The organism is Chloracidobacterium sp. (assembly GCA_025057975.1).
In the GTDB taxonomy this organism is placed as follows: domain Bacteria; phylum Acidobacteriota; class Blastocatellia; order Chloracidobacteriales; family Chloracidobacteriaceae; genus Chloracidobacterium.
The window spans coordinates 57672-115342 of sequence record JANWUV010000002.1 but is presented as its reverse complement, the minus strand read 5'-3'; the positions used below and the strand labels follow the sequence as shown (position 1 = coordinate 115342).

46 protein-coding genes and 1 pseudogene (1 of these 47 only partly in view) are annotated in these 57671 nt (G+C 60.3%); 24 read left to right on the top strand and 23 right to left on the bottom strand.

What is annotated here, in order from left to right; translation table 11 throughout:
- The 3 genes in view from hutF to hutI are tightly spaced (each overlapping or abutting the next) and all read right to left on the bottom strand, a layout consistent with a single transcriptional unit that may run on beyond the window.
- Positions 1 to 410 carry the start of a formimidoylglutamate deiminase gene (hutF, locus tag NZ585_02220; GenBank protein ID MCS7078853.1) on the bottom strand. The gene continues 994 nt to the left of window position 1, outside the view, so 410 of the gene's 1404 nt are visible here — the first part of the coding sequence; its start codon is at positions 408 to 410; the stop codon falls past the left edge of the window.
- The gene (gene hutG / locus NZ585_02215; protein MCS7078852.1) at positions 385 to 1218 is read right to left on the bottom strand and encodes an N-formylglutamate deformylase; all 834 of its coding nucleotides are present in this window, start codon (positions 1216 to 1218) and stop codon (positions 385 to 387) included. The genes hutF and hutG overlap by 26 nt, the downstream gene beginning before the upstream one ends.
- Entirely contained in the window at positions 1181 to 2422 is a 1242-nt protein-coding gene (gene hutI, locus NZ585_02210; protein ID MCS7078851.1) for an imidazolonepropionase, read from the bottom strand. The genes hutG and hutI overlap by 38 nt, the downstream gene beginning before the upstream one ends.
- Positions 2423 to 2644: 222 nt before the next feature.
- Here hutI and NZ585_02205 point away from each other — a divergent pair, with 222 nt between their 5' ends.
- Positions 2645 to 4339, top strand: a complete 1695-nt coding sequence (locus NZ585_02205; GenBank protein MCS7078850.1) for a urocanate hydratase — start codon at positions 2645 to 2647, stop codon at positions 4337 to 4339.
- Positions 4336 to 4881, top strand: coding sequence for a bifunctional adenosylcobinamide kinase/adenosylcobinamide-phosphate guanylyltransferase (cobU, locus tag NZ585_02200; GenBank protein MCS7078849.1), 546 nt, complete (start codon positions 4336 to 4338; stop codon positions 4879 to 4881). Before NZ585_02205 ends, cobU begins: the two co-directional genes overlap by 4 nt.
- Positions 4882 to 5519: 638 nt before the next feature.
- Here the strand turns inward: cobU and NZ585_02195 are convergent.
- Positions 5520 to 6707, bottom strand: a complete 1188-nt coding sequence (locus tag NZ585_02195; GenBank protein MCS7078848.1) for an AAA family ATPase — start codon at positions 6705 to 6707, stop codon at positions 5520 to 5522.
- 197 nt (positions 6708 to 6904) lie between these two features.
- The gene (locus NZ585_02190) at positions 6905 to 7930 is read right to left on the bottom strand and encodes an alcohol dehydrogenase catalytic domain-containing protein (protein ID MCS7078847.1); all 1026 of its coding nucleotides are present in this window, start codon (positions 7928 to 7930) and stop codon (positions 6905 to 6907) included.
- Positions 7931 to 8173: 243 nt separating this feature from the next.
- On the opposite strand from NZ585_02190, the gene NZ585_02185 reads away from it, so the two are divergent.
- From NZ585_02185 to NZ585_02170, 4 genes and pseudogenes are all read left to right on the top strand, one after another.
- Positions 8174 to 9220 carry an acetylserotonin O-methyltransferase gene (locus tag NZ585_02185; GenBank protein ID MCS7078846.1) on the top strand — a complete coding sequence of 349 codons (1047 nt, stop codon included), beginning with the start codon at positions 8174 to 8176 and terminating at the stop codon, positions 9218 to 9220.
- A gap of 45 nt (positions 9221 to 9265) precedes the next feature.
- Positions 9266 to 10336, top strand: a complete 1071-nt coding sequence (locus NZ585_02180) for a hypothetical protein (protein ID MCS7078845.1) — start codon at positions 9266 to 9268, stop codon at positions 10334 to 10336.
- 9 nt (positions 10337 to 10345) lie between these two features.
- The gene (locus tag NZ585_02175; GenBank protein MCS7078844.1) at positions 10346 to 11302 is read left to right on the top strand and encodes a Gfo/Idh/MocA family oxidoreductase; all 957 of its coding nucleotides are present in this window, start codon (positions 10346 to 10348) and stop codon (positions 11300 to 11302) included.
- 234 nt (positions 11303 to 11536) lie between these two features.
- Positions 11537 to 11923: pseudogene (locus tag NZ585_02170) on the top strand (class I SAM-dependent methyltransferase).
- A 249-nt stretch (positions 11924 to 12172) separates the two neighbouring features.
- Here NZ585_02170 and NZ585_02165 read toward each other — a convergent pair.
- On the bottom strand, positions 12173 to 14704 hold the full coding sequence (locus NZ585_02165) for a GAF domain-containing protein (GenBank protein ID MCS7078843.1): 2532 nt from the start codon (positions 14702 to 14704) through the stop codon (positions 12173 to 12175).
- A gap of 197 nt (positions 14705 to 14901) precedes the next feature.
- The gene (locus NZ585_02160) at positions 14902 to 15720 is read right to left on the bottom strand and encodes a formylglycine-generating enzyme family protein (GenBank protein ID MCS7078842.1); all 819 of its coding nucleotides are present in this window, start codon (positions 15718 to 15720) and stop codon (positions 14902 to 14904) included.
- 247 nt (positions 15721 to 15967) lie between these two features.
- Here NZ585_02160 and aceE point away from each other — a divergent pair, with 247 nt between their 5' ends.
- From aceE to NZ585_02140, 4 genes are all read left to right on the top strand, one after another.
- The gene (gene aceE, locus NZ585_02155) at positions 15968 to 18643 is read left to right on the top strand and encodes a pyruvate dehydrogenase (acetyl-transferring), homodimeric type (GenBank protein MCS7078841.1); all 2676 of its coding nucleotides are present in this window, start codon (positions 15968 to 15970) and stop codon (positions 18641 to 18643) included.
- Positions 18644 to 18743: 100 nt separating this feature from the next.
- Positions 18744 to 19808, top strand: coding sequence for a hypothetical protein (locus NZ585_02150; GenBank protein MCS7078840.1), 1065 nt, complete (start codon positions 18744 to 18746; stop codon positions 19806 to 19808).
- 911 nt (positions 19809 to 20719) lie between these two features.
- Positions 20720 to 22129 (top strand): hypothetical protein, encoded by a 1410-nt coding sequence (locus tag NZ585_02145; protein MCS7078839.1) that lies wholly within the window; start codon positions 20720 to 20722, stop codon positions 22127 to 22129.
- A gap of 201 nt (positions 22130 to 22330) precedes the next feature.
- Positions 22331 to 23479, top strand: coding sequence for a formylglycine-generating enzyme family protein (locus tag NZ585_02140; GenBank protein ID MCS7078838.1), 1149 nt, complete (start codon positions 22331 to 22333; stop codon positions 23477 to 23479).
- Positions 23480 to 23719: 240 nt separating this feature from the next.
- On the opposite strand, the gene NZ585_02135 is transcribed toward NZ585_02140, so the two are convergent.
- The gene (locus NZ585_02135) at positions 23720 to 24874 is read right to left on the bottom strand and encodes a 50S ribosomal protein L11 methyltransferase (GenBank protein MCS7078837.1); all 1155 of its coding nucleotides are present in this window, start codon (positions 24872 to 24874) and stop codon (positions 23720 to 23722) included.
- Positions 24875 to 25033: 159 nt separating this feature from the next.
- On the bottom strand, positions 25034 to 27856 hold the full coding sequence (locus NZ585_02130) for a hypothetical protein (protein MCS7078836.1): 2823 nt from the start codon (positions 27854 to 27856) through the stop codon (positions 25034 to 25036).
- Positions 27857 to 28225: 369 nt separating this feature from the next.
- On the opposite strand from NZ585_02130, the gene NZ585_02125 reads away from it, so the two are divergent.
- The 9 genes from NZ585_02125 to NZ585_02085 all read left to right on the top strand — a co-directional run bounded on the left by NZ585_02125 (position 28226) and on the right by NZ585_02085 (position 35375).
- Entirely contained in the window at positions 28226 to 28519 is a 294-nt protein-coding gene (locus NZ585_02125; GenBank protein MCS7078835.1) for a PqqD family protein, read from the top strand.
- A 2-nt stretch (positions 28520 to 28521) separates the two neighbouring features.
- Positions 28522 to 28992, top strand: a complete 471-nt coding sequence (locus NZ585_02120; GenBank protein ID MCS7078834.1) for a lasso peptide biosynthesis B2 protein — start codon at positions 28522 to 28524, stop codon at positions 28990 to 28992.
- Entirely contained in the window at positions 28989 to 30824 is a 1836-nt protein-coding gene (locus NZ585_02115; GenBank protein ID MCS7078833.1) for an asparagine synthase-related protein, read from the top strand. Before NZ585_02120 ends, NZ585_02115 begins: the two co-directional genes overlap by 4 nt.
- A gap of 79 nt (positions 30825 to 30903) precedes the next feature.
- Positions 30904 to 31047 (top strand): hypothetical protein, encoded by a 144-nt coding sequence (locus tag NZ585_02110; GenBank protein MCS7078832.1) that lies wholly within the window; start codon positions 30904 to 30906, stop codon positions 31045 to 31047.
- Between the two features lie 4 nt (positions 31048 to 31051).
- Positions 31052 to 32005, top strand: a complete 954-nt coding sequence (locus NZ585_02105; GenBank protein ID MCS7078831.1) for a hypothetical protein — start codon at positions 31052 to 31054, stop codon at positions 32003 to 32005.
- 291 nt (positions 32006 to 32296) lie between these two features.
- Positions 32297 to 33034, top strand: a complete 738-nt coding sequence (gene hisIE, locus NZ585_02100) for a bifunctional phosphoribosyl-AMP cyclohydrolase/phosphoribosyl-ATP diphosphatase HisIE (protein ID MCS7078830.1) — start codon at positions 32297 to 32299, stop codon at positions 33032 to 33034.
- A gap of 8 nt (positions 33035 to 33042) precedes the next feature.
- Positions 33043 to 34536, top strand: coding sequence for a chorismate-binding protein (locus NZ585_02095; protein MCS7078829.1), 1494 nt, complete (start codon positions 33043 to 33045; stop codon positions 34534 to 34536).
- Positions 34537 to 34669: 133 nt separating this feature from the next.
- Positions 34670 to 35020 carry a metalloregulator ArsR/SmtB family transcription factor gene (locus NZ585_02090; protein MCS7078828.1) on the top strand — a complete coding sequence of 117 codons (351 nt, stop codon included), beginning with the start codon at positions 34670 to 34672 and terminating at the stop codon, positions 35018 to 35020.
- A gap of 19 nt (positions 35021 to 35039) precedes the next feature.
- Positions 35040 to 35375, top strand: a complete 336-nt coding sequence (locus NZ585_02085) for a hypothetical protein (protein MCS7078827.1) — start codon at positions 35040 to 35042, stop codon at positions 35373 to 35375.
- An 8-nt stretch (positions 35376 to 35383) separates the two neighbouring features.
- On the opposite strand, the gene cpdA is transcribed toward NZ585_02085, so the two are convergent.
- Positions 35384 to 36223, bottom strand: coding sequence for a 3',5'-cyclic-AMP phosphodiesterase (gene cpdA / locus NZ585_02080; GenBank protein ID MCS7078826.1), 840 nt, complete (start codon positions 36221 to 36223; stop codon positions 35384 to 35386).
- A 56-nt stretch (positions 36224 to 36279) separates the two neighbouring features.
- On the opposite strand from cpdA, the gene NZ585_02075 reads away from it, so the two are divergent.
- A complete protein-coding gene (locus tag NZ585_02075) occupies positions 36280 to 37743 on the top strand; it encodes a hypothetical protein (protein ID MCS7078825.1) in 1464 nt (487 codons plus the stop codon).
- Between the two features lie 90 nt (positions 37744 to 37833).
- Here the strand turns inward: NZ585_02075 and NZ585_02070 are convergent, their stop codons facing one another.
- From NZ585_02070 to bcp, 7 genes are all read right to left on the bottom strand, one after another.
- Complete coding sequence (locus NZ585_02070) at positions 37834 to 40182, bottom strand: M1 family metallopeptidase (protein MCS7078824.1); 2349 nt, start codon at positions 40180 to 40182, stop codon at positions 37834 to 37836.
- Positions 40183 to 40240: 58 nt separating this feature from the next.
- Positions 40241 to 40540, bottom strand: coding sequence for a hypothetical protein (locus NZ585_02065; protein MCS7078823.1), 300 nt, complete (start codon positions 40538 to 40540; stop codon positions 40241 to 40243).
- On the bottom strand, positions 40537 to 41922 hold the full coding sequence (locus NZ585_02060) for an aminopeptidase P N-terminal domain-containing protein (protein MCS7078822.1): 1386 nt from the start codon (positions 41920 to 41922) through the stop codon (positions 40537 to 40539). Before NZ585_02060 ends, NZ585_02065 begins: the two co-directional genes overlap by 4 nt.
- Before the next feature lie 6 nt (positions 41923 to 41928).
- Positions 41929 to 42708 carry an indole-3-glycerol phosphate synthase TrpC gene (locus NZ585_02055; protein MCS7078821.1) on the bottom strand — a complete coding sequence of 260 codons (780 nt, stop codon included), beginning with the start codon at positions 42706 to 42708 and terminating at the stop codon, positions 41929 to 41931.
- Positions 42705 to 43538 carry an SDR family oxidoreductase gene (locus NZ585_02050; protein MCS7078820.1) on the bottom strand — a complete coding sequence of 278 codons (834 nt, stop codon included), beginning with the start codon at positions 43536 to 43538 and terminating at the stop codon, positions 42705 to 42707. Before NZ585_02050 ends, NZ585_02055 begins: the two co-directional genes overlap by 4 nt.
- Before the next feature lie 180 nt (positions 43539 to 43718).
- Positions 43719 to 45242 carry a PrsW family glutamic-type intramembrane protease gene (locus NZ585_02045; GenBank protein ID MCS7078819.1) on the bottom strand — a complete coding sequence of 508 codons (1524 nt, stop codon included), beginning with the start codon at positions 45240 to 45242 and terminating at the stop codon, positions 43719 to 43721.
- Positions 45243 to 45284: 42 nt separating this feature from the next.
- Positions 45285 to 45749 (bottom strand): thioredoxin-dependent thiol peroxidase, encoded by a 465-nt coding sequence (gene bcp, locus NZ585_02040; protein ID MCS7078818.1) that lies wholly within the window; start codon positions 45747 to 45749, stop codon positions 45285 to 45287.
- Positions 45750 to 46046: 297 nt separating this feature from the next.
- On the opposite strand from bcp, the gene NZ585_02035 reads away from it, so the two are divergent.
- The 4 genes from NZ585_02035 to serA all read left to right on the top strand — a co-directional run bounded on the left by NZ585_02035 (position 46047) and on the right by serA (position 51447).
- Positions 46047 to 48665 (top strand): polysaccharide biosynthesis tyrosine autokinase, encoded by a 2619-nt coding sequence (locus NZ585_02035; GenBank protein ID MCS7078817.1) that lies wholly within the window; start codon positions 46047 to 46049, stop codon positions 48663 to 48665.
- Positions 48666 to 49025: 360 nt separating this feature from the next.
- Entirely contained in the window at positions 49026 to 49190 is a 165-nt protein-coding gene (locus tag NZ585_02030) for a hypothetical protein (protein ID MCS7078816.1), read from the top strand.
- Between the two features lie 140 nt (positions 49191 to 49330).
- Positions 49331 to 49804 carry an SsrA-binding protein SmpB gene (smpB, locus tag NZ585_02025; GenBank protein MCS7078815.1) on the top strand — a complete coding sequence of 158 codons (474 nt, stop codon included), beginning with the start codon at positions 49331 to 49333 and terminating at the stop codon, positions 49802 to 49804.
- 53 nt (positions 49805 to 49857) lie between these two features.
- Positions 49858 to 51447: a phosphoglycerate dehydrogenase gene (gene serA, locus NZ585_02020; protein ID MCS7078814.1), complete on the top strand. Its 1590-nt coding sequence runs from the start codon at positions 49858 to 49860 to the stop codon at positions 51445 to 51447.
- A 93-nt stretch (positions 51448 to 51540) separates the two neighbouring features.
- On the opposite strand, the gene NZ585_02015 is transcribed toward serA, so the two are convergent.
- The 6 genes from NZ585_02015 to NZ585_01990 form a co-directional block, all read right to left on the bottom strand.
- Positions 51541 to 52410 (bottom strand): phenylalanine 4-monooxygenase, encoded by an 870-nt coding sequence (locus NZ585_02015; GenBank protein MCS7078813.1) that lies wholly within the window; start codon positions 52408 to 52410, stop codon positions 51541 to 51543.
- Between the two features lie 219 nt (positions 52411 to 52629).
- The gene (locus NZ585_02010; GenBank protein ID MCS7078812.1) at positions 52630 to 54060 is read right to left on the bottom strand and encodes a cytochrome b N-terminal domain-containing protein; all 1431 of its coding nucleotides are present in this window, start codon (positions 54058 to 54060) and stop codon (positions 52630 to 52632) included.
- 110 nt (positions 54061 to 54170) lie between these two features.
- Positions 54171 to 54707, bottom strand: a complete 537-nt coding sequence (locus NZ585_02005; GenBank protein MCS7078811.1) for a ubiquinol-cytochrome c reductase iron-sulfur subunit — start codon at positions 54705 to 54707, stop codon at positions 54171 to 54173.
- Between the two features lie 210 nt (positions 54708 to 54917).
- On the bottom strand, positions 54918 to 55103 hold the full coding sequence (locus NZ585_02000; protein MCS7078810.1) for a CPXCG motif-containing cysteine-rich protein: 186 nt from the start codon (positions 55101 to 55103) through the stop codon (positions 54918 to 54920).
- A 12-nt stretch (positions 55104 to 55115) separates the two neighbouring features.
- Positions 55116 to 56183, bottom strand: a complete 1068-nt coding sequence (gene lepB / locus NZ585_01995; GenBank protein ID MCS7078809.1) for a signal peptidase I — start codon at positions 56181 to 56183, stop codon at positions 55116 to 55118.
- Positions 56184 to 56235: 52 nt separating this feature from the next.
- Positions 56236 to 57561: an insulinase family protein gene (locus tag NZ585_01990; GenBank protein MCS7078808.1), complete on the bottom strand. Its 1326-nt coding sequence runs from the start codon at positions 57559 to 57561 to the stop codon at positions 56236 to 56238.
- Positions 57562 to 57671: the final 110 nt, after the last annotated feature.

Genomic DNA, 57671 nt, shown 5'->3' with positions numbered 1-57671 from the left:
CCGCCCACATCGCGGTGCACGTAGTGGAACTCACACACATGCGTATAGCCGCCTTCAAGCAGTTCCAGATAAAGCTGCGCGGCGACGGCGCGCAGGATGTCGGGCGTCAGGCGGTTGGCGACGGCGTACATGCGCGTGCGCCAACTCCAGAAATCGTCTGGTTCACCGTCAGGCGGTTCAGTCAACCCAACAAACGCCCGCTGAAAGGCGTGGCTGTGGGCGTTGACGACGCCCGGCAGTAACGCGCCTTCAACAACCTCGGCCCCGACCGGCGGCGTCGCCGTATCCGGCTCGACGCTTGCCCAGCGGCCGTCTGCGCCGACGGTCAGGTACACGTCGCGTCGCCAACCGTCAGGAAGCAGAGCGAAAGGCGTCCAGAGCGCGTCAGGTTGCAGCGAGTCGGTCGTCATCGGAAGGTTTCCAGTCCAGCGCGATGCCAACGAGCGTCTGCAACACCGGGCGCAGGCGCGCGGCGCGGGCGGCGTCCAGCACGTAGGGCGGCGCTTCATCCATGTAGCAGGACCAGCACATTTCCAACTGGACGGCGTGGCGGCCGGCGGCCGGTCGCCCGTACCGGCGCGTGATGTAGCCGCCCTTGAAACGCCCGTCCACAACGTAGGTAAAAAGCTTTTGTTCGGCAAGCGCGTCGCCAAGCGCCCGTCTGAGCGACGGCGCGCAACTTCGCCCGTCGGCCGTGCCGAGATTGAGGTCGGGCAGCTTGCCGTCAAACAGCCACGGCAGTTCCGATTTGATGCTGTGGCCGTCCCACAGAACAACATACCCATGACGCGCATGTAGGCGCGTCAGTTCGCGTTCAAGCGCGTCATGGTAAGGCCGCCAGTACCGTTCGCGGCGGCGCGCAATCTCGGCGGCGCCGGGCGATCGCCCGTCACGGTAGATGGGTCTTCCGTCGAACAGGCGCGTCGGACACAGTTCCGTCCGGTTGGCTTGCGCGTAAAGCGGCGCGTCATCCGGCGGGCGATTCAGGTCAATGACATAGCGCGACAGACAAGCGCCAAGCACCGTGACGCCGAGCCGTCGCGCGAAGTCATAGATGTCCGCTAGATGCCAGTCCGTATCGGGCAGTGCGCGCGCCGCTTCCGTCCAGTCGGCGGCGATCTCCGGCGGGCAGTCGGTTCCAATGTGCGGCAGGCTGATCAGCAGCGGCGCATCGCCCGGCTCAAGGTTGAAGATTGTTTCCGTCGGCGATGCGTTCATCACGGTTGACCTCCTTGCCGCCGATCACCACGCGGTTCGGAAAGCATCCGCCCATCCAATAGACCAACTCACGCGGATGGTCGAGCGGCCAGACGACAAAATCCGCGCGTTTACCGACCGCCAAAACGCCGCGATCCGTCAGTCCCAGCGCGCGCGCCGCATTAACGGTCGCCCCGCGCAGCGCCTCTTCAGGCGTCAGGCGAAACAGCGTACACGCCAGATTGAGCGCCAGCCGCACCGACAACAATGGCGACGAACCGGGGTTGTGGTCGGTCGCTACGGCTAGTGGGACGCCCGCCGCCCGCAGCGTCGCAATCGGCGGCAGGCGCGTTTCCCGTAAGCAATAGAACGCGCCGGGCAGCAGGACGGCGACCGTCCCCGCCGCCGCCATGGCCTGCACACCGTCTTCGCCAAGGTATTCCAGATGGTCGCAGGACAACGCCCTGTACTGCGCCGCCAGCACCGCGCCGCCCTGATCGCTCAGTTGCTCGGCATGGAGCTTGACCGGCAATCCCAGCGCGCGCGCTGCATCAAAGACGCGCCGTACCTGATTGCTTGAAAACGCTATCGTTTCACAGAAGGCGTCCACGGCGTCCACCAGCCCTTCAGCATGGAGCGCAGGTAGCCACGCGCAGACTTCCGCGATGTAGTCGTCGGGGCGTCCGGTGAACTCCGGCGGCAGGGCATGCGCGCCAAGGTAAGTGGTCACAACCGTCAGCGGCAGCTCGCACCCCAAGCGGCGGGCGACACGCAGGCAGCGGGCTTCGTCGGCGAGCGTGAGGCCGTAGCCGGATTTGATCTCGATGGTGGTGACACCTTCCGCCAGCAGCGCCAGCGCCCGCCGCCGCGCCGCTGCGAACAACGCTTCCTCGGAAGCTTCGCGGGTGGCGCGGACGGTTGAAAGAATGCCGCCGCCGCGTTGGGCGATTTCGGCGTAACTCGCGCCATGCAAGCGGGCTTCAAACTCGTCGTCCCGCGCGCCGCCGTACACCAAGTGCGTATGGCAGTCTATGAAGCCCGGCGTCACAAGCGCGCCTTCAAGGTCGTATTCTGCGTCAACTTGCACGTTGCGGGGCAGGTCGGCTTCAGCTCCGACCCAAGCGATGCGGTCATCGGAGGCCAGCAACGCGCCGTTCGCAAGCCGTCCCCACGGAACGTTGTCGGTCATGGTCGCCAGTTGGGCGTGTCGCCAAAGGGTGAGCATAACTTGCAGGCTCTTGGGTGCGTGTACGTTTTCTGTTTGGCGAGATGAAAAAAACACCGTCCAGAGCGTGGCGATTTAGAGACCGGCGCGCAGACGTCGAAGGTCATCCTACGCGCCGTATGCGCGCCCAACAAGGGCGTCGCTTGACGCTCAAAACGCTCCCAACTAACGTCGGTGCATCGCTGTGCAGCGTCCACTCCGAAGAACGCTTTTCTTGCCGCCATGTCGTCTTCCACAACGCCATACCCGGTACGCGCGCCGCGCGGCGCGCAGCTTGTCTGTCGCAACTGGCAACTCGAAGCCGCCTACCGGATGTTGCACAACAACCTCGATCCCGAGGTCGCCGAGCGGCCGGAAGACCTTGTCGTTTACGGCGGTATCGGGAAGGCGGCGCGCAACTGGGCGTGTTTTGAAGCGATTTGCCGCACGCTGCGCGAGATGCAGGCGGACGACACGCTACTGATTCAGTCGGGCAAGCCAGTCGGCGTTTTTCGCACCCACCCGGACGCGCCCCGCGTCCTGCTCGCCAACTCAAATCTCGTTCCCAAATGGGCGACGTGGGAACACTTTGACGAACTCGACCGGCGCGGGCTGATGATGTACGGCCAGATGACCGCCGGTTCGTGGATTTACATCGGCACGCAGGGGATTGTGCAGGGGACGTATGAAACCTTCGCCGAAATGGGCCGGCGGCATTACGGCGGCGACCTGCGCGGGCGCTGGATTCTGACGGCTGGCTTGGGCGGCATGGGCGGCGCGCAGCCGTTGGCGGCCGTCTTTGCCGGCGCTTCGGCGCTGGTCATTGAGTGTCAACAGAGCCGCATTGACGCGCGCTTGCGGACGCGCTACCTCGATGAACAGGCGGCCGACCTTGATGACGCGCTGGCGCGGATAGCGCGTTACACAGCCGAAAAACGCGCTGTCTCGGTTGGATTACTCGGCAACGCAGCGGAAATCCTGCCGGAGCTTGTCCGGCGGGCGCGTGAGGGCGGGATACGGCCGGATATGGTCACCGACCAGACTTCGGCACATGACTTGATTCACGGGTACTTGCCGGCAGGCTGGACGGTCGAGCAGTGGCGGGACGCGCAAAACGACCCGGCGCAGCATGGCGCGCTGCGCCGCGCGGCGGCAGAAAGCTGCGCGCGTCATGTCCGCGCCATGCTTGACTTTCAGGCGATGGGCGTGCCGGTGGTGGACTACGGGAACAACCTGCGGCAGGTCGCCTTTGACGAGGGCGTAAGCGAAGCCTTTTCGATACCCGGTTTTGTACCGGCCTACATTCGTCCGTTGTTTTGTCGCGGCAAGGGACCTTTTCGCTGGGTGGCGTTGTCGGGCGACCCTGAGGACATTCGCCGGACGGACGAACGGTTGATGGAGCTGTTCCCCGAAAACGACCACTTGCACCGATGGCTGAGGATGGCCGGTGAGCGCATTGCTTTTCAGGGGTTGCCAGCGCGGATTTGCTGGCTGGGGCTGGGAGAACGCCATCGGGCGGGGTTGGCGTTCAATGAGATGGTACGGCGCGGCGAAGTCAAAGCACCGATTGTCATTGGGCGTGATCATCTGGACGCTGGCTCGGTCGCTTCGCCGAACCGCGAGACGGAGGGCATGCGGGACGGTTCGGACGCGGTTTCCGACTGGCCACTGCTCAACGCGCTGCTCAACACGGCGAGCGGCGCAACGTGGGTTTCGCTGCATCACGGCGGCGGCGTCGGCATGGGCTACTCGCAGCATGCGGGGATGGTCATTGTCTGTGATGGCACGGAAGACGCCGCCCGCCGACTGGAGCGCGTGCTGTGGAACGACCCGGCGACGGGCGTGATGCGCCACGCCGACGCGGGGTACGCTGAAGCGATGGCGTGCGCGCGCGAACAGGGGTTGCGCCTGCCGATGCTGGAGCGGGAGGCGGGATGACGCGGGCGCTGATTTTCATTCTGGGCGGCGCACGCGCCGGAAAAAGTCGCTTCGCGCAGGAACTGGCGCAGAAACAGGCTGACGCCACGGGAGCCTCAGTGTGCTTCATCGCTACGGCGGAGGCGCTTGACGAAGACATGCGGGCGCGGATTCTTCGCCATCGAGAAGAGCGTCCGGCCGCTTGGCGTGTGATTGAAGAGCCGCGTGCGCTGGCCGCCGCCTATGCGCAGGCTGCCGAAGCAGGCGTCGTCCTAGTGGACTGCTTGACTCTGTTGGTTTCCAACTGGCTGCTTTCAATGCCGGATGACGCGGACGGCTGCCTTACCGCCCTCGAAACGACGCTGGCGGCGTTTTTGCAGACCTTCGCGCGCCGCGAGCAGACAGTCATTGTCGTGTCGAACGAGATTGGGTTAGGGATTGTTCCGGATAATGCTTTAGCGCGGCGCTACCGCGACTTGCTGGGGCTCGTCAACCAAAAGGTTGCAGCGGCAGCGACAGAAGTTTACTGGGTCGTCGCCGGCATTCCATGGCGCATCAAGTGAACACAACCGACCTTACTGCTAAGCGGCAGGCGGCGGAGCTATCCAGAGCAGTTGTCGTCGCTGTGAGGCGCTGGCGCATCCGACAAACTCAAAAGCTTTGTAAGCGCCTGTGTCGTTGGCCTCGGGAGCCTTTCCCGCACGTTGGACAAAGTACTCGGCAATAGAAGTCAAGAATATGCCAGTCGAGATTCCCTGCAGCAATGACGCCCTGTTTCGGATACGAAGCGCCATGATCGTCTGTGGAGTGACCAGCTTAGGGCATTGTGGGGAGGGCAGGGGAGTCTCACGGGGTACGGGTTGGCGGTTGCGCTTATACAACGCGGCGGGGCGGCTTGCGCCAAGAGCGGCGGAAGCGGCGGAGGCCGAGCGTGCGCAACCAAGGTGGAGGCTGCATAGCGGCGTGTGGAGGAAGAGCGCATCCGTATAGAAGCCGCCAAAGCGCAGGCGCAAGCCGAACGCACCTCGTGCGGAAAAGGCTAAAGCGTGTGCAGAAGCAGCTGAAGTACAAGTGGAAACCCAAGCGTGCGCGCGCCAAAGCGGAACAGGGGCAGCGGCTTTGGAAGCGGAACTGGAGCGTTTGCGCGCCCTGTTAGGACAGCGCACCAGTTGAGCCGTCACGCCGTCGGTTGGTAGGCCGCTTAGTTTTCGCTCACCGTTTTGACTGAAGCCGGCGAGGCATGTATCGGAAGCGCCGCCGCACCCCCTAACGATTCCTGCTCTACGGAGGCAGCAGGTGACTCGGTTCCAGCACTGAGCACTAGCGCTCCGTGGTGTTCCTTCGAGAATCGAAGCTTTTTTTCCTCCGGGTCATAGTCCACCAGCAACAAATCGCCGGTGCGTACCTGCTTAGTGGCGACCAAACTCGCAATCGGGTTGACGAGAAACCGTTCAATGGCGCGTTTGAGATGCCGCGCGCCATATTTCAGGTCAATACCTTCATCCAGTAAAAACCGCTTAGTCTCCGGCGAACAGCGGATGACAAACTTTTCGGACGCCGCTCGAGTGATGCGTTCCTGAACCGCGTTCAGTTCCAGTTCGAGAATCCGCTCTAGATGGTGCTCCTTGAGACTGCGGAACACCACCACCTTGTCAATCCGGTTCATAAACTCCGGCGAGAACTTCCGCCGCGCCGCCTCGGTTGCCGTCCGGTAGATTTTTTGGTCGAGGTCATCACGTTGCGTTTCAGGACGTACCGGAGCAAAGCCGATGCTGCCGTTGATGAGTTCGGACATTTCCTTCGCGCCCAGATTGCTCGTCATCACAATCAGGCATTTCGAGAAATCCACGCGCCGGTTGTCGCCCAACGTCAACGTAGCTTTGTCCAGAATGCCCAACAGGAGTTGCCAGAGGGCGTCCGACGCCTTCTCAATTTCATCAAAGAGAACAAACGTTAACTTGTCCTGTTCGGTGTGGTATTTATCGAGATTTTCCTGCGTTAGTAGCGGCGGTGTTTCGCGGTGTCCAAGGTAGCCAGGCGGTGACCCAATCAGCTTGGCGACTTCGTGGCTGTGCTGAAACTCGGCGCAGTCAATCTTGACGACGGCGTAGGGGTCGCCAAAAAGCGCCTCCGCCGCCGCTTCAACCACGCGCGTTTTACCTGAACCGGTCGGACCGAGGAAGAGCAGCGTTCCCAGTGGCCGGCCTGGCTGCGCCAGCCCAGCCAGATAAATCTGGTAGAGGTTAGCCAGTCGCCGTACGGCGCGTTCCTGCCCCACGACACGCGCCATCAGCTTTTCTTCAAACTCGCGCGCGCGGGGACTCTTGATGTCAGGGTTGAGCAAAACCCGCTGGGGAGCAGTTTCACTTAGCGCGGCAGCAGTAGTCATCGGGTGACTGTCTCTCCTTGTCTCGAAAAGGCCGTCTGCGCGGGATACTTTTCGCCCACTTTGGGAAGTGCTTTAGATACTAAGTGAAAGCCTGTTTTCTTGGCAATTCGACGACTCTCCCGGCGCACCACCAAAGATACTTCCGAACGCCGGCAGCCAGCCCCGTACGCCCCGCCACCGGCGACAATGGGAACTTGTTACGGGAGGATGGCGAACTTGATGCAATCACCCCGTTGCAGTTGCTCCAGCGCGTCGCCAAGGCGGTCGAGCGGATAGTCCGCCGTGATAAGTCGCCCCCAGTCAACACGCCGCTCAAGCAGCATCTGACGCGCTTGCTGAACGGCGCGCGGCGTCATGTGGAATGGACTGCGCAAGGTGATTTCATCGTAGTGAATTCGCTCTGTGTCGAACGTCACCGTCGTTCCGCGCTTGCAGCCACCAAAGAAGATGACCGTGCCGCCGCGCCGCGCCAGTTGTACGGCGAGTTCCCAAATGTGTGGCTGTCCGGTGCACTCAATCACGAGGTCAGCGCCGCGCCCGCCCGTCAAATCTCGAATGCGCGCCGGTAGGGTGTCCGCCTCAAAATCAAGGGTGTGAGCGGCTCCTAACGCCTGAGCAACCTGTTGTCGGTAGGCCCGGCGGCCGACCACGATGATTGTTTCGACGCCGCGCGTTCTGAGCGCCGCAACATGCAACAGGGCGATCGCGCCGTTGCCGAGGATCACAACCGTGTCGTCCTCGCGTACGGTGACGTTTTCCAGTCCGTGAACGACACAGGCCAGCGGCTCCATCAGCGCCGCTTCGCGATAAGGGAGGTGCTCCGGCTTGGGGTACATGTTTCGGCGCACAATCCGCTCTGGAATACCGATGTATTCCGCATACGCGCCCAGCGCCATCGTGGACATAATCGTGTCACAGAGGTTTTCCTGCCCGCGCTGGCAGTAGTAGCAGGTCTCGCACGGCGCTGAATGCGTGGACATCACAACATCACCTTCCTTGAAGCGCGTCACCCCATGACCGACCTTGGCGACGACGCCTGCAAACTCATGCCCAAAAAGCGTCGGCGTTGGGAACTTCGGGTGTCCACGCAGAAACGCTTTCAGGTCAGTGCCGCAAGTCAGCGCCACAGCGACCTTGACGACTACGCCGCCTGGCTCCGGGTCAGGGATGGGTACTTCGCGCATTTCAATGACGCCGGGTTCGACAAGGACGTTTGCACGCATCAGCGAAGGCAGGGGCGGCATAGACGTACAAGGCATCGAAACCTTTGAGGGCTAGTAACGTTTCAGCCGCATCATTCTGGATGGCAGTTAGGAGGGGAGCAAGTGTTGACGCCGCACCCGTAGCATGAACAGCGGCGGCCATGCTAGCGTCTGCGTCGCCCATTGTTTTATTTCTACTCACTTTGGCGAGCAGTTTGGGCAAGAGCTTTGCCGCAGCCTGCGCCCAGAGTGTTCGGAGTTGACATGCCCACGTCAGCAAAACGTCGCTCGCGGCGGGCGACACATCCGACTCCAGAGCCGCTGTATCGGCTGGGGACGGCCTTTTGGAGCAGCGGCGTTCTCTTCGCTGCGCACCGACTGACAGTGTTTGATGTGCTTGATGCGCAACCACGTACTGTCGCCGAACTGGCGGGCGTCTGTGGTTTGACCCCGGACGGAGCTGGCAAGCTGTTGACGGCTTGTCTAAGTCTCGGCCTTGTTGCCTGCGATGAAGCAGGCCGATACCGGAATAGTCCGTTGGCGGGCACCTTTTTGGTACGCGGCAAGCCAACCTACCAAGGTCACTTGTTGGATTACCTAGCGGATTTGTGGGCGCGGTTTGGCGAACTGGAGTACCTGCTTCAGACTGGCGAGAGTGGCCCGCGTGAGACAGCCTTTATGCTGGCGCGTCCCGACGCCGAGCGACAGGCGGCGGAACGGGCCTGGGTGCTGGCAATGCACGAGATCGCCATGGGCGGCCAAGCCGAGGCGCTTTGTCGAGCGGTGGACCTGAGCGGCTACACCCGCTTGCTTGATGTGAGCGGCGGGTCGGGTACTTATGCAATTCGTTTCGCTGAACAGTACCCAACGCTAACGGCGGAAGTGCTTGATCTGCCGGAAGTCCTCGCTGTTGCGGAAGACTTGATTCGACAGTCGTCCGTCGGCGACCGCGTACGGATACGTCCGGGCGATTTCGTCAACGCCGACTACGGCGGCGGCTATGATGTAGTGTTACTGTCGGGCGTGCTCCATGGACTTGGCGAACGCCACATCCTGCGCGTGCTCAAGAAAGCCTACGCCGCGTTGAATCCGGGTGGGTGCGTTATCGTACAAGAAATGACGCCGGATGCACCGTCACCAACGGCGGCGCAGTTCGCTGCCCTTTTTAGCCTCAACATGATGTCCGGTGGAACTTACTCGGCTGAACAAATTGCATTATGGCTCAACCAATCCGGATTCTTACGGATCAGAGTCACGCCGCTGGAACAAGCTTGGTGGTTTGACCACGTTGTGTTGGGGCGGAAGCCCTAATTCCTGTTCTGACTTCTGTGGAGTAAGACCTCTGGGAGCTCTTCTATGCCGCCGCGTAAAAAAAGGAAAAAACGTCTCTGGCTTTACCTGAAATTTTTTATTCCGGCCGTCGTGGTGGCGCTTGTGGCTGCCATTAGCTACACAGTTTACGCCGTCAATGCAATTACAAAGCCCAACCGCAGTTTGCTTTTAGTCAAAAACTTCCCCAAAAAGCTCCCCGACAGATGGGGTCAGGTGGTTAGTTTTACTTGGAAGGAGGCCCAGATTTCAGGCGCTAGCGGTACGCTTGAAGGGTGGCTCTTTATTCGCGGCGCCGGCATGCCGGGTATCATTGTGACTCACGGACTCAACAGTTCGCGCGCCGACATGATGGACTTGGGGTATCGTCTCTGGGAACGCGGCTATAACGTGCTCATCTACGATCTCCGCGCCCATGGTGAAAACACATCGATTGTGACAACCCTTGGAGCTATCGAGAAAAAAGACCTAAAGGCGGCGCTCGAATTCTTCAAAGCCCAAAAAATTTCGGTGGCCGGCCGTCAGGAGCAATTAGTGGATCCGAACAAGATCGGGCTGTATGGTGTGAATGTTGGGGCCTATGTGTCCTTGATGGTGGGAGGGGAAGATGACGCCGTGAGAGCCGTCTTCGCCGACATGCCATATGACTCGGTGCGCGATTTCGCTCATCTGCGCGCACGAGAAATGTTTGGTTTTGACAACTTTATCACCAACGTTTTGCTTGACATCGGATTACAAATTAACCAAGGCGGTATCTACGACACAGGGTCGGTTCAGAGTCAAGTCGCCAACTATCAAAGCAAGGGGAAAAGCGTCGCCGTGCTTGTCGCCGAAAATCAGCCGCGCGCCGCTCAACAGGCGGCTGCCGCCGTTGCAACGGCTTTCGGCGCAGTGTGTGAACGTATTGATATGCCGAAATCACGAAACTTGCCGCTGGCCGGCAAGGAAGCCGATCTCTATAACGAGCGCGTCTGCGCCTTTTTCGCCCAGCGCGGCTTTCCGATTGTACCGCTTCCGGCTACCACATCGCCAGAGGCTGGAAAACCGCAGCCTGGAAATGAAGCTGGCAAGAAAGGCGACACAGGAACAGGTCAATAAGCACCGGCCATGGTTGAAGTCGGGGTAATCGGCGTCGGGGCGCTGGGACAGCACCATGCCCGGCTCTACGCCGAGTTGACAGGCGTTCGCTTGGTCGGCGTCTGCGATCTACGCGCTGATGTGGGGCAAGCGGTCGCCGATCGCTATGGCGTCGCCTACTTTGCCGACTGGCGCGAACTGGCCGCCAAAGTCGCTGCTGTCAGCCTCGCTGTACCAACCCGCGAGCACTGTTCGCTGGCCGTCGAACTGCTGTCGCAGGGTAAGCATGTTCTGGTTGAAAAGCCCATTGCGGCGACGCTGGAAGAAGCCGACCAAATGATTGCAACAGCCGAACAGGCAGGCGTCCAGTTGCAGGTTGGTCATTTGGAGCGGTTCAACCCGGCGCTTCAAGCGGCGTATGCGCTGGTTCGAACGCCACGCTTCTTCGAGATTGATCGCCTCAATGTTTTCACGCCGCGCAGTCTGGATATTGATGTTGTCGCAGACGTGATGATTCACGACCTCGACCTGTTGCGTTGGTTCGTCGCTGCTCCACCAGTAGCCATTCACGCCGTCGGCGTCCCGGCGCTGACGGAAAAAGTGGACATCGCCAGCGCACGGATTGAGTTCGCTGACGGCTGCGTGGCGAACGTTACGGCCAGCCGCGTCTCGCTCGAAAAGGTGCGCAAGCTGCGCTGCTTCCATCTAGGAGGCTATGTTTCGGTGGATTGTCTAGCGCAGCAAGTCACGGCGTTAGAGGTTGTACGTCCTTCGAAGACGCAGCCGCAACCAGCCATTACGTCGCGTCCGGTGACGGTCGTCGCTGAAGAGCCGTTGCGCGCCGAACTAGAGCACTTCATTGCCTGTGTTCGAGACGGCCGACGCCCGCTGGTAGATGGGTATGCCGGCCGCGCAGCGCTCGAACTGGCGTTGCAAGTGACGGAAGCGATCGCTGCGCACGCCCGCCGCGCTGGACTTGTTCCATAAGCTTATGCTCCATTCAGGTTTGGCGACCGCCGCTAGGCGGGAAACGTCGAGCTGGTCGAGTGACATCGGCGCGCGTCGCGCCAGGAACAACTTCACGCCATGGAACCTGACGAATATCGCCGGATGTTCGACTTGGAAACCACTTACTGGTGGTTTGTGGGTCGCCGGCTGTTAGTTCGCGACTGGGTGGCGGCGGCGCTGCGCCGAACGCCGTCACTATCAACAGAGCCGTCAATGGAACGATGGCTGCTGGATGTCGGTTGCGGTACAGGCGCAAACACCGACATGCTAGCGGGTTTCGGGCGCGTTATCGGGACGGATGTCTCGACGGAGGCCCTACACTGGTCGCGCCGGCGCGGTCTGTCGTCCCTTGCGCGGTGCCGTACCGAGCAACTGTGCTTTGCTGATGATACATTCGATGTCGTAGCGGCGCTTGACCTCCTCGAACACGTTGACGACGACCTCAAAGCATTGGCCGAACTGCATCGGGTGTGTAAACCCGGCGGCGTGGTCATTGTCACCGTGCCTGCCTACGGCTTCCTCTGGAGCGCCCACGACGAAGCCCTCCATCATCGTCGCCGGTACGCTCCGCGTGAACTGCACGATAAACTCACCGCCATAGGCTTTGAAGTAGAGCGGCTCAGTCATTTTATGTGCGGGTTGTTCCTGCCGGTTTTGGCGCTCCGCTGGTGGCAAAGTCTACGGAAGCGCGGCGTTCGTCCCCAAAGCGACTTGCGTCCCCTGCCGGGCTGGCTCAATCAGGGGTTAGTGTGGCTTCTGGCCGGGGAACGGTGGTTGCTCCGCTGGTTCAATCTGCCGCTTGGCGTCTCCCTCATCTGCACAGCTCGGAAGCGTGTATGGGTGCGGAAGCTAGTGGAGCGTCACCCGGAGTTCACTTACGATTTCGCTCAACGTGCGCTCGACGACGCCTATGTCAACCGGCTTGGCCATGACTCGAACCTGTTGTGCCTGCAAATCCGCCGGGCGAATGGTGTTCGCCCATCCCGTCACCAAGGTGATAGGTAAGTTGGGGGCGATCCGACGCGCTTCGGCGATAAGCTGCCAGCCGTTCATATCCGGCATGCCAAGATCAACAAAGAGCGCATCAAAGGCTTCTTCCCGAAGCCGCCGGAGCGCCTGAAATGGATTGGTTTCGATGTGGGCGGTGTGGCCAAGTAAGCCGATAATGTCGCTAATCGTTTCCGCCACCGGGCGCTCGTCGTCCACAATCAGAATGCGCAGCCGTCGTGGGGGCGTCAGGGTTGTTGCGTCGGGGAGTAGTTCCTGCGTTAGCGAGCGGGGCGCCAGCGGGAACGTTAGCGTGAACGTCGTTCCACGTCCCAGTTCGCTTTCGACTTCGATACGCCCCTTGTGACGGCTCACGATGTTGTGCGAAACACTGAGTCCCAAACCTGTCCCCTGGAGACCCTTCGTCGTGTAAAAGGGGTCGAACAAGCGCTGCTTGGTTTCTTCCGTCATTCCAACGCCGGTATCGCGGACGACCAGTTTCCCTGCTCCATCACTCTCATACACATTGATGGTGATTTCGCCGCCGTGCGGCATAGCGTCCAGCGCGTTGAAGACAAGGTTGGTTAGGACTTCGCGGAGTTCGGTCGGATTCCCACGGATGTGAACCGGGGTCGGCGCTTGACACAGAACGCGCACTGGATTGCCACTGGCGCGGGCTGCCCATTCTGGCTGCGTCGCCTCGATGGTTTCCTGAACAAGTTGACTCAAATCAAGTCGCTCGAAATCGGCGTCATCCTGACGGACGCGCGCAAAGTCCTGAATCCGCTTGACAATGTTGGCGGCGTCTTGGGCGACTTTGTAAATGATGTCCAGCGCACGCCGTGTCGCGTCGTCCTTTGTTTGCGCCCTTAGTAAACCGAGTCGGCCCTGAATAATGGTTAGGGCATTGTTGAAGTTATGGGCGACGCCAGACGCCAGTTCGCCCAGCGCCCGCAGCCGTTCGGTTTGCTGCATTTGGAGGTGGTAGGCGCGTTCCTGCTCACGCAGGCGTTGGGTTTCAGCCAACTGTTCCTGAAGTTGAGCGATGAGCCGTGAGTTGTGCAGAACGACCGTTGCGTGATCCGTCAGCAGTTCGAGAATTTCGACCTCTTCTGTGGTGGGCGGCGGTCCGTCGCGATCTACGCTGAAGGTCCCGAAAAGCTTGCCTTCCAGCGCCAGCGGGACGACAACGACCTGCCGACCTGTGTGCCACAAACGCAGCGGCGACTCAGCATTGCGCCCAAGGAGAAAGGAATGATCGCCGATGCGTCGGTGGACGCCCGACAGACGCGCCCCCGGCGTCGTCGAAAAGCCGCCGACATAGGTGCGCTGCGTTTTGAGAACATCAAGTTCAATCCGTTGCGCTTCGCTGAAGTCGCCGGCGAAAGCGGCAATAAACGATTCGTTAGCGGACATGGCGGCCACGTCACGCAGGCAAAACAACGCCCGCGCCCAACCCATGTCGCAGGCAATCTCGCACATCCGGCGCAGAATCTCGGAAACGCTCAAGTAACCCGTGTTCAGGCTCAAATGGTGCTTGACCTGATTGGCGACCTCGACAATTCGCCGGAGTCGTTGCGATTCGGCAGTCAGGCGCTGACGCATTCGGACGTTGTGGATGGCAATCGCTGCCTGCTCCGCTAGGGGTTGTACAAGGCGCACAGTGTCGTCGCCGTAAGCGTTCGCCTTGCGACTAGTGAAGTTCAGCGTTCCAATGACTTGCCCTTCAACAATGAGTGGGTGACAGAGGGTGGCCCGGAAGCCCTGCTTGAGCCAGTCGTCATAGACAATGAAGCGCGTTTCCTGTCGAATGTCCGGGGTGATGATCGGTCGCCCATGCTGGACGACCCAAGCGGTAGCGGTATTTTCACCCGGCACGACCGCGCCGACCTGAACCGAACTCGAGCCATCCTCCTGAAGGGCGTAAATTTCAACCTCGTTAGTGTCACTTCTGAATAGCGTGATGCTGGCTCGGTCAAATGGAAGCAAGTGCGCAGCCTCGCGGGCAAGCGTCTGGAAGATTTCTTCCATAGTGCGCCCGGCGTGAATGTCACGGGTGGTCGCCAACAAGACGGCGGCCTGGCGGCTGAGTTGTTGAGCCGTGTCAGACGGGGACATGACTAGCGCGATGAGTTTTTCGCCGTGCAATTCGACCGGATAGAGCGTCGCGCTGGTTGCAGCGTCAAAGGTGACGACTCGTGGGAGCGTAACCTCGCCGCGCGCCACCAAGTCGAGTAGAGGGGTTAGCGCCGGCGGAAACGTCGGCGTGGAAAGCGCCGCCGAAAGATCAAAATCCGTTGATTCGGTCGCTGGCGCATTGCCGGGTTCGGTCATGATCGCCGCGTGACGCAGTGTGCCGGTCAAGTCAAACAGGTAGTGGCCGGGAGTAAGCATGGGGCGGTTTGAAACGAAATGTTCAGGTCGGACGCTCAAAACGCCGTGCGGCATAGGGGAACCGGTTGATTCGGCTTGGGATAACGGTTTTTGTCGCCAAGCTATGACACGGCTTTTAGCCTAGGGTCAAGAACAAGTGGTGTATGTACAAGCCGGTCTGCGCCTACGCAAGCTTTTGACCTAAAACGGGAAACGTCCTACGGTGTGGACGCCCACACGTCTCCGCGGGGTGGTTGTGGTATGTCCGCCGCACAGCGAAAACCGAGCGTGAAGGCGATCGTGCCGGGAGGAAGTCCATAGCGGTGCGTAACTTTGAGATATTCCGCGCGGTCGTTCCACGAGCCGCCCCGTACGACACGGCCGCGTCCGAACGCCGGCCCCGGCGGTCGGCGTATTGGACTGACCGCATAGTAATCCGCGTCAAACCAGTCGGCGCACCACTCCGCCGCATTGCCCGCCATGTCGTAGAGTCCAAACGGGTTGGGTGGAAACATCCCGACGGGCGTTGTTTGGATTCCGCGTAACGGCGTCCGTTTCGGGTAAACAACGATGCGTCCGAAAGTAGCATGGTCGTCCGGTGTGTCGCCGGCGCCGTCCGTCCCGTATAGGGCCGTCGGTCGCCCAGCGCGTGCGGCGAACTCCCATTCGGCCTCGGTCGGTAAGCGCTTGCCGGCCCAGCGGGCGTAGGCCACGGCGTCGTTCCATGTTACGGCGACAACCGGATGTTGGTCGCGGCTAGGCGTGGCGTAAAGCGCCCAGCGCCCCTCACTTTGGTAGCCGGTCGCCTCCACAAAGCGCCGGAAATCAGCATTTGTTACTTCAGTCCGGTCAAGGAAAAATGGCGCAACGGTTGTGAGGTGTCCATTGCCCGCAGCGTCATACCGAACAAACGTCCCGCCGGGAATGAACACCATGCCGGGTGGGATGGACAGCGGCCGGTACGGTGGGTTGGCGGGATATACCCGGCAGGCCGTCAAGCAGGCCGTCAGGCAAACAAGCCACAAGTGGCAAGCCATACTGCGCTGAACGTTCCAGCGGGGACGACAGGTGCGCGCGTTAGCCTTCATAGGCCGCATGTGAAAAGACGCCTGAAAGGGCCGTCAATGTGGGCGGCGCAGCGTTGTTTCCTAGAAAGACTCAGCTCTCAAATCACTTGCCGGATGACTGTACCTTGGCGTACAAAACAGCGGCCCACCTCTTGAAGCCACAGGGCGACACTGCCGCGACAAGTCCGACCATGCCGTACGGAGGAGGTCCCCGCCGATGTACCTCGACGAGTTCAAACAGCAGTTGCCGGACGCCGACCCTCAAGAAACCGCTGAATGGTTGGAGGCGCTAGAACAGGTTGTCAACCAAAGAGGACGTGAACGCGCCCAGTTTTTGTTGCGCAAGTTGCTCAAGAAGTCGCGCCTGATGCGCGTCGGTCTGCCGGAACTGGTTCAGACGCCCTACATCAACACGATTTCGCCGGAGCAGGAACCGCCGTTTCCGGGTGATGAAGAGATGGAGTTGCGCATTCGGCGCATCGTCCGGTGGAACGCCGTAGCGATGGTCGTCCGAGCGAATCACCACTTTCCGGGCATCGGCGGCCATTTGGCGACCTACGCTTCGTCGGCCAGCCTCTATGAAGTCGGCTTCAACCACTTCTTTCGCGGCAAGGACGGCGGCAGTGCCGGCGATCACATCTTTTACCAAGGACACGCTGCGCCCGGCATTTACGCGCGCGCGTTTCTCGAAGGCCGTCTGACCGTCGAACAGCTGGAGCACTTCCGCCGTGAGGTCTTAGGGAAGGGCCTATCGAGCTATCCGCACCCGCGCCTCATGCCGAACTTCTGGGAGTTCCCTACGGTCTCGATGGGCTTGGGGCCGATTAATGCTATTTACCAAGCGCGCTTCAATCGTTACTTGCACAATCGCGGCATCGTGGATACTTCCGGCTCGCGCGTTTGGGCTTTTCTGGGCGACGGCGAGACCGACGAGCCGGAGGCGCTGGGCGCGCTACAGCTGGCGGCGCGCGAGGAACTGGACAACCTCATTTTCGTCGTCAACTGCAACCTGCAACGGCTTGACGGCCCCGTACGCGGCAACGGCAAGATCATCCAAGAACTCGAAGCCGTCTTCCGGGGGGCGGGGTGGAACGTCATCAAGGTCATCTGGAGCCGGCGCTGGGATCCGTTGCTAGCCAAGGACACCGAAGGCGCGCTGCTGCACATTATGAACACCACGCTCGACGGCGAATTTCAGAAGTACTCCGTCGAGACCGGCGCGTACATTCGACGCCACTTCTTCGGTAAGGACCCGCGCACACTGGCTATGGTTGAACACATGTCTGACCGTGATCTGGAGCGGCTTCGGCGCGGCGGCCATGACCACCTGAAGATTTACGCGGCTTACAAAGCGGCGGTCGAACACCAAGGACAACCGACGGTGATTTTGGTCAAGACGGTCAAGGGCTGGATGTTGGGCGAAAGCGCGACGGGTCGCAACGCTGCACATCAACTCAAAAAACTCACTGAAGCCGAGCTTAAGAAATTCCGCGATCTGATGGCGTTGCCGATTCCCGACGCGAAGGTGGGCGATGCGCCCTACTACCATCCGGGCGAGAAATCGCCTGAAGTCGAGTACCTGCGTGAGTGTCGTCGGCGGTTGGGCGGCGAACTGCCCAAGCGTGTTGTTCGGTCAAAGCCGTTGACGCTGCCGAAAGAGGACCTGTACGCGGAGTTTAGCGTCGCCACGCAGCAACCGGTTTCAACAACGATGGCCCTTGTGCGACTGCTGCGCAAACTACTCGACGACAAAAACATCGGCGCGCGGATTGTGCCGATTATCCCGGATGAGGCGCGGACGTTTGGGATGGATTTTCTCTTCAAAAAGATCGGCATCTATGCCGCCAAGGGACAACTTTACGATCCGGTGGATTCCAACTTGCTGTTTAGCTACCGCGAGGCGAAGGACGGCCAACTCCTCGAAGAAGGCATTACGGAAGCGGGGGCGATGGGGTCGTTTACGGCGGCCGGTACAGCCTACGCCACGCACGGCGAGCCGATGATTCCGTTTTATATGTTTTACTCGATGTTTGGCTTCCAGCGCACCGGCGACCAAATCTGGGCCGCCGGTGACGCGCGCAGTCGCGGTTTTCTCATCGGCGCAACGGCTGGGCGCACAACGCTCAATGGCGAGGGGCTGCAGCATCAGGACGGCCACAGTCACATCCTAGCTTCCACCGTCCCGTGCTGCCTCCAGTACGACCCAGCGTTCCACTTCGAGGTCGCCTGCATTGTCCGTGAGGGGTTACGGCGGATGTATGACCGTCAGGAAGACATCTTCTATTACATCACGGTTTACAACGAGAATTACCTGATGCCGGCGATGCCGCGCGGCGTTGAAGACGGCATTCTGCGCGGGTTGTACCTATTCAAGCCGTGCCTTGAAGCTAAGCGCCACACGGTACAGCTTTTCGGCAGCGGCTCAATCATGATGCAGGCGCTGGAGGCACAGCGCCTTTTGGCTGAACGCTATGACGTAGCGGCGGACGTATGGTCGGCGACGAGCTACCGGGCCTTGCGCGATGACGCCCTTGAGGTAGAGGCCTGGAACTTGGCGCATCCGTTGGAAACGCCGCGTACGCCCTACATTCAAAAAGTGTTGGCCAATGCGGAAGGCCCGGTCATCGCCGTCAGCGATTTTATGAAGGCGTGGCCGGACAGTATCGCCCGCTGGGTTAAGCAGCCGTTCTTGGCGCTGGGAACAGACGGCTTTGGCATGAGCGACACCCGCGAGCAACTGCGGCGACACTTCAAAGTGGATGCACCGTCTATTGCATACGCTGCGCTTTACAAGCTAGCGGAGATGGGGCGGTTGAGTTTTGACGAGGTAGCTCGCGCTAGGGCGGAGCTATACGGCGAGGCAGGCGTTCTCGAACCGGTTGGTGGTCGCTAGGGTATTTTTCCACAGAGGGATGCTGTCTAGAGACAGCAAAGCCGCCCTTTGCGCGCCGGGCGTGCGAATCTCGCGTGCGCGGTAGGTGCATAGACGCGGTATGGCTGAGAGCTTTCCACCGACGCGGTATGTGATTGAAAGGGTTCATCGTTGGGCTATCGCCCTACAGCGCGCGGCGGCGCTGTTTCGGCAAAGATGTTTCACTGACTTGTACTTTGGCCCATCCGAACAACTTGACGCCGATCGTTTCCCCGGCTTCCAGCCGGCTGTTCTGTACTGGGTCGCCACGGCGGAGCGCGAGCGTCTGACGTATGCGCTGCCATTGTCCGCGCTCGGATTGACATTTCAAGACCTACCTTCCATTGCTCCTGCTGTCATTCGCCGGCAAGCCGAGTTTCTTGAAGATTGCCGGCGGTTGTGGGAGCACATTCGCTCGGACTTACCGGGCGCTCCGACGCTGGATGTTGCGGCGTTGGGTGAGATCGCAGAACTGCCAAGTGACTGGCTAGCGAGGTTCAATGCCGCGACCGGTCTGGCACGGCGGCGTCCGGCGGATGAAGAAACTTGGGCTGTTTGGTGTGAACTGGCGCTGGTGGCGCGAACGGCGCAGAGTGTTGAAACCATTCGGGCGGCGCTAACGCTCGCCGAACTCGATGCACGGACGGATTTGACTGCCGTCATTGATCAAGTTCGTCAGGACTTTGGGCGGCGACTCAATGAGTTTTTCTTTGTCAACATTTTGAGCGGTGTAGCCGACGCGCCGCGTACAGTCGGTGAGCGCTTGGGCCGTAACGGCGTCTTCGCCGAGCATGACTTATCAAAAACGCATATCCAGCCATTGAAGGGCTTGCTGACCGTCGTTGGGTCATGGTTGGGCGGTCCGCCGCTGGTCATCGAGACGACAATTCGGACTTGCTCTTTCCAAGAGCAAACACGGGTGGTGCTGGCGGCGGAAGGGAAATCACCAGCGTTGGGACGCCATCTGTGTACGCTTTGTGCGGCGTTTGACCAAACGACGCTGGACGCTGTTTTACCGTCATTACTCGCGCCGCGCAGCCGGCTACATGCGGCGCTTGGCTGGGGCGACGCTGCCTGTCGCTTTACCGCCGAGTTGGGCGCACGATCATCACCAAAAAGCTCAACATCTAGCGCACTTTCGGACTAGTGTCGCGCAGCGGGTACTGAATTAATGGGGCAAAGCCAGTTGGAAACTACTCTTGGCAACCCTGTGACTGCTAGGATTTCATCCGGCGGCAGGCCACAGATACCAGCTAAAGGAAGGTCATTTAGACCTGCCGAGTCGAGACGCCATGCCGTAACGACAACGCCGCGTTTGGATAGGGAGCGCCACCGTTGTCGTTAGCTTGTTGATTGGCGCGCGATGGACACTGCCCAGAGGCGCAGTACCGACCTCAGTGGACAGCCGACTAGTGACGCGCCAGCAAGCCAACCCGCGAGACCTCAGCCTCGTTGTAGCCAGCCACTCGTAGCGCACAGTGACAGCGGCGTGGCGACCGTCGGCGGGCGTTTGCGCGTTGGAAAATAAAGCCGGGGAACATAACCGGAAAAAAGCGACAATCTACGTGAACTGCACCGCTTTGCGGCAGTGACGACGCAACATTGCGCGTAGGGTGGGCGATAACCTGAGTGAGACGGCTTGCTCCCATCAACAGAATCTCTTTACTGCCGAGGTATAGCGCCATGTCACGAGTTCGCGGTCCTGTTGCTCCTCCTCCAACTCCCAAATCAACTCCGCCGGCTCCCAAATCAACTCCGCCGGCGACCAAGACAACAACAAAGACTAACCCCACTGCCGACCGTCAGCCGGTGGCTGATGCGAACTCTGCACGCCCCGAAGAAGTACGTTTAGCCGGTGCGCTGGCAAGGGCGCGAGTGACAAGTACCACAGTCGCTCGGCCTACGTCAGGAGCGCAGTCCAGCGGGTCCAGCGTTCAGCTTACCTCGGGAGTGCGGTCCAGCAACCCAGCTCGGGGTGCTCGCTCAACTCGCGTAGAAACAATCACCAAAAGAGTTATAGAAGCTTACGCTAATAAAGGACCAGCTGAGTCCGCCCGTGTGCTTGCTGAGGAATTGCGCAGGAATCCCGGACTCCGCACTCAAATCCTTGCCGAACTTCAGCGGCAGAATATTCTCGCGCTCGTCCTGTTTGGAGCGGGTGGCTATTCACACGTCCATGAAAGAATCCCCATTTCCGCCGACGACCAGCAGGTTATCGGACAAGCCCTCGCTGAAGCCTACAAGAGTAACGCGATTGACCTCAATAGGCTTGTAGATGAGTCCTACCCTGGCCTTCGAGCCTTGGAGGGCTTCGTGGGGATTGTTGTCGCGCAAAGCGGCGATCCAAAACTCATACAAGACTTTGTTGAAACGACACTGCGGAAGGCATCACAGGCGGACGTTCATGACCTTATCAAGGAGAATATGCTCCGCAGCGCTGCGCGCGCGATGAGCGGCCTTGTGGGTGGTAGCGATCCGCAGGCGGCAGAGCGGATTAAGGCGTTTGAACGGCTTGTTGATAAGCTTCATAAAGCCGAGTTAGGTATTGATCTCAAGAGCTTCATCAATTACCTCGGAAGATCCTCCTCTTATGATGTATACCCACCGAGGATCAGTCCAAGTGCAGTTCCGCAGCCCGACATTCTCAGAGATCGGCTAGTCGTACTGCATTTCAGCGCAAGTCCGCTGACTGACATTCTTAGGTTGGCTTCTAGTGCGAACTTGAACTCTGAGACAAAAGTCAGACTCTTCGATACCGTTGTCAAACACGGCGATTTGTCTAGAGTTTCTGTAGCTGTGCGGAGTGAGTTAGCTAAATTCTTTGCCTCGCACAGCAGAGAATTTATAGAGCACTTTGCATCCACTGGCCGTGAGCAAGTGTCCCGAGACACACAGAAAGAAAGGTGGAATACCTTATCACAATTCTTCAGGTCTGTGATGTTCGGAGCACCACCTATAAGCGATGAGGCTACAGTACGTCTTTTCGACGGTCTTGCTAACGGAGCAAGGCAGATTCGTGAAGCCTACGGTCTGGAAACGGCAGCGAGAATCCTAGGAAGGCTAGATGGAACCATTAGCCATGCCTTCGTGAGCGAAGTTGCCTCAAGAAAAGAGCAAGCAAAGGCAGTACAAGAAATGGCTAAGCAGATTATTGGAATTGCGACGGGCGGGGCTGCAAAGGCACTTAACTTGCACCCATTGGCGGCTGTTGCTCTCAAGATGTTAGGTGACAGACTTGCTGAGATAGCAAGCAAGCCTTTTACCCCAGAGACATTAGCAGGTGGCCAAAACCTTGACAGCCTGAGAAGTTCATTCATGGTACTGTTTGGCATACTCAACCCAGACAGCTCGTATATCCCGGATGGGAATCCCAATAATGATAGTAACACATACGCTGCAGTGTATGAGTCCACATCACAGGAGGTACGAAATCGGTTTGCGGACACCCAGATTTCTTACACACGGTGAGGTTTGGTTCTGGTAAGTCTCGGTTGAACAAGCCTTACTCACACGATGTGTGTCTATGGTTCTGGGACGCCGTTTGGCGTCCCGATTTCTTTTTCGGCTGTTGCTCTTGCTTCAGCCGTTTTCGTCAGGCAACCCGGTAACTGCTAAACTCCATCCGGCGGACAAACCACAAATACCAGCCAAAGGAAGGCTACCCTAGACATGTCCGGTCGAGACGCCCTACTGCAACGACAACGCCTCGTTTGGATACGGAGCGCCGCTGTCGTCGTCAGCTTGTTGATTGGCGCACTATGGACACCGGCGCAGGAGCGCAGCACCAGCGTGAGTAGTAAACCCGCCGGCGGTGATGAGACGGACAAACCGGCCGGCGGCGGCAAGCGCAGCGGCGGCGGCAAGCCGTCCCGTCCGACCGGGCCAACGGGACCGCCCTGTCCGGCGAATCCGCTGCCGCCGACGGTCAGCCTGCCCGCCGAACAGCTTTCCACCCTGACCTTTGAAACGCCGCGCCTCGACGCCAAAGGCAACGTCGTCGAGACGCTCAAAAAGGAAACCACTCGCTTTACGGAGACCCTTGGCGACGGCGTAACGCTGGAACTGGTCGCCATACCGGGCGAGTGCTTCACGATGGGCGCGTCCGGCGACGAAGCCGGCGACAACGAAAAGCCGCCCATTCGAGCGCGAGTGTACGGCTTCTACATGGGACGCACGGAAGTGACGCAGGCGCAGTGGCGTACGGTCGCCGGCTGGCCGAAAGTCGAGCGCGATCTGCCGCCGGAGCCGTCCAAGTACAAGGGCGACAACCTTCCGGTGGACAGCATTACGTGGGACGAAGCGGTTGAGTTCTGCCGCCGCTTGGCGAAAAAAACCGGTCGTCCCTACCGTCTGCCGACGGAGGCCGAGTGGGAGTACGCCTGTCGGGCGGGCGCGACAGGGATGTTTTCCTACGGGCCGGTCATGGCCGCGAAGTTTGAAAACTACGATAGCTCGCTGCCCTACGGCGACGAACCGGCCGCGCCGGCCCGCAGGCAACCGACGCCGGTCGGCTCGCTGGGCGTCAACGCCTTCGGGCTGGCCGATATGCACGGCAACGTCCGCGAGTGGTGTCTGGACGACTATACGCCGCGCTTGACCAACGCCCATGCGTACGGCGGGCCAGCGCGCAACCCGCGCAAGGACGAGGAAGGGCAAGCCCGCGCCATTCGCGGCGGCTCGTGGGCGGCGCTGCCCGACGGCTGCCGGTGCTCGATTCGGGACGGTCTCCACCGCGAGGATTTGCTCACCATCCTTGGCTTCCGCGTCGTTTTGAGCGACCGCTACGGCGAGGGACAGCCAACAAACGACGAAGATTAAGGGCGGTTTCCGTAATGATGTGGCGATATACCGTTGCGGAACGGCGTTAAGCATTTGGAGTGCGGCGGCGTTCCACCGCTTTTCTGCGTGGCGGCCCGACGCCACGCGCCACGCTGGAAGGCGTGGCCGTGTTCCTTGTCCCAAGACAAGCTGAGAAGTCATCCGGCGCGTCAAGCCGCCGCACTCCAAACCGTTGACGCGACTCAACCGGGGCGTCGCTACATCTTCTCGGAACTTGCTCTAGGTGAACTTGAAAAGCTGCCCCTTCACATAAACCAGCGCGTCCTCAAGCGTTGGAAACTCATTCGTGAAGTGTTCGTACAAACCTTGGGCGACCTGCCCAACCGTCCAGCCGGCGTCAAGCTTTGTTAAGAGAAAAAGCTGCGCCCGTCCGCGAACGCCAAGACCCGGTGCGGCGTCGGACGCCAAAGGGCGCAGGCGCTCCGGCGTGGCCAGCCAGCCTTCAAAGTCGGAATGCCGGAACGTTCGGGACGCTCCATCGGCGCTCCGCCACGTCACTTCCCACCGCAGCAAGCCGCCGCCGCCGATAGCCGTCAGACGGACTTCAACCTCATCGCCCTCCGCCACCGACTGCGGCTCGGCGATAGGCAGGCACAAATGACCCCAACTGGTCGGCTTGCCGCCGGGATCATTCGTGACGCCGACGGATGCCGTCAGCGCCGCCTTGAACCAGCCGCCGACGCCGTGCATCACGCCCGACCGCCGTACGCGAAACGTCGCTGTTCCAGCCACCCTAGGCGGTGTTGCGCCGGACAGCGCCTCGGCGGAGGTGTCCAGCCGACAATAGCATTGCCCTTCGGCCAGCAAATGTTCAGGACGCAGCCGTCGTGCATACTGCTGATTGACGGCGAACGCCAACCCGGATGAAAAGTCAAAGCCGCAGACCGGCCGCCGCCACACCGTCAGAGCCGGCTCCGCTTCCGGCCACGTGATGGGCGCGCAGTACAGCTCCAGCGTTTGGGGGATGATCCGTCCGCCGGGCTTGAGCCAGCGTCGGCAGGCGTCCCACAGCGTCGGCAGGATGCGTTCCTCCGCGCCGTAGTTGCCGATGGTTTCCGATATGACGACATCCACCGGCTCCGGCAAACGAACTTGGCGCGATGGGCGATTGATAAACGTCACTCGGTCGGCGTAGCCGTTCCGATGCAGGATGAGCTTCGCCAGCTCGATGATCGGGCCGTCGTCAATCGCATAGACCTGCCGCGCGCCGGCTCGGCAGGCGAACAACGTGAGAATCCCTGTTCCACAGCCGACATCGGCCACGACATCGCCCGGACGCGCGACCGACTCGACAGCCGCTTGAAAGGCCTGTACCCGGAGTTCATCGGCGATGAGCGAGGCATGGTAGGTCAGGGCAACGTAGTCGGCGTACATCGAACGGCACAGGTCAAGTCACTGGCGCTGGAGTCCGGGAGCATAGTCGCCCCGCGCGCCAGCAAACAAGTTGGACGAAAACAGCGCAAGCGCAGCGGCAAAAAACCGCCGAGCTGAAAACAGCCCGGCGGTTGATGAAAAACCGATACGGTGTCGCCGCTACGGTGTTAATCGTAGCGAGCCGAGAAAGGCGTCTTTGCGGTCGCTCGTGTTGTTGGCGCGCACGGGTTGGAAAACGTTGAAGGGAATCGAGGACGGCGACGAACAACTGATTGGGCCAATAGAAAGCGGCGGCGCAGACGGCAACAGGGCGTTCGTGTTTGTCGTTCCCGCAAAGAAGAGCACGCCGGTGTTGCCCGTGACAAGGTAAGGAGCGACGCTAAGCACATACTGTATCGGCTGCGCGCCGGGCACAAACGTTCGTCCGCCGACATTGACCAAGTTCTGCAACTGGGCCGGCAGATTCGATCCGGTCTCATCAACCGCCGAGATACGAGCAAGAAAGCCGCGTTCCTGCGGAACCGGCAACGGCGGAGGCGGCGGCGGAGGAACCAATGGTGTTGGGTAAAGCATGTCTAGGACTGAACTTGGGCAACTGGCGATTCCAACCGGAGAGAACAGCGTCGGCCCGTCGCTGCAGCCGCCGACATAGACAACTGAGTTGGTTGGTCCGGCTTGATTGCTCGTCGCCAACGCATAGGCGTCGTCGTCGCCGGGTGTGCCGAGATAGCCGAAGTACTGCACCGTCCGCACTGGAGAAGGTGAAGTGCTGGGTCCATCCCACCTGATCTGGGTGATGAACGCATCCCGTCCCCCCTTGTTGAACGCCGAAAACGCACCGGTGAGGCTTGAAATCCCAAAGCCGGTTGTCGCGGAGTTCGTCAAGCCGGCGACGTTAACGACGTACCGATTGTCGCCGTCCACCGTTCGCCGTCGCACGGCAATGCCGATGCCCCAGTCGTCGCTGTTGCCGCCAAGGTAGGTCGAAAAGTCACGTGTAGGTCCGGTGTTGCCGATAAACACCACCACGAAGGCGTCAATCGCGCCGTTGCGCGTTGCGCCGCTTACCGCGCTTGACACGGCGCTGGAAGAGCCGTTGATGAAGTTTGCCTCCGGGTTGGAAAGGGTCAGGCCGGTGGCCGCAGTGCTCGTGTTGAAATCGGAGACTCCGGTGACGGCGTCATAGTCATTCCCGCCAAAATACGTAAGATACCGCCGCTGGGCGGAGACGGTATTCTGCTCCGGGTTGAAGCGCGCCACAAAACCGTCGGCGTCACCGCCGCCGTAGGTGTTGTCAAAAACCGGCCCCGACGCGCTCCCCGTCGGCAGACTGCCGGTGGTTTCTCCGCCGAACACAAACTGCTCCGCGCTGCCGCCCTGCTCGGCGGCGCAGGCCCAGGCGATGTCGTCGCCGGCGCCGCCGATGTAAGTGCTGTAAGTGATGGGGTCGGTCGTGATGTTGTTCGCTGCGGAGTCAAGACAGAACGGCAGCAGCAACGCAAAGGCGTCCGTCGCGCCGCCGCCGAAGCTTGCTTGAAAGGTCGTGCCCGAGCCGTTCCCCAGCCCCTGCCGGCCGGTTGGAAAATTCGTGCTCGTGGTGTAGCCGACCAGCGCCGGACCTAGCGAAGGGCGGAAGTAGTTGGAAGGTGACGTGACGTTTTCAGTGCCGTTGTAGGATGCGTTGACGCTCACGCCGGTACAGACATCATCGCCGCTGCCGCCATAGACGACAACCGCCGCCAGCCCACGCTCCGCCCCGCGGTCGTCGTAGGTGAAGGCTGAAGAGCTACCGTTTATGAAGTCATTCCATGGAGCAAAGCGCTGTGAAGGGGCGATACCGACCTGGGTAAGATTGCCCGGCATATTCCCGTCGGCGCGAAATTCAAACCGCGCCACGAAAACATCCACATCCGGGCTGACAACCGGAGTGTTGGCGTTTGATCCGGAACCGACAGGAACCGGCAACGATGGGCTGAACGTTGTGCCGCCGATAAAGACCGGAATCGTGTTGGGGCTGGTAAAAACATCGGCGGCGGTGGTCGCGCCTCGGTTGTAGGCGCGACCCACGGCGACGCCGACGGCCTGATCGTCTTGGTTGCCGCCGAAGTAGGTCGAGTAGAATGGCAGCACCGGGTCAATGACCAGCGCCAGGCTGCGGTCGTACGCGCCGACCTCAAACGCTACGTCGTCGCCGTCCACAATAAACCGCCCCGGCACAAGGCGTCGCTCGCCCGCGATGTCCTGATAGAGCGTCGGCTTTTGCATCACGACCGTCCGTCCGGCGACGAAGCACTGCAGATTGCCTTCGCGGTCGAGCGCGAGCCGGTCGGCGCCATCGATATGGAGCCGAATGGCGGATGGGTCGGCGCCGGGCGCGACGCGAAAATCATAGGTCAGGCGTTCATCTTTGGGGTAATACACAAGGTCAATGCCGGCATAGACGTTGTGGTAGACGACTTGGCGATAGAGCGGCACGTTGCTGCGCCACTTCGAACGTTCGCCCTTGCAGTAGGACAGCTTGATGGGGCTGCGCAGCAGCCCTTCCGACGGCACCGGCGGGACAGGGCGACCGGTTTCGCGCTCAACCGGCTGCATCCGCAGCACCCGGTAGATGGGGCGCGATTCCGGCGCTTTCCGCCACAGCGGGTTTTGCGCCGCTTTGCCCTGCGGCCGCCATAGCGGTTCGCGGCCGACTTCGACGAGCATGCAGGCTTCGGCACGGTCGGTTAGGAAGACTGCCCCGCCGAACATTTTGTAGCGGACAGGTTCGGCATGCTGGCCGAGGTTTTCTTCAAACAGAAGCCAGCCAGCGGCGTGATCGGCGGACGCTGGCGCTGAGTTGGCGAGCTGCAGCGCCGGCGGCGTTGGTTTTGGCACGTGGCGGTCGGCCTGCGCGACAAACGGCGCAAAGGCGAAGGCGACCAGCGGTACGGCGGCCGTCGCCAGCCACCGCCGGGATGGACGTGGCGTGATGGATCTCATAGCAAATCACCTCGTGAAATCTCGGAAAGGCGTGGTTGTAATGGTGTGGGAAGTTCAACCTGCGCAGCGTCCACCGTGCGGGGTGACAGGGTTAAAGTATGCAAACGGACGAAGTCGCCCCCAGCCTAGTTGAAGCCGCCTTGCGCAGGCAAGGCTCAATGTGAAAAAAAAAAACAGTGAGTGAAACGCCTTAATCCGGTCGCCCATCCGCCGTGAAGCGTGGCGGCGCAGCGTAGGCGGCACCAACCGGCTCGCCGGAGGAATGAGCTTCGTCTTTCTAGAGCCGCCTGCCTTGTGTGACTTGCTCGGCCGGGTGAAGCCACATATCGGTTCCGCCAACGTCCGTGATGGAAAGCCAAGCAAGCAGCCATGGTTGACTTCAACTCTCGCGCTACGATTCCAAATCACGTCATTGTGCGTCGTGTCGCCGACGAAGCTGTTCTGCTTAATCTGGCTACGGAGCACTACTATGCACTCGACAGTGTTGGGTATGCCATGCTGCTTCAATCCACGAACGGTGGCACACTTGCGGACGCCGTTGAGGCGTTGTTGGATGAATACGACGTTACGCGGGAGCGGCTTGTTGAGGATTTCGAGGAACTGCTCAACCAACTGCTCGAAGCCGGCTTGATCGAGATCGTCCCACCCCTTTCGGTATCGTGACAATGCAATTGAAGCGCCGTCTGCGCCAACTTGGAACTTTTTGGCGGCTGTCGCCGGACGACCGCGCTGGCCTTTTGGTGGCTTGGGCGCTACTGACAGCGGTTGATGTACTGTGTCGAGTTATTGGCGTACGTTGCTGTCTGCATTGCCTGCAACGAATGACAGCTAGGTGTTCCTCCGTATCGCCGCCGGAGGAATGGGTAATGCGTCAGGCGGAACTTGTCGGCCGCGCGGCACGGCACACTTTGCGCCCAACGACCTGCCTGATTCGGGCGCTGGCGCTTTGGTTTTGGCTGACGCGGCGCGGCGTCACATGCGAGATTGTGCTTGGCGTTCAAAAGACGCTTGGCGCTTTGGAAGCTCATGCGTGGGTCGAGTGGCAGGGGAGACCGCTGCTGGAAGCCGCCGACATCAGACAACACTACGCCGCTTTTGACCAGCCGCTTTCCAGCATCTTGCTTGGCGTCTTGTGAGCAGCTTTGTTGTTATCGTCCAGCCCCCCGGAAGCCTCATCGAGCCGGACCTGCCCGCGCGGTTGCTTCAATCGCTGGTTTGGCGCGGTCCTGACGGTCAATGGCAATGGAGCGACGACTATGTCGCGTTTGGCTACGCCCATCTCCGGGTAGACGACCTCACTAGCGTGGCGCCGCCGCCGACCTTTGATGAGCAAGTATGGCTGGCAGCCGATATTCGGCTTGACGCGCGGGAGGAACTGTGTCGCGCCCTCCAAGCGGCTGGCTTTGACGCCACCCCTGCCGACAGCGACGCCAAGCTGCTGTGGCGGGCGTACCGCGCTTGGGAAACGGATTGCCTGCGTTATCTGCATGGCGATTTCGCTTTTGCGCTGTGGGATGCCCTACGTCGGCGGCTCTTCTGCGCGCGCGACCGATTTGGGGTCAAGCCGCTGTACTACAGTCATCGGCCGGATGTGTTTGTGGCGGCAAGCGCGTTGGACACCGTCTGCGCCCACCCGAATGTGCCCAGCGCCATCCCGGACGATTTGGATGTGTTCGCCGTCGCGGATTTTCTCATTCACGGGATGAAACTGGATGAAGACGGGACGTTTTTCCGCGCCGTCCGGCGCATGCCGCGCGCGCATGCCCTATGTCTGGAAAACGGAAGCCTCCGGCGGTGGCGTTACTGGGACTGGCCGACCGACGGGCGTCTTCGGTATCGCCGCTCCCGCGACTACGTCGAGCATTTTCAGGCGATTTTGGACAAAGCCGTGGCGGATCGCCTGCGGACGCCGCGCGCCTCGGTGTTTCTCAGCGGCGGTCTTGATTCCAACGTCGTTACGGCGGCGGCGCGGCGCGCATCGCCGACGACCGCCCTGCATGCCTTCACCAATGTCTTCGATTGGCTGATTCCCGACGATGAACGGCGTTTTGCGCAGATGGCGGCGCAGGCGCACGGTATTCCCATTACGTTCATTGCCCATGACGATTGGCGGCCTTACGCGCCGCACCCGGACGCGACGCAGCCGCCGCCGGAGCCGGTGCATGAGCCGTTCTGGAGCGGCGTCATGGAAAGCTACCGGCGGGCGGCGGCGCACTCGCGGGTGTTGCTGACGGGGCAGTGGGGCGATGAGGCGCTGACGCAGGAAACGGCGCCGTACTTGCGCGAACTGCTTGCGCAACGCCGAGTGGCGGCGCTGGTGCAGGCTTTGGCGGAGTATTTCGTCAGCGACGCGCGCAACGGCTTCTATTCGCTGCGGCGGCGGCTTGGGCGCGTGCGACCAGCGCCTCCAGAGCTGGACCTTCCCCAGTGGCTTGCGCCTGACTTTGTCGCGCGGCTTCGTCAGTCCGGCTACTTTGAGCGCCGGGCGGACGAGCCGCCGCATCACCCGTTCCACAGCCTCGCCGTACGGGCGCTCAGTCGGGTTCATATGGCCAACGATCATGAGTACAACGACCCGGCCTTTACCGGCGCGCTGGTTGAGATGCGCTATCCATTGCTTGATCTGCGGGCGCTTGAGTTCCTGCTGGCGATCCCGACCGTGCCGGCCTGCCTTGATAAATGGCTTTTCCGGGAGTCGCTCAGCCATCAGCTTCCGCGCGCCGTCGTCCGCCGCCCGAAAACGCCGCTGCGGGCGTTCCCCATTACCGGTTATATCCGAAAGTATGGCGCGGCATGGACGCGCTTGCCGGCTGAAGATGAGATTCGTCGCCGCCTGGCGTGTTTTGTGACAAACGACGCCTTCGACCGTGAAATTGTGTGGAATGCGCAACGGGAAGCCGAATCTTTGATTGACCTCGGCCCGCTAACCTTATACAAATGGATGCAATTCAAGCTCGCATCATCCTAAAACGCCGTTTGTTGTCTAAACTTTGGAGTTTTCTATGACGCCGCATATTTCAATCCAATCTGAAGCCTTCGAACCGCCCATGAGTGAAAAACCATCATCCAAGAAATCATACCGCGCGCCGACACTAACGGACTACGGCACGTTACTGGAGTTGACCTTGGCCGTCGGCGGCGTTGGGCGGGCGGATCGGATTGGTCCGCGTCCAAATCGCATCTCGCGCTGATCTAATGACCCTCGTTTATGGGGTGTATGGGCTGCGGCTGACCACGACGACAGCGGTGCCCTTTCTGCTCCCGCCGATTGGGAAAACTGGTGCGTCCGACCTTGCCCTCGGTTTTGAAGAAGGAATGCTGCCGGCGTTGCGGCCGGAAGTTGAGCCGTGGTACTGCGGGCCGTCGGCTTTCGAGCAGTCGCCGGAGTTGGTCGCCTACCATGCGCCGGAGGCACATCGGTTTTGGTTTCGTTATGACGTGGGGACGAGCTTTGATTACGAATCCGACGGGGGACGACTGACGGCCTATTGGCGCGCGCCTCAGACGTTCGAAGACACTTGCACGTATCTGCTCGGCCCCATCCTTGGTTTTGTGTTGCAGCTACACCATCGCGTCTGTCTCCATGCAAGCGTAGTAGCGATTGGCAACGCGGGCGTGGCGTTTGTCGGGCCGAACGGCGTCGGCAAATCCACGCTGGCCGCCGCGTTGTTGGCGCGCGGCGCACGAATTGTCACGGAGGATGTCGCCGCCGTTGAAGAACGAGACGGCGGTTTTCGCGTCCACTTTGGCCCGCGCGCAATTCGCTTGTGGTCGCCGTCCGTGACGGCGTTATACGGCCGCCCCGACGCCCTGCCGCCGATTTCTAAACACTGGGAGAAGCAATACCTGCCGCTTGACGAACCGACCGGCGACTGGATGCTGGGGGTTCCGCTGACGACGATCTACCTGCTTGAAGTAGATTCGTCTGACGCTCCTGTGGTGAGCCGCCCACTGACGCCGGCGTTGGCCGTCGGCAAGCTTCTGGCGAATATTTACCCGGGCCGGCTGCCGCTGCCGGAGGCGCAAGCCGTCATTTTAGACACCTTGACCCGGTTGGTCGCTGCACTCCCAATTGTTTGCCTCTTCCTCCCCAACAGTTTTTCCCGCCTACCTGAGGTCTGCGATTACCTGCTGGCGCGTCATGCCTAGCGCGCCTTCCGAGGCGATGTAGCGAGCGTTCCACCATCCGGCAGGCGGCGTCAGCCCGTTCACATACCCGGCTGTTGACGGGGTTCACGTCGGAGCGTCACCGCATCTAGGCGTAAGGCGACTGGAAAGCTGCAAACGGAATGAGTACGCAGCGGCGTATTGGATGACGATATTCCGGCGTCGTCCGTTGAAAATGACGCCCTTTCCTGGCGGCGCACGACAATACTCTTTATCTCTGTCGGGAAACGGCCCGCCTGTGCTAAAACCGTCGTGATCGGCCTGTTGAACGCCATGACGGAGACGATTCGCTTTGATCCGGCCGGCCTCGTGCCGGTCGTCATCCAAGACGCCAGCACCAACGAAGTCCTCACCCTCGCCTACATGAACGCCGCCAGCTACCAACTCACCTGCGAAACAGGCGAGGTTTGGCTCTGGAGCCGCTCACGACAGTCCCTGTGGCATAAGGGCGCTACATCCGGCCATACGCAGCGCGTCGTTGAAATCCGGCTCGATTGTGACCATGACGCCCTCGTTGTCCGAGTCGAACCGCGCGGCCCAGCCTGCCATACGGGCGCAACCAGTTGCTTCTTTAGTCGCGTTTTTCCGCCGCCCGAACAATCGGCCGCACCCCAGCCCCAAACACCCGCTGAAACCCCGGTGTCCGCTTCATCCTCCCTGCCAATCGCGCCGCCGGAAGTCAAACTCGTCCCGCACAGTGCCCTCGAACTCGGCATTCTGCTCGACGAACTGTACGACCTCATCCGTGACCGCAAAGCCAACCGCCCGGAAGGAGCTTATACGACCTACCTGTTCGCCGCCGGACTCGACAAAATCCTCAAAAAAGTCGGCGAAGAAGCCGCTGAAACCATCATCGCCGCCAAAAACGACCAGCGACTGGAACTGGCGGCCGAAATGGCGGACCTGCTTTACCACTTGCTCGTGCTCATGGCTGCACGCGACCTGACGCCCCACGATGTCGCGGAAGTCCTCCGCAGCCGCGCCGGTAAACGCCGGCCGCTTCCAGAATAAACGCCTGCATGACCGCGCTAACCCCTCATCCGGCGACCTACGACGACTTTCTCCGCCTCGCGCAGGGCGCTACCGTCGTCCCAGTCGCCGTCACCCTGCCGGCCGACATCCATACGCCCGTCGGGGTTTTTTTGAAGACGGCTGGACAAGCGGCCGATGTTTGCCTCTTTGAGACCCACCGACTGGATCGGCGGCTGCCGCCATACACCTTCATCGGTCTCGCGCCACGCTGGGTCATTACGGGACGGGACGGCAAAGTGGAACTGCGAACGCCGTACGCCACGCTTGAACGTTCTGAGTCGCTGCTCCAGGCCGCACGTCGGCGCCTACGCGCCGACATCCTCGCGCCGCTCGAAACCATCCCTCGACTAGCCAGCGGCGCGTTCGGCTACCTAGCACACGAAGCGGCGTACCAACTGCACAATATACCGCCGCGTACGCCACCCACCGTTGAAGGCGTCCTTGCGGCGTTCAGCACGGTCATCGTTTTCGACCATGTGCGCCAACGGCTGCACATCGTCGTCAATGTCGCCACTGACGGACGCACTGAACGGCTTGAAACGGCCTACGCCGAAGCCTGTGCCGCCATCCGGACCGTTGTACGGCAACTTGAAGGGCCGTTCCCAGCCTTGCCCACGGCGACGCCGGCAGGGAGGCACGCTATCGTCACCCCCTTGACACCCGACCAATTTCGTCTGGCGGCGGAAAGGACCGAGCAGCGCATTCGGCGCGGTGAACTGCATTGTGCGACGCTCGCCCAACGGTTGGAGCGCCCGCTCACGGCACCCCCATTTTCAGCATACCGCCTCCTGCGCATAGCTTTGGAAGCACCGGCGACCTTTTTCTTCGCTTCGGGCGGCACGGCCATTTTCGGCGGGGCAACCGACAACTTGGTCCATGCCCGCCGGGAGATGCTCCGTGCATACGTCGCCACCCATGAGCGCCCGCCCGGAGCAACTGAAGCGGAAACGGCGCTGGCGGCGGCCGAATTGGCGGCGGACGAAGCGGCTGCCGGTCAACATTTGCTCTTTGTGGACGACCTGCGCAACGATTTGGGACAGGTCGCCGCCTACGGCTCAGTGGAGCTGGAAACCCTCGCCAATGTGGAGCAGACCCCAACCCACCTGCGTCTGATTTCAATCCTTCAGGCGCAACTGGCCGCCGAACGCGACTATCTGGATGTGCTTGCCGTGCGCCTGCCCAGCGCCTTGTGGACAGGGTTGCCCAAACGTCCCGCCTTGCGGCTTACCACTGAACTAGAGCCAGTTCGCCGCCATCACTTTGGAAGCCAATTCTGCTTGCTGGCGTCACCGGATGAGCTGATAGCCTGCGAGACGCAACAGTTGGTCGAGGTGACGGGGCGCGTCGCCCGCTTTCACGCCTTTGCGTCGCTGACCGGCGACACCGACCTCAGCGCAGCGTTGGTTAGTGGCGCAAAAACGGCGCAGCGAATCGCCGCCGCGCTGGAACAAGCTGAACACGGCCGCCCGTTCCTAGCCTGAAAACGCGCCGACGCTTGCCGCCGCCGTGTGTCGCTCCGCCCCAGCCTGAAAACAAGCGTCAAAAAATGTCTTGACAGCGCAGAGCGGCTGAGTATAAACATATAAGCAACTATTTATGTAAAGCTTGTTGCCTATGGCTTCGGCCTGCGCCACCGAACATCAACCCTCTGAACGGACGCCGCTTGACGCCCAACTGGCCTGGCGGGCGGCGGATGTGTTCAGGGCATTCGCCGACCCGACACGAGTCAAAATCATCGCCCTGCTGGATGCAGGCGAGTTGTGCGTCGGCGAATTATGTTTGACGTTGGGCATGTCGCAGCCAGCGGTTTCTAGTCAACTTCGTTTGCTACGCACGCTGGGCATTGTCACCGTCCGTCGGGAAGGGAAGCATGCCTACTATGCGCTGGCGGACGAACACATTCGCAACCTCTTTCACCAGGGACTTGCCCATGCTCGCCATGGGCAGCACAGCACCCCGGCCTAACTCGAAAGGAAACGCCGTCATGACCAGTTGCACCATCCACACCGATCATCCGCACGTCCACAGCGCCGATTGCGGTCACACCCGCATTCGCCATGACGACCACGTAGATTACCTCCACGACGGCCATCTCCATTTCCAGCATGGTGATCATTACGACGAACACGTGATCGCCGTCAGCGACGCCAATCCCGACGGCTGTACGCCGACGGCGACGGCGTGTAACCACGTCCACGGGCCGGGCTGCGGCCACGAAGCCATACCGCACGGCGACCACGTGGATTACCTCGTCAACGGTCGGTTGCACCACGCCCACGACGGTCACTGTGACGACCACGGTCCGGTCGTCGTTTTGTAACCTCAGCCTCAGTAGCCGGTTGCGTCGGGGTCGGCGCAACCGGCAAAACCTTCAACCCGGAACACCTTGGTGTCGAGCTGACCGTCGGGATACAGCCACAGTCGGCGGTAGCCCGGCGCGCGCTGGTCTATGCCGAATTCGGCTGTTTTGGGTTTGAACTGAATGCAGGTTGAAGGCGAAGCCATCAGCCGAACACCGCGCCGCTCAACGTCAATTTCCTGATGAACATGTCCCCACAGGACGGCGCGGACGTTCGTATGGCGATCAAGCGTGGCGAAAAACGCTTCGGCGTTCGCCAGACCGATGTTGTCCATCCACTGCGCGCCGACCGAAATCGGGTTGTGGTGCAGGCAGACAAGCGCCGGACGGTCGGCGTGACGCGCCAGCCCGGCGTCAAGTCGGGTCAGTTCGTCGTCGGAAAGTCGTCCGCCAACCTCCCCTGGTACGGTTGAATCAAGCAGGATGACGTACCAGCGCCCAATAACAGCCTCACGTTCCGGACGCAGCGGCGGCTGAACCAGCGTCGCGCGCATCACCGACGGCTCATCGTGATTACCGGGCAGCCAATACACTGGCGGCGGCGTGTCGTAGGCAGCGGCGAAGCTCGCCAGAGCTTCAGTCAAGTGCGCATAGGCTTCGGCTGCGCCGTCCTGCGCCAGATCGCCCGTCGCCAAAACGGCATCCGGTGCATTTAGTGCGGCGGCGGCCAACACGGCGCTCAACGAGTCGTAGGTGTTCATCTTCAGCAACCGCCCATCACGTTTGGCGAACAGATGAGTGTCGGTGATGTGGAGGATGTGCGCCGGAGCGTCGGCTTGAGCGGCGGATGACGGGTGGTTGGTCGGCATAGGCGTTCCAATCAGTAACTCACGCAAGCAGAGCCTTTTCGTATCGGCGGCCGATTATGCTACATAAAGCTGTCGGCGCACGACTTCTTCTCCGAGGTGACGGCGCGATGCGCACGGTAATTCGCCCGCCGAAGCTATGGGCGCTTACGGCGGTGTTGTTGGTGTTGCTCTGCGGTTTGCTAACCGCGCAAGCTGATGTCGCCGTCGTCCCGCGCGTGACGTTCGGGCCGGGATACACGCTAACAACGACTAACTCCATGCGTACGCTGGCCGACCTCCGCCCAATGTTCGCCTTGCCGGTCGGCGATGCGCCCATTGCCGTTGAAGGCTTGCCGTCGCTGATGCGCGTCGGCGATGTACGAACGGTGACGTTTCGGTTCACCGGCGACGGCGTTGCAGCCCGGCTGGCCGGGGTGGTGTTGTTCGAGTCCCATCCGGTGCGCGATGCGATTTACTACTCGGCCGGAAAGATTTTGGCCGACCGCAGCCGGCTGTCGGCCGTGCTGGGTGTGGACATCCTGCCCAGTCGCGCCGCCAATGAGGTCGTCTGGCGCGTTACGGCGCGGCGTGCCGGAACGGCGGGCGTGCTGGCCGTGTGCGCAAGTCGCGCTCCGAATGGGCCGGTCGCTTCACAGGTCATGGCCGTCAAGGTAATAGCGTCGGCAGAAGAAGGAGAGACGATACGTTCGGGAGTGGCGGCTGAACCGCCGCCGCCGCACTGGCCGCTTTACGTCGGTGAGCGGATGACTTGGACGGGCTTTGCCCGCTCGCTGGCCGGACGCCTTCCGGTGTTTGACTTTGCCGTGCTCAGCTTGGACGCCGGTTGTGTGGAGGGCGTGTTTTCCAACAGTACGGTTGCGCTCTACGGAGCATCAGTCGGGCGCGCCTTGGTGGTTGGCGTGCTGGGCGACGACCGCGCGTGGTCGCCCTTTGTGACGCTTGTAGAAGTGGCGGCGCGGCCGACGGCGACGGAACCGCGCCTACGTGGTTTTGTCAACAACTTCGTGACTTTGAAAAATCGGCGCGTCACGGTACTGGGCGACCGACTGGAACAGGCGGCTTACGTCTCGCTGCTGACTGAGGATGGAGCGTTTTTGAGCCTTCCGTTTCGGGCTTGGTCAAGTCGGCTGGGGATGTTTGAACTGCCGGCGCAACTGGGCCGTTACACGGTCTGGTTGACGGACGAGTATGGGCGGCAGATCACCGACACCCAAACCGTTGTCTGTAGCAACATTCAGGTGACCAACGTCGCGCGCGTGCACAGTTCGGCGAAATCAGACGCGCCGACCATTGGGCTGTTTGTGCGTGGACAAGGGTTGGGCGACACGCCGACGCTCATTGTCAACGGCGTGGAACGCCAAGGCAGCGTCAGGAAGTCGTTGCGTGGCCTGCTCAATCAGCGGGTGTATTTCCGCCTGCCGGCTGAAGTGACGCGCGAACCGTACGTGAGCGTCCAAGTCATGAATCCGGACGGCTACGTGTCGGACACCTATCTACTTGACCTGCGCGCCGGTCGCTAGGTCATCCTCGTATCTCGCACGCCAACGGCCGCCCCGCTACCTCACGGGTTCAGCGTTTTAGCGACGGGACTTTGGTTGGAGTTGCCGTGCTTACCGGCGCGGGTTGTCGCGCTGCGGCGGCGATTGCCGCTTACGCTCCAACTGCATCGGATTCGGCGGCCCCTGCCGCTGCTCCTTGAAGACCTGAAACCGTGACTTGACCGGACGACGCGGGAAAAAATTGTTCGTCAGTTCCGCGTCCGCCGTCTCAAGGCGCGGATCCAACGTGATGCTCGCAATCTCCTTCGGCGTCACGATGAGCTTTGACACCTCAAAGTTATTGAGCCGCCAAATCTCAGCCGGAAACCGCATTTCCTCCTTTGTCCCGTCCGTGTACGTCACCTCCAGAATAATCGGCATGACCAGTCCGCCGATGTTCTTGAAGTCCACGAAGTAGAAGTTCAAGTTGGCGTTGAGGATTTCCTTCTCGCGGTCGGTCAGCATCTCCAGAAACTTCCGGTACGCCTCGCGGTCAGCGTCGGTGACCTCCAACTCGTCGTACTGGTTGTAGAAGTCCTTGAGTTCGGGGTACTGGTCAACCCGCTTCGGCAGCGGCTTGTTGCGCTCCTGCGACTGCGTCACCGGCCGCGAATCGCGCTCCTGCCGCCGCAGCGCCTTTTCGACATCGGGGTTCTGCGTATCCAGCCGATACCACCGGACGTTCTCGATGGAAATATCCACGTGGTCGGTTGAGTAAAACCACCCGCGCCAGAACCAGTCCAAATCCACGCCCGAAGCGTCCTCCATCGTGCGGAAAAAGTCCGCCGGCTCCGGGCGCTTGAACTTCCACCGCCGGGCGTACTCCTTGAAGGCGTAGTCAAACAACTCGCGCCCCAGAATCGTCTCGCGCAGAATGTTGAGCGCCGTTGCAGGCTTCGCGTAGGCGTTGTTCCCAAACTGAAGCACCGAATCCGACTGCGTCATGATCGGCACTTGGTTTTCGCTCTTCATGTAGTCGGTGATGTACTGCGGCTCACCCCGAAACGACGGGTACTTGTCCTCCCATTCCTGCTCAGCCAAATACTGGAGGAACGTGTTAAGGCCCTCATCCATCCACGTCCACTGCCGCTCGTCGGAGTTGACAATCATCGGGAAGAAATTGTGTCCAACTTCGTGGATGATGACGCTGATGAGACCGTACTTCGTCCGCGCCGAGTACGTTCCGTCTTCAAGCGGGCGCGGGCCGTTGAAGCAAATCATCGGGTATTCCATGCCGCCGACAGGACCGTTGACGGAAATGGCGACGGGGTACGGGTAGGCGAACGTGTAGCGTGAATAGACGTTGAGCGTATGGATGATGGCGTGCGTCGAGTACCGCTCCCAGAGCGGGTTGCCTTCGTTGGGGTAGAACGACATCGCCATGACCTGGTTGCCCTCGACGTTGTGCCCCATGGCGTCCCAGATGAACTTGCGCGACGACGCAAAGGCGAAGTCGCGGACATTTTCCGCCTGAAAAATCCACGTTTTCTTGCCGGTCGGGCGACCCTGCTCAGCGCGGCGGGCCTCTTCAGGCGTCACGATGAACACCGGCGCTTTCGCCGTCCGCGCCTGTTCCAGCCGCGCGATCTGTTCCGGCGTCAAGACCTGCTTCGGGTTCTGTAAGACTCCGGTCGCCGCAACGATGTGGTCGTCCGGGACGGTGATCGCCACGCGGTAGTTACCGAACTCCAGCGTGAACTCGCCTGCGCCTAAGAACTGCGTGTGCTGCCAGCCGCGATAGTCCGTGTAGGCGCACATGCGCGGAAACCACTGCGCGATTTCGTAAATGTAGTTCTTGTCCTTCGGGAAGTATTCGTAGCCCGACCGCCCACCGAGCTTCACGGCGTCGTTGATGTTGTAGTTCCAGTCCACCGAAAAACTCACCTGCTGCCCCGGCTTGAGCGGCGTCGGCAAATCCACGCGCATCATGGTTTTGACGATGACGTGTTTGAGCGGCTGCCCCTTGGCGTCCTTGACGGCCGTAATCCTGTAGCCGCCGTCAAACTCCGGGCGAAGCAGGAGGCCGTCAAGCACCGACAACGGTACGCGATCCAGCCCGCCGGAAGTCTGCGACCGAAAGGCATCGCTGTCCTTGGCGAAGATGTTCTGGTCGAGCTGAAGCCATAGGTAGCGCAGCTCATCCGGCGAGTTGTTCGTGTAGGTAATCGTTTCGCTCGCCTGAAGGCGTTGGCGCTCGTCGTCGAGTTCGACGTTGATGACGTGATCGGCGCGGTTTTGCCAGTACTTGTGACCGGGCGCGCCTGACGCCGTGCGGTATTCGTTCGGCGTCGGCAGCACTTCGTCAAGCTGACGGAACTTGTCGCTCGGTTTGGATTTCGATTGGGCGAGGACAGCGCTTGACGCGCTAAGGCAAATCAGGCACGTGGCAAGGACAATCAGGCGGAACAGAATGGTTTTCATCACAAGAACGTAGCTTTACAGGGATACGGCGGAAGACAGTGGGGCAGGTTGCGCAGGGCTACACTTCGCCGCGCAAGCGCGCATAGACGTAATCCAAGTCGCGGAGCGACGCCACGATATAGACCTCGCGCGGCATGGAATCATCGCTTGTACTGAGCGCGACGGTGATGCCGTTGTCCGGGCATTTGGCGAAGCATGGCCGACTGCTCATGGCGACGCAGCCGGCCAGCCCTTCCTTCTCAAGTTGTTTTTGGAACAACGGGCGAATGCGCGTCCCCAGCGCCGCCACGTCGCCGTTGGTGGCGCGGCGGCCACAACTGCTACAGAACTTCACCGTATCAAACAGTAACTCACTCATGCGTGGCCTCCTCCATTGGACAGCGCCGCACGCCGCACAGCTTCAATGTCTGCGATTTCCTTTGGTACGGCGGCGGTCAAGACTTCATTGCCGGTGCGCGTAACGAGCACGTCGTCCTCAATGCGGACGCCAATCCCGGCGTAACGTTTCGGGACGCCCTTGAGACCCGGTGCAAAGTACAGCCCCGGCTCAACCGTGACGACGCAGCCCGGACGGAGCTTTTCATAGAGAAAGCTTCCGTTTTCGGTTTCATTGGTGAAGTACGTGCAGGCGTCGTGTACGTCGCTACCCAGCCAGTGGCCGGCGCGGTGCATGTAAAACCGCGTGTAGGTTTTCTTCTCCTTGATTTCATCGGGTGAGCCGGTCAGCAACTTCAAGTCACGGAGGCCGTCAATCAGTGTGTCAAGCGCGACTTGGTGATACTTGTCAAAGCGCGCGCCAGGCTGAACGGCGGCGATGGCGTTCTTTTGGGCTTGGAGCACCAGTTCGTAAATATCGCGCTGCGCTGGCGTGAATCGCTTCCCGATGGGAAAGGTGCGCGTGATGTCGCTGGCGTAGTAGCCGTACTCCGCGCCAGCGTCAATCAGGAGCAACTCGCCGTCGCGCAGCAGGCTGTTGTTGGCGTTGTAGTGCAGCACCGTCGCGTTTGCGCCGCCGCCGACAATCGAGGTGTAGGAACTCCCTAACGCGCCGCGCCGGCGGAAGACGTATTCGAGTTCAGCTTCGACCTGAAACTCGTACCAACCAGGTTGCACAGTTGCCATGGCGCGAAGGTGGGCTTCGGCGGCGATGTCGGCCGCGCGCCGCATGCGCAGCAGTTCGTCTGCGTCTTTGACGAGGCGCAGCTTGCCCAGCAGCGGCAGGGTGTCGCGGATGGCCGACGGGGCCGGCCCCTGCCGATGCCGACGACGAGCCGCTGCGCGAAACGCGGCGATGACGCGCTGGTTGAGGTGTTCGTCGCGCCCGAACTTGAAATACAGTGTCTGCGCCGTTTCCAAGTACCCGCCGATATGCGCGTCAAAGGCGTCAATCGGAAACGCCTCGTCTGCGCCATAGATTGCCTTTGCGCCTTCGACGCCGGCCCGCGCGCCGTCCCACGTTTCGCGTTCGGGATCGCGCGGTCGGACAAACATCACCAAGCGGGGCGATGCGCCGCCCACGAGGACGATGACGGCGTCCGGCTCCTCAAAGCCGGTCAAGTAATACACATCGCTGTCCGGACGATAGCGGTAGTACAGGTCGTGCGTCCGATGGGCCTCCGGCGGGTTGTAAAGCACCATAACGTCGTCGCCCAAAAGCTTGAAGACACGGCGGCGGCGATTGGCGTAACGTGCGGCGTCAAAGGTGGGCGGTGGAAAGACCTCTCCAAAGTGATTGGGCATAGGTGGTTAGGCACGCCCTTGTCCGAGCAGGTCGGCGAAGGCCGTTGCAAGGTCGGCGGCGCGCATCAGCCTCGTCCCGACAAGGAAGCGCGTGCAGTACGGCAGTAACGTTTCGATGTCCGCGCGGCGGTGAATCCCGCTGGCGGCGACCGTTACGATACCGGACGGGACGCGCGGCGCAAGTCGTTTCGTCGTATCCAACGAAATCTCAAAGGTTTCGAGGTTGCGGTTGTTGATGAGGATCACCGCCGGGTCAACGCGCAGCGCCCGTTCCAACTCGGCTTCAGTTTGCACTTCGACGATGGGCGTCATCTTCCAGCGCCGAATCTCGGCGTGGAGGTCGTCCAGTTGGGCGTCGTCGAGAATCTTCACGATGAGTAGCGCCGCTTCCGCACCGGCGCGGCGCGCATCGTGAATTTGCGCCGGATGCACAATGAAATCCTTGCACAGCGTTGGACGCAGCGACCGCCGGGTGACTTCGGCTAACAGTTCAAAACCGCCGCCGAAGTAATCCGGCTCCGTCAGGACGGAAATCGCCACGGCGTAGGCGTCATAGACGGGCAGCAGGCGCGTCAGGTCGGGCGCAGCCTGCAGGACGCCCTCGCTTGGCGACCGGGGCTTGATTTCCGCGATGAGCGCCGGACTTTGCCCGTCAAGAGCGGCAAGAAACCGGCCCGATGCAGGTGACAGGTCGGCAGGCGGCATCGTGGCGCGTCCGGCGTACGCTGCGCGCCGTGTCGCCACAATTTCGGACAGCGAAGGCGGAATGCGGTTCAAAGGCGTCAAGGCAATTTTTCTTGATGTGCGGCTCGCCACTGCGCCTGCCGGCGACGGCCACGCCGCCGGAGCGGCTCAATCAACCAACGAGCGATAGGCGGACACAAATTTGTCAGTTTCGCCAGCCAACCTCGATGGCGCGGAATCGTCACCTCTAGCGGTCGCCGCCGCCGCGCGTCCTCAATCGCCGCTGCAATCTCGGCGACGGTGAGAATCCGCCCGCCGGAAAACGTCAGCGCCGCTTCAGGTCGGCTGACTTGTAACGCCAGCATTGGGGTTTGAACGGCGTCGGGGCAGACGACCGTCACAGCGATGTTGTAGGGGGCAAGCTCGTACGCAGCGGCGAGCGAAAACCCACGCACAGCGAACTTCGACGCCGAATACAACGTCAGTCCCGGCACGGGCACAATACCCGCCAGCGACGCCACATTGATGATATGGCCGCCCTCCGGCTGACGGCGCATCTGACGTGCAGCCGACAGCGTGCCGAAGATAACGCCCTTGGCGTTAATGTCGAGATGGTCATGCACGGCTGCCGAAGGCGCAGCAAGCAACTCGTCTACGTGCAAATAGCCAGCAATGTTGAGTAGCACGTCCAGCCGGCCCCAACGTGCGACGGTTTCCGCGACAGCGCGTTCCCAGCCTTGTTCGTCACGGACATCAAAGGCTAAAGGCAGCGCCTCACCGCCGGTTTCAGCTGGCAGTTGCGCGCAAATCCGTTCCAGCCGGGCGGCAGACAAATCGGCGAAGACAACGCGGTGACCAGCGCGATAGTAGCTTTCAGCCACATGGCGGCCGATGCCGCTTGCGCCGCCGGTCACGAACATGACATTGGCCATCGGAAACGCTTACAGGGACTCTGGCGCAAATTCGTAGCGGTAAATATCATCCGGTAAGTCGCCGGCGTGAATCAACGTCAATGCCTGGATCAAGCGGGCGTGAATACCATAAACCCACCCGTGCAACCAGGGCTGACCCTGGTCGCTACGCTCAAGCGGGACCCACTCTGGAAACGGCGTTCAAACCTGCGTCCGCAGGCGCATAATTTCAGCCTGTAGGCGTGGAATCTGCGGCAGGCTGCGGGTTTCGCTTTGGGCCGCCGCCGCCCGCTGAACATGCCAGTAGCAAAGCCCCAGCTTTGAGACGTTTTTCAGGAAAGCGCGCCGCGCCCCGAAGTTGCCTTGCAGCGGCCAGAGCGTCCGGCGAATGCTTGAGGTTGCAATCGCCAAGTGCTCCGGGGTGATGAGTCCACGCGCCACTTCGACCGCGAGCATTTCCTTGAGAATTTTGCTCTCACGCCGGGCGACATAGATGAGAAAGCCGATAAACAGCAGGAAGAACGGCACCTCGAACAGCGCATAACCGATGAGAAAGCGGTTGCCTAAAAACACCGCCATGCCGTTCCAAATCATGTGCAGGACGACCGCGAGGACATAGCCGCCGACCGGCGCTAGGAAACGAACGGCGAAACTGTGTGACTCGCGAGCGATGCCGCAGCCGATGCCGGTCATCGCCGTAAAGGTCACATGGGCGAACGGCGACAAAACGCCGCGCAGAATAAACACGACGATGAGTCCCCCAAGCCCGCCGCTGAGCAAGCTGCGCCCGTAGTAGAGAACATTTTCCACCGTGGCGAAGCCGAGCGCGATGAAGCCGCCGTACACGATGCCGTCCACGATGTCGTCGAACTCGCGTCGCAGAAACAGCAGGATGAGGATGAGTCCCAAGCCCTTTGAGCCTTCTTCGACAATAGGAGCAGAAATGACGGCGCCGACAATCGTGCCAGCGACTTCACCGCCGACGCTGGCGGCGATCGTGCCGAACAATGAGTTCAAAACGTAAGAAACAATGACGGCGACTAGTCCGCCCCAAGCGAACGACGCCGCCAAGGCCCACGCCGGCTCTGGATCGTACCGGTCAAGCCACAGCAGCGGCAGCATGTAGAAAAAAGCCGGGACAAACGCAACAATCGTGGCGATGATGGCCGCGACAACACCCAGATTGGAGAGCATGATGAGAGCGACCACCAGGGAAAGAATCAGACAGACCAGCAATCCAACCGCCATGCCGATGTAAGCGCCGACCGGCGACTTTTCCGGCTCTGGGGCGAGTCCCTTATGTTCTGGGTTGTACATCCCGATGCTGCCCAGCGTTTGCTTGAGCATAGCCGTGCGCCCGCCGGGTACCGCCAAGGGGCGACCCCCTGCGAACGCCACCGGGCTCGACGCTGGTGCAGGTGATTCCAGCGCGACGCTAATGCGAACGCCAGGACGCCCTAACTCGATGACATCGCCGTGATTGAGCCGAACGCGCTGGATACGCTGGCCGTTGACGTACGTCCCGTTGGTACTCTGGTTGTCCACGACGTAGAAGCCGTCCGGCTCAGCCTGCAACAGGCAATGCCGCGACGACACCATGCCGTCCATCGCTGGATCAAAGCGGACGCCCGCGTCCACACTACGCCCCAGCAGTAGGACGCCTTCGTGGAGGCGGTAGGATTGACCGCTCAGTGAGCCGTTGAGCACCGAGATACAAAGTCCCATACGTCGTAAACTTGCTGCATCAGCAGGACGGCGAAGAACCGACTAGCTGGCTAGACCGAACGCCTCAAGCACTTCACGACTGTGCGTTTCAACATTCACCTTGTCGAAAATTTTGACGATGACGCCCTGCTCATCAATGAGAAAGGTCTTCCGCGCCAGTCCCATAAACTTTTTCCCCTGCCACTCCTGTTCCCCGTAAACGCCGTAGGCCTCGGAGACGACGTGGTTGGTGTCCGCCAACAACGTGAAGGGAAGCTGGTATTTTTCCGCGAAGGCGCGATGTGAGGCTTCATCATCGAGTGAGACGCCCAGCACGACGATGCCCTTTGCTTGATATTCGGCGTGCGCGTCACGAAAGCCGCACGCCTCTTTGGTGCAACCCGGCGTGTCATCCTTCGGGTAAAAGTACAAAACCACCTTACGACCGCGGAACTGTTCCAGACTCACCGGCTGGCCGTGCATATCCGGCAGGGTGAAGGTTGGCGCAGGAGAACCGACTTCAGGCATACAACACCTCGCAATAGACAAAGTACACAAACGCGAAGTAAGGTAGATGAACCTGCGCCTGCAAAACAATGGGCTTTGTCGGCGTTCGGCTGTTCAGTCGGGGCATAACGCGGTATAGTGCGCGGCAAGATAGAACCGGGTCGATCGGCGGCGACGATATTGCGCCGCGTCTTTCAGGACACCGCCGGGCGATCCGCTTGATTCAACACTGGGCGACTTATGTATTTGTTCGCCGCAAGGATTTCATTCGACGTTCGACCGCACGTGTAACGTCCCGATTGCCATAACCGAATTGCTATGCCCCAAGACTCGTCCGCTAATCATGTGATGCTCGCGCCGACGGCGGCCGAGGTTGACTTGGTCACGCCGACCGTGCAAGACCGCATGCGACGGCGCGGAAGCTATCAGTACACGCTTCCGCAGGAAGACGGCGGTCTGCCGTTGCGTCAAGCGTTTCTCACGATTCTGCGCTACAAGTTCACGGTTCTGTTGTGCGTCGTCATCACGATGACCATCACCGGCCTGGCGCTGTCCCGTATGCAGCCGGTTTATGAGGCCGCTTGCCACATCGAAATTGCGCCAGAAAAGGAGTTTTACTCGTCGAGCGGGCGCATTTCGTTTATGCCGTACTCGGTTGACCCGGACTATCTCAACACGCAGATTCGTAAGATTTCGAGTCCGCCGGTGTTGATTGAGGTGGTCAAAACCCTCAAGCTTGACCGTGATCCAAAGTTTCTGGCGTCCGGGCCGACGACGCTCGGCGCAGCGTTAGCCGATTTGATCCGGTCGCCGCGCAGGCTGCCCACAGCGGCGAAAAAGCAAGAGGCTCAATCAAGCGACTTGCCGGACGCTGAGCCGGCGTCGGCGGCGAATGAGCAAGACGAAATGCAACGCTATGCGCCCCAGATTGGGAGGCTGGCGAGTGGGCTGCAAGCCTACGGTGTTCCTCGGACGCGCTTGGTGCGTATCGTGTTCCAGCACCATGACCCGGAAACAACCAAGCTTGTTGTCAACACCATCGCCGAGGTGTTTGCGCGCCGCAATGTTTCCGACCGCTTTCAGCAGGGGATAAGCCAAAAGGAATTTTTGGCTTCTACGGCGGCGCGGTTGCAGCAGGAAATTCTCGAGGAAGAACGCAAGCTGACTGAGTACCTGCGGACACGCAAAATTGTTTCGCTCAAACCGGAAGACAACCCGGAAGTTGCGCGCTTAGCAGGTCTCAATCAGGCGCTGCTCGAAGCCGAAAAAGAGCGCCTGCGGGCGGAGGAGCGGTATCAAGCCAGTCTCACCGAACCAATTGACTCGCTGGAGGAGATGCAGTCCGACCCGGAACTCCAGAAGCTCCGGGGCAAGATTTCCGAGCTGAGGCAAAGGCGGCTGGAGTTGCTGGGAACCTACACCGAAATTCACCCGGAGGTGGTTCAGATTGACCAAATGCTGGCGCAGGCGGAAGGCGAGCTCAAGGAAGCTAAAAGCAACGCCTTAGCGCGCATCAAGACTGCCTACTTCAACGCGAAGAAGCGGGAAGAGGAACTACGGGCGCGTGTGGAAAAGCAGCGCAATGAAGTCGTGACCCAGAACGGCGATGGCGTCGTGCAGCGGATGATGCAGGACAATATTGACAACAAAAAGAAAATGCTGCAGGCGCTCTATGCCACGACCAAAGACACCGAGATCGGTCTGCGGATGGACCTCAATAACATCACGGTCGCTGACCGCGCCGGGACGCCGGGGGCGCCGATCAGTCCGCGTGTCGGCTATACGTTGAGCGTGGCGTTTTTCCTGTCACTCTTCGGCGGCATCGGGTTGGCGTTTGCTCGCGAATACCTCAACACACGCATCAAGTCGGTTGAAGATGTTGATCGGCTGCTGAACCTACCGACTTTGGGGCTGATCCCAAAGGTCACCCCTAAAGAACTGAGCAAGGGCGGTGGGTACTACGGCTACGGTAGTGAGACGAAGGTGCTGGCCAAGCTGGCCGACGGACGCCCGTTGCCGGCCAACCTCAACATCGGCCTAAGCGCCTTTGCGTTGTCGGCCTCACCAGTGGGTGAAGCCTATCGCCAGTTGCGGACCTCGATTTTGCTTTCATCGTCCGAAGACGTGCGCAACCGCATTATTCTCATTACCAGCAGCCAGCCAGGTGAGGGTAAAACCACAACCGCGTTCAATACAGCCATCTCGCTGGCTCAAACCGGGGCGTCGGTGCTGCTGGTGGATTGCGACCTGCGGCGGCCACAGCTTCAGAAACTCTTTGAAAAGCACGGCCAAGACAACGCCTTCCGGCCCGGCCTGTCACGGTATCTTTCTGGGCAGTGCAGGATTAGCGACATCTTTGTTCCATCGCCTATCCCGTACCTGACCCTGATTACGTGCGGTCAGATGCCGCCTAATCCGGCCGAATTGCTTGGCTCGCAGCGGATGCGGTCGCTTTTGGCCTATGCCGTTGAAAAGTTCGATTATGTGATTCTGGATACGCCGCCGATGCTGTCATTCGCCGACGCAACGATTCTCTCGGCGATGGCGGACAGCGTCATCTTGGTCGTCAACTGCCAACGCTCCAAGCGCGACATCGTCAAGCGGGCGTGCCGCAAACTCGATGAGGCCAACACGCGCGTGCTAGGCGTCGTCCTCAATGCCATATCGCAGGAGCAGACAAGCTACTACGGCTACGATTACTACGGCTACAGTTCGTACTACTACTACAGCCGGTCGGCGGCGGTGAACGGCAACGGTGAAGCAGCAGCTGTCAAGCCACCGCCGTCGGCGTCGGAGGTTTTCGAGCAACTTAAGTCGGCGCTCCAAGAACGCGATGAGCCAAGTCCTCCAGACGTTGAAAAGGGCGGAAGCGCGAGGCCGTCCGTCTCAAACTCGGCAGCCGCCGATGGAACGGCCGAGCAACGCGATGCGGGATAGGACCGTGTCCGTTCTGTAGCGCCTCCGGTTGCGTTGCTGGCCGCCGGTTACTAGAGCGGGCTAATTGGGTGGAAACATCCGCTGCTCGCGCTGTTCAAAGCCTCTCCCACGCTGTTGGCAGCCGGTTGGTGTTAGGCAGGTGCCAACGCCGGTCGGGCGGGAGGTTGGTTGCAGGTTGCTTTGGTCGGTTGCTGGAGGTCGGTTGCTGGAGGATGTGGCGTTGGCGCTCGATGAGCGCTTCTTGTTCTTGTTGTCAGTTTGATTGCCTTTCTCCAGCGCACGCTTGTGCTACATTGCTAGCTTTGCGCGGCGGTGTGGACAAGCCGGAACGGACTCATCCGCGTCGCTAGCTTGTCGCCTATGGGTTGGTCGGGCGTTGTCATTAGAAGCGCCGCAGACTGGGTGACGCTGATTCTGCACTCCACCGTCGTCTTGATGCTGATGGGCGTGACGGCGGCGTGCGGACGGGCAAATCATCGGGTTTTATTGGTGCGCCCTTGTTCATCGTCTCTGACAGCCTGTTAGCGATGAATCGCTTTTTCTAACGCCGTCGTTGGGGCATGTATCTGCGTGACACCGACCTATGCGCCGCGCAGCGCCTCATCGCCAGCGGCGTTCTGGCAGAAATCATCGAACGCTGTCTAAATGTGCATGCCTTCCTCCACATGACGACACCGACCGCCTCCGACGCTGCTAAACTCATCGCCTCGAACCGTGAAGCCTTCTTTGACTATTTCATCCTCGATACCTACGAAGCCGGATTGGAACTCGTCGGGACGGAAGTCAAGGCCCTACGGGAAGGGCGGGTCAACCTCAAGGACGCTTATGTCACCATTCGCAATGGTGAAGCCTGGCTGCTAGACGCCTACATTAGCCCTTATTCGCACGGCAACCGTTACAACCATGACCCACGCCGGACGCGCCGCCTGTTGCTCCATAAGCGTGAAATCGCCAAGCTGGCAGCAGCGGCGCAGGAACGTGGATTGACCATTGTTCCAACCAAGCTGTATTTCAAACGCGGACGCGCCAAGGTCGAAATTGCAACGGCGAGGGGCAAGAAAACCTATGACAAGCGTGAGACCGAACGTCGCCGCGACCTTGAGCGGGAAACGCGCGCCGCGCTCAAGTCTCGCCCCTAGACACCTGCTGTTTTCTTCGGCGAGGAATGTTACTAACTGGTGGTTCGACTGCTATGACAACCCATAGGGTCCTTGTTTGCGGCAGCCTAGCGGAAGACGGCCTCAATATTCTGCGCAGCGCACCGAACATTACGCTTGACGTCAAACCTGAACTCCGCGAGGACGAACTGGCGGCTGTCATCGCGCCTTATCATGCACTCATTGTCCGCAGCGATACGCGCCCGACCGCCAAAGTCATCGCAGCGGCGGAAAACTTGAAAGTCATTGGTCGCGCTGGGACAGGCGTGGATAACATTGACGTGGAAGCCGCCACTAAGCGCGGCATTGTGGTGATGAATACGCCCGGCGGCAACAGCGTCACGACCGCCGAGCATACATTTGCGCTGTTGCTGGCGACAGCCCGCCCCATTGCGCAGGGAACGCTGACGCTCAAGGCTGGACGCTGGGAGCGCAAGAAGTTGGTCGGCGTCGAACTTTCCGGCAAGACACTAGGCATCGTCGGCGTCGGGCGCATCGGCAGTTTGGTCGCCCAGCGGGCGGCGGCTTTTGGCATGCACATTATTGGCTATGATCCCTATCTGACTAGAGAGGCCGCCGCCAAACTGGGTGTTGAGTTGGTGACGCTGGACAACCTGTTGGCGCGAGCCGACTTCATTACACTGCACGTCCCACTGACCGAAGAAACACGCCACATCATTGGACGCAACGCCTTCGCCAAAATGAAGCGCGGCGTTCGGCTCGTCAACTGTGCGCGCGGCGGCCTTGTTGATGAAGCCGCACTGGCGGCGGCGCTGCAGGATGGGACGGTGGCGGCAGCCGCGCTTGATGTATTTGAGGAAGAGCCCCCGCCGCCCGATCACCCGTTGCTCAAGCTGGACAACGTGACCTGTACGCCGCACCTGGGCGCGTCAACAACGGAAGCGCAGGTTAGCGTTGCCGTCTCCATCGCTAAACAAATTGTTGATTTTCTGGAGAACGGCGTTGTTTTCGGTGCCGTCAATGCGCCTTCGGTCAGCGCCGAAATCATGGCCGAACTCCGGCCGTATGTAGATTTGGGCCTCAGGCTGGGGATGTTTCAGGGGCAGGCTTTTGGGAGCAACGTCCGGCGGTTGGTAATTGAGTACAGCGGCAAGGTCGCCGACCTTGACGTACGCCCAATTACACAGGCGGTGCTCGTCGGCTTGCTTTCCGGTACGAGTGATCGGGTCAACTTTGTCAACGCGGCGCTCATCGCCGAGGAACGGGGGATGAGCGTCTCAGAAACAAAAAACCGCGTTGCCAAGGACTTCGCCAGTTTGGTTTCGCTTTGGGCGGAGACAGAGACTGGTGAAAGCGATGTCGCCGGCGCGGTGTTCCGAGAAAGCGACCTGCGGATTGTAAGGGTCAACGGGGTTCCGATTGAGGCGATTCCAAAAGGGCACATGCTACTGTGCGCCAACCGCGACCAACCCGGTACGCTAGGGCGAATTTGTACGACGCTGGGCGACGGCGGGGTGAACATCGCCCGGCTCTACCTTGGACGCAAGGAAATGGGTGGCACGGCTATTTCGCTCATTCAAGTAGACTCACCCGTTCCCGACGATGTTATGGCTAAGCTAAGTGAGCTTCCGGCAGTGCTTAAAGCGCGATGCATTCACCTCTAGGGCCTTACCCTAACGAGGCGTCGGTAAGGACGACTCATAGAAACGGCGGCGGGAAAACGGCGCTGTGGTTTTACACCCGAGCCGGCGTAGGGTTTACTCGCCGGCTTCTCCAGACATCAACCCCTGCGCTGTCGCCCATGCTTCAAAGGCCTGTTCAAGTTCGTCGAAGGACGAAATCTCAAACAGTTCTTCCTGCATGTGATGAATCTCAACCGGCGTGTCAGCGACCCGCTCAATATCAAACGGTGTTTTTTTCACTGCATCGGAAAGCGCGTACGCGATTTCGCCGACCGATGAACTAATGCCAGCGCCATAGATTTTTGTCAGGCGTGGGTCACGCTCCGCGCCGGCGTGCGCCGTGGGATTGATCAGCCCGAATTCAACCGTGTACCAGTAAATCCGCCCCAGCTTGACTGTATCTTCCTCATTGCGAGCGTTGATGCCGGCCAACCCAAACTTGTGGAAGAAGGAAGCAAAGCGCGGATTGGTGATCATTGGCAAGTGCCCCATCAGATCGTGAAACATATCCGGGGCAGGCGTGTACTCCAACTCTGTCGGATGCCGCAGGAAGTCCGTACATGGAAAGAGCTTTTGCGCCAGCAAGAGGAAAAACGTCGCCTCCGGCACATAGCCTTCCACGCGAACGCACTGCCAGCCAGTACACGCGCGTAAACGCTCACTCAAATCGGCCAGCCGTGGGATGCGGTCGCGCTCGTAGCGCAACTTGGCGCGTCCTTCAAGGTACTCGTCACAGACCCGACCCACAATCGCCGCCGACTGTCGTTCGTAGAGCGTTCGCCATGTTTCATGCTGAATAGGTGCATAAACGGGCGGCTGGATGTCGCGCCCAATTGTCCCCTCCGGCGACGGGCTGGGCGCAAGCGGTGGCGAAGGTTTAGCCTTGAACACTACTTCCGTGGAGAGCTTAGCAGGCAGAGTCTTTAACGCAACGGCGGCGGACATTCTTGGCTCTCCTCCGTCACGAGGGGTGATTTCACCGGGGACGCTTCCTAAACGTTAGCGAAGCCACAAAGCCGGACAACGGCCACCTCCGATAAATCGCCCCAACCAATTTCGCGCCGCCAAAGCACGCGAAAGTCGCTAGAAAGAAAAGACGCGCCCGCCAAGCGACGGGCGCGAAGCGCCACACTGTACGAACGTAGTAGGGATGGACGGGACGGGCTACTTGAGCGTGTGAATCCATTCGGCGATCGCTATGCGATCCGCCGCCGAAACTTGCGGCATCGGCGGCATCTTGGGTGCACCGTAAGCGGACGGATTCTCAATCAATCCGGCGATTTCCTCCTTGCTGCGGTTCGCCTTTTTGGCGACGCCAATGAGCTTCGGCCCGGCTGGACCGCCCTCACCGTTTTCGCCATGACAAACCGCGCAGTTTTTTACAAAAGCCTCTGGCGCCGGCGCCGCAACGGCCGCCTTCCGGCTGATGTCTTTCGGCTCAAACGGCTCCTTCAAGAAACGTACACCTTCCTCTTCCTGGGCTTTAAGCTGCGCCGCAAAGTTCTGAGCGTCATCCCGCTTAGCTAACAGGTGCAACGTTCCAATGGCGACCAGCAGGGCGATTGTCCCCAGCATTACAAATGGACGTTTGAGCGGATGCCGTTCGGGACTGCGATCCAGGAACGGCAAAAAGGTAATAACGGCCATAACCAGACCTGGAATTACCAGCGAGCCGATAATGGCGGTCGAGCCGGGGAAGTACTTCAGAAGCTGGAATAGGAACATGAAGTACCATTCCGGGCGCGCGACGTACTGGGTTTGCGACGGGTCCGCTTTCGGCTCCAGCGGCGCGAGGGTCGTCAATGACAGGTAGGCCAAAATGGCAAAGACCACCAGTGAAAACACCGCATCTTTGAACACTTGGCCGGGCCAGAATGGCTCAACTTTGAACATCGCCTCCTGCTCGGTCATGTTGAACGGCCCAGCCGGCCGCGCCTTGCGAAACAGGTACAGGTGCGCAGCAATGCCGCCGGCCATCAGCGCTGGCAGCAGAAAGACGTGAACCATAAAGAAGCGCGAAATGGTGATGGTACCCAGCTCCGTGCCGCCAATGATAATGCGTTTGATGAGATCGCCGAAGATCGGAATCTCACTGGCGATCCCGACCGTCACCACCGTACCGTAGTAGGCTTTCATGTCCCACGGCAACAGGTAGCCGGACAGTGAGAATGCCAACACCAACTGAAGCAGGCCAGCGCCGACCAGCCAGAGCAATTCCCGTTTTTGCTTATAGGCCCCCCAAATGACAACTTGGAGTATGTGCAGCACCACCATGATGACCATGGCGCTGGAGCCATAGTGGTGCATCCCGCGCATGAAGGCTCCAAACGGAACCTCCTTCATGATGTACTCAACCGACTTGTGCGCATCCTCGGCGCTCGGTACGTAGTACATCGCCAGAAAAACGCCTGTGATGGATTGCAGCGCAAAGATGAACAGCAACGCACTGCCAAAGGCGTAAGCGTACCTCGTCCCGCCGGGAATCGGTTCATCAAGCAACTCGTGCAGGATTTCGCTGATGCCGGCTCTCTCGTCAACCCAATCGTAAATTTTTCCAAGCGTACCGTTATACTGCGGAACTGCCGGAGAAGCCATAGTCAAGGAAACCTTCCTAAAAAGTGTTGTCTGCGGAGCATGCCGCCGATGCGGGGGGCTGTCGCCGGCTACGGCGGCCGAAGCCGCCGCCTTCCTTATTTGGGAAGAAGTCAGGAAAACACTTCTTTTTCCGGGAGCAAATTCTTAAACTTCTGAAAAACGACCTGGAGTTTTTTGTCGTCCGTCACGCGATACTCAAGGGTATCCAGTCCGCGCGCTGAAGCCGAGCCGGGCTTTCTCTCACCGGTGATGTCAAAGGCGCTGTTGTGACAGGGGCAAAAGTACTCGTTGCGCTCAGGAACCCAGTTGACTTTGCATCCCAGATGCGGACAAGTCGCAGTAAATGTCAGAAACTTGTCCCCTTGCTTCATCACCCAGACGGTTTCATCGGACGACGACTTCACCCAGCCGTCGCGTACTTCAATCGTGATTTTCCGCGCCGTCGGCTTACCTTCTTCAAATTCAGTGACCGAACCAAGATCAATCCAGTTTTTATCGTCGCCGTCTTTGCCGGTCTTGAGCGCATTGCCAATGGCGAATTGAAAGATCGGATAAGCCAGCGCACCGCCAATGCCGGCCCCGATGACAATCGAGCCAAGGCCCATAAAAAAGCGCTTGGTTTTGTCCACTTCGGACAGTTCGGACATACGAACTCCTTAATCGTTAGGTGCTCGGAAAATGCGTCCTAAAAAGCATGCGCCGGGGAATCGTCGTCACGCTTGCGGAGGATAGACCGGCGACGAGTATACCGACGGGGTGGGAAGGCGTGTGTAAGTCAGCATACAGAGCTTTTGGGTTTTGCCCACCTCACACCGTCCGCTGGGTCGAACCTGGACGAGCTGCGCCCGCTAAATGAGCTACTCCGGCTCAGCGTAAACCGTCACCTGATCTCGTACGGGATCGAGTGTTACGTGAAGCACATTCGGCCGGCAGCACACGGCGCAGTCCTCGATATACCGCTGCCGGCGACCGCCGCTCCAGTCAGGGAAGGTGACGTTTGGTTCGCCGCAGTGCATGCAAAGATACTCAGCGGCATCCTGCATTCCAGGCTAGCGTTACTCGACGGATGGCAGTTCGCGCTGGGGCTCTGCACGTTGCGGAGCGCGCAGCGGGGCTAAAACGTCATCCCCGTCGCCAATAAAGCCCATCTCGCTTAGCGGCCAGTAGCGATACACCGCCTTGCCGTAGATGTACATTTCTGGCACTAACCCCCAGTTGCGGCTGTCATTGCTGGCGTCGCGGTTGTCACCCATCACGAAGTAGTGGTGTGGCTCGACGACCCATGTGCGCGGCGGACTGACAATCGTCGTGTAGTCTTTCGAAAGATAGGCTTCGCGAACCAGTTTGCCGTTGATGTACAGCTCGCCGTTCGCCAGTGTGATTTCATCGCCGGGCAAACCAATCACGCGCTTGATGAAGCTTTCCTGCGGGTTTTTCGGGTAGTAAAACACTACGATGTCGCCGCGCTCAATTTTGGAAAAGTTATAGATGAAACGGTTGACAAAGAGGCGTTCGCCTTCGCGCAGGCGCGGCAGCATGCTCGTACCCTTGACGTAGACGGGCTGAATGACGAATAGCCCGATGAGCAACGCCATGACCAGCGCCAGCGCGATGTCTCGCCCGATGCTCAAGCCTTCCCGCACCCAGCGCTTCCAACTCGGTGTTGCGTCGGTAAACGTCACCGTCGCTACGCCCGCCTCATCCGCAAGGTTGAAGCCGATGGTCGGTGTTTGGGGCGAGACAACCCATAGCGGACGAAAAACAGGCTGCGGGTTGGAGTCGGACGCCACCGCGCCAAGCGCCGGCAGTGATGCTTCCGCTGTACTTTCCCAGTCTAGGGTCGCCGTCGGCTGACATTCGGTGCAAGTTGGAGGAAAACTGGCAGACAGCGCTTGCGGAGCGGATTCTATCGGTGGTGACGTTTTGTCGCGCAGTGTCTCCGTAGCCGGCTTCATTGCCGGCGGCGCTTCCGTCATATCCTCTAAGGGGTGGTTGTCCAGCAAGGGCTGACGCCGATGCGATACACCGTACGCGGACGATGTATAGCTCGACCAGCCGCCGCCAGCGAACGACGCCTCTGCTGAAGATTTGACGAGGGAGTTGTCCAAGAAATCGTCACGCATAGTCGTCGGTTTGGTCGTTTTGTGCGAAGGCTTATCAGCGCCTGAGCATACATCACGGCTGGATGATTTCAACCGTTCCAAACTTGGCCAGCGCCTCTTGGAGGGCAGGCGCTCCGCCATAGATCGCCACCAGACGTCCACGACTTAGCATCGCCTGCGCCAAGGCGTGACAGGCCGCCGGCGTCACTTCTGAAAGACGTTTGGGTAGCTCAGCTTCCGCCGCCGGGCTGCGGCCGTAGGTTTCCAACTGAATCAACTGTTGGGCGATGTCGCGATTGTTGGGAATACGGTTGCGGAGCGCGGCGGCGACGGTTGTTCGGGCGGCGCGCACCTCTTCCTCATCAGGCGGCGTATCGCGCAGTCGGTCAAGTGTTTGCATGACTCGCTCCAGTTCGTGAGCCGCCGTTTCTGGTGGGAAGCTTCCGCGCAACACCCACGGGCTGTCCGGCAGACGACGATGCTCCAGCGTCAGCGTCCAGGGTTGAACGTGGCGTTTGAGGACCTCCGCCAAAACCAGCCACGCGGCACGCGTTTCGGCGGTGGCTTCCGGGAGAATCCCACCAAGGCGAATGTCTACACGGTTGCCCGAACGCGGTTGCAGCACAATGCGTAGCCGTTCAGGTGGGTTCGGGGGCAAAAACGTCGCCGGGGCCGGTTTGCCCTTGGCCCAACCGCCGAAGGCGCGGCGCGTGACGCTTCGGATTTGGGCCGCTGTCACGTCACCGACAATCACAATCGCCGCATTGTTCGGCAGCCAGTGCCGTCGGTGGAAGTCAGCGACATCGGCCGGTGTAATCGCCGCCACGCTCTCCGGCGTTCCTAAAACGGTGTGATGATAGGGATGGGCTTCATAGAGGGTTTGGAAAAATAGAGCGTCGGCGGCGGCCGCGTCCGTTTGAGCGGCGCGCGCCACAGCTATGGCGGCTTCCTGAAACGGCTTGAAACGGGCTTCGGTAAAGTCGCGGCGAGCGAAATCGGGCAGTGTAATGAGCCGCCCAAGCAAATCAATCAGGACAGCAGCTTGCCGGGCGGGGCCGGTCAACAGAATGCATGTTCGATCCCAGTCCACGTCAATCTCAAGCTGCGCTTCAGCTTCCTCCAGTTCAAGCTGCACGCGCTCGGCATTGTAGCCGCCCCCACCACTCTGCACGCATTCTGCCGTCAAACGCGCCAAGCCAGCCTTCCCAACGCGGTCAAACGTTGCGCCTACTTTGATTACTACCCCAACTGTGACCGAAGTTGAGCCGGGGCGTTCCACGACGAGAATCGGCAAGCCCGTTAGCAATGCATCCCGCTGAACAGCTGGTAGTTCTTCAATCCCGGACGCCGCCATACCGCTGGTGGTCGGGGTGAGCGACGACGCGAGAAGCGTCGCCAAAACTAGCCAACTGGTTAGGGAGTAGGCCGTCCAGTGACGGCGCAATCTCTGTTCCGAGCGTGTAGAAACTATGTTTTTTGTTGAGGCGCTCAACGGCATCGCTTTTTTGT

Excerpts from the sequence above, each read along its gene's own strand:
- serA (MCS7078814.1), top strand. The coding sequence starts at position 49,858 with ATGACAACCCATAGGGTCCTTGTTTGCGGCAGCCTAGCGGAAGACGGC.
- NZ585_02095 (MCS7078829.1), top strand. The coding sequence starts at position 33,043 with ATGACCGCGCTAACCCCTCATCCGGCGACCTACGACGACTTTCTCCGC.
- NZ585_02195 (MCS7078848.1), bottom strand. The coding sequence starts at position 6,707 with ATGACTACTGCTGCCGCGCTAAGTGAAACTGCTCCCCAGCGGGTTTTG.
- NZ585_02050 (MCS7078820.1), bottom strand. The coding sequence starts at position 43,538 with ATGGCCAATGTCATGTTCGTGACCGGCGGCGCAAGCGGCATCGGCCGC.
- bcp (MCS7078818.1), bottom strand. The coding sequence starts at position 45,749 with ATGCCTGAAGTCGGTTCTCCTGCGCCAACCTTCACCCTGCCGGATATG.
- NZ585_02035 (MCS7078817.1), top strand. The coding sequence starts at position 46,047 with ATGCCCCAAGACTCGTCCGCTAATCATGTGATGCTCGCGCCGACGGCG.
- smpB (MCS7078815.1), top strand. The coding sequence starts at position 49,331 with ATGACGACACCGACCGCCTCCGACGCTGCTAAACTCATCGCCTCGAAC.
- NZ585_02175 (MCS7078844.1), top strand. The coding sequence starts at position 10,346 with ATGGTTGAAGTCGGGGTAATCGGCGTCGGGGCGCTGGGACAGCACCAT.
- NZ585_02180 (MCS7078845.1), top strand. The coding sequence starts at position 9,266 with ATGCCGCCGCGTAAAAAAAGGAAAAAACGTCTCTGGCTTTACCTGAAA.
- NZ585_02165 (MCS7078843.1), bottom strand. The coding sequence starts at position 14,704 with ATGCTTACTCCCGGCCACTACCTGTTTGACTTGACCGGCACACTGCGT.
- NZ585_02150 (MCS7078840.1), top strand. The coding sequence starts at position 18,744 with ATGGCTGAGAGCTTTCCACCGACGCGGTATGTGATTGAAAGGGTTCAT.
- NZ585_02010 (MCS7078812.1), bottom strand. The coding sequence starts at position 54,060 with ATGGCTTCTCCGGCAGTTCCGCAGTATAACGGTACGCTTGGAAAAATT.
- NZ585_02015 (MCS7078813.1), bottom strand. The coding sequence starts at position 52,410 with ATGTCCGCCGCCGTTGCGTTAAAGACTCTGCCTGCTAAGCTCTCCACG.
- NZ585_02065 (MCS7078823.1), bottom strand. The coding sequence starts at position 40,540 with ATGAGTGAGTTACTGTTTGATACGGTGAAGTTCTGTAGCAGTTGTGGC.
- cpdA (MCS7078826.1), bottom strand. The coding sequence starts at position 36,223 with ATGCCGACCAACCACCCGTCATCCGCCGCTCAAGCCGACGCTCCGGCG.
- NZ585_02160 (MCS7078842.1), bottom strand. The coding sequence starts at position 15,720 with ATGGCTTGCCACTTGTGGCTTGTTTGCCTGACGGCCTGCTTGACGGCC.
- NZ585_02085 (MCS7078827.1), top strand. The coding sequence starts at position 35,040 with ATGACCAGTTGCACCATCCACACCGATCATCCGCACGTCCACAGCGCC.
- hisIE (MCS7078830.1), top strand. The coding sequence starts at position 32,297 with ATGACGGAGACGATTCGCTTTGATCCGGCCGGCCTCGTGCCGGTCGTC.
- lepB (MCS7078809.1), bottom strand. The coding sequence starts at position 56,183 with ATGCGTGACGATTTCTTGGACAACTCCCTCGTCAAATCTTCAGCAGAG.
- aceE (MCS7078841.1), top strand. The coding sequence starts at position 15,968 with ATGTACCTCGACGAGTTCAAACAGCAGTTGCCGGACGCCGACCCTCAA.
- NZ585_02000 (MCS7078810.1), bottom strand. The coding sequence starts at position 55,103 with ATGCAGGATGCCGCTGAGTATCTTTGCATGCACTGCGGCGAACCAAAC.
- NZ585_02060 (MCS7078822.1), bottom strand. The coding sequence starts at position 41,922 with ATGCCCAATCACTTTGGAGAGGTCTTTCCACCGCCCACCTTTGACGCC.
- NZ585_02075 (MCS7078825.1), top strand. The coding sequence starts at position 36,280 with ATGCTACATAAAGCTGTCGGCGCACGACTTCTTCTCCGAGGTGACGGC.
- NZ585_02120 (MCS7078834.1), top strand. The coding sequence starts at position 28,522 with ATGCAATTGAAGCGCCGTCTGCGCCAACTTGGAACTTTTTGGCGGCTG.
- NZ585_02205 (MCS7078850.1), top strand. The coding sequence starts at position 2,645 with ATGTCGTCTTCCACAACGCCATACCCGGTACGCGCGCCGCGCGGCGCG.
- NZ585_02135 (MCS7078837.1), bottom strand. The coding sequence starts at position 24,874 with ATGTACGCCGACTACGTTGCCCTGACCTACCATGCCTCGCTCATCGCC.
- cobU (MCS7078849.1), top strand. The coding sequence starts at position 4,336 with ATGACGCGGGCGCTGATTTTCATTCTGGGCGGCGCACGCGCCGGAAAA.
- NZ585_02140 (MCS7078838.1), top strand. The coding sequence starts at position 22,331 with ATGTCCGGTCGAGACGCCCTACTGCAACGACAACGCCTCGTTTGGATA.
- NZ585_02110 (MCS7078832.1), top strand. The coding sequence starts at position 30,904 with ATGAGTGAAAAACCATCATCCAAGAAATCATACCGCGCGCCGACACTA.
- NZ585_02130 (MCS7078836.1), bottom strand. The coding sequence starts at position 27,856 with ATGAGATCCATCACGCCACGTCCATCCCGGCGGTGGCTGGCGACGGCC.
- NZ585_02045 (MCS7078819.1), bottom strand. The coding sequence starts at position 45,242 with ATGGGACTTTGTATCTCGGTGCTCAACGGCTCACTGAGCGGTCAATCC.
- NZ585_02030 (MCS7078816.1), top strand. The coding sequence starts at position 49,026 with ATGGGTTGGTCGGGCGTTGTCATTAGAAGCGCCGCAGACTGGGTGACG.
- NZ585_02090 (MCS7078828.1), top strand. The coding sequence starts at position 34,670 with ATGGCTTCGGCCTGCGCCACCGAACATCAACCCTCTGAACGGACGCCG.
- NZ585_02125 (MCS7078835.1), top strand. The coding sequence starts at position 28,226 with ATGGTTGACTTCAACTCTCGCGCTACGATTCCAAATCACGTCATTGTG.
- NZ585_02185 (MCS7078846.1), top strand. The coding sequence starts at position 8,174 with ATGCCCACGTCAGCAAAACGTCGCTCGCGGCGGGCGACACATCCGACT.
- hutG (MCS7078852.1), bottom strand. The coding sequence starts at position 1,218 with ATGAACGCATCGCCGACGGAAACAATCTTCAACCTTGAGCCGGGCGAT.
- NZ585_02190 (MCS7078847.1), bottom strand. The coding sequence starts at position 7,930 with ATGCGTGCAAACGTCCTTGTCGAACCCGGCGTCATTGAAATGCGCGAA.
- NZ585_02105 (MCS7078831.1), top strand. The coding sequence starts at position 31,052 with ATGACCCTCGTTTATGGGGTGTATGGGCTGCGGCTGACCACGACGACA.
- NZ585_02070 (MCS7078824.1), bottom strand. The coding sequence starts at position 40,182 with ATGAAAACCATTCTGTTCCGCCTGATTGTCCTTGCCACGTGCCTGATT.
- NZ585_02005 (MCS7078811.1), bottom strand. The coding sequence starts at position 54,707 with ATGTCCGAACTGTCCGAAGTGGACAAAACCAAGCGCTTTTTTATGGGC.
- hutI (MCS7078851.1), bottom strand. The coding sequence starts at position 2,422 with ATGCTCACCCTTTGGCGACACGCCCAACTGGCGACCATGACCGACAAC.